The sequence below is a fragment of the Salmonella sp. 32070601201500089SM genome, assembly GCF_017573605.1.
Taxonomy (GTDB): domain Bacteria; phylum Pseudomonadota; class Gammaproteobacteria; order Enterobacterales; family Enterobacteriaceae; genus Salmonella; species Salmonella enterica.
On record NZ_JAGETK010000005.1, the window covers coordinates 171,544 to 229,214 of the forward strand.

The window sequence follows — 57,671 nt, forward strand, 5'->3', positions numbered from 1 at the left end:
CCGCTTTGTCGATACCACGTTTCAGGTCCATCGGGTTCATGCCCGCAGCAACGGCTTTCAGGCCTTCGGTAATGATGGACTGCGCCAGTACGGTCGCGGTGGTGGTACCGTCGCCTGCAGCGTCGTTCGCTTTAGAGGCAACTTCTTTCACCATCTGCGCGCCCATGTTTTCAAACTTGTCTTCCAGTTCGATTTCACGCGCTACGGAAACACCATCTTTAGTGATAGTCGGCGCACCGAAAGATTTATCCAGAACCACGTTACGGCCTTTCGGACCGAGGGTTACTTTCACTGCATCTGCCAGTACGTTTACGCCGCGCAGCATTTTCACACGAGCGTCGTTACCGAATTTTACGTCTTTAGCTGCCATTTTCTCTTTCCCTTAAATTCGTATGTTCAGTGTCGTTCGCGGATTACGCTTCAACAATTGCCAGAATGTCGCTTTCAGACATGATCAACACTTCTTCATTGTCGATCTTTTCAGATTTCACACCGTAGCCATCGTTAAAAATAACGATGTCGCCAACTTTCACGTCCAGCGGCTGTACAGTACCGTTGTCCAGGATGCGACCCTTACCGACAGCGATGATTTCGCCACGAGTTGATTTACCCGCTGCGGAACCGGTCAGTACGATGCCGCCAGCAGATTTGGACTCAACTTCTTTACGTTTGACGATCACACGATCATGTAACGGACGAATACTCATTGATAGCTCTCCTTTGAGAAAGTCATTATCAGTTATGGGTGACGCCGGCCCGTAAACGGTTTCCCGGCTGGTGACCAGAGAGATGGGGATGGGGTTTTGCCCCTTCAAGGGGGGAGATGAAAAAAAATTCTTCTGAGCGAAAAAAGCGGTAAAAACGCTACTTATCTCACGTTTACCCAAGGTTTAGAACATCCTGCTATAAGAAAAGGCGTGTGTGATACGCTTAAAAATGTCTGTCGTCACCTGACGTTACAATGCCGCCGGATAATGAGCTGATGAATGAACTAAAAAAAGAGCTTGGGTTGGTTCAGGGCGTTATCTTGTTAACCACATCATTATTAGGGACTGGCGTTTTTGCGCTTCCGGAGCTGGCTGCGCTGGCGGCAGGCGACATCAGCCTTTGGGCATGGCCGCTGCTCATTATTTTGATTTTCCCTATTGCGATTGTCTTTGCTGTGCTGGGGCGCCATTTTCCACACGCTGGCGGCGTAGCGCATTTTGTCGGGATGGCATTTGGCCCGCGTCTGCAACGGGTGATCAGTTGGCTGTTTTTATCAGTCATTCCTGTTAGTTTTCCCGCAGCCTTGCATATTGCGGTGGGTTTCGGCCAGGCGCTGTTTGGCTGGCAAAGCGAACAGCTCTTATTTGGGGAGCTGGGTACTCTAGGTTTGCTATGGTTTATGGGATCGCGCGGCGCCAGCTCCAGCGCCAACCTGCAAGCCATTATCGCTGGATTAATTATCGCGCTTATTGCCGCCATTCTGTGGAAAGGCGCGATTAAACCTGCGGATATCACCTTCCCAGCCGCAAACGAAATCACCTTTTCCCGGCTGTGTACCGCCCTGGCGATCATGTTCTGGGGATTTGTGGGAATTGAGGCGTTTACGCATTTGTCGTCTGAATTTAAAAATCCTGAACGTGATTTTCCGCGCGCATTGATCATTGGCCTGATGCTGGCCGGCTCCATTTATTGGACCTGTACCGCCGTGGTGCTGCATTTTGGCGTCTATAGCGACAAGATAGCGGCAACAGCATCGCTACCGCTTATTATTGTTCATCTCTTCGGTATCCAGGCGTTGTGGATAGCCTGCATTATTGGTTATCTCACCTGCTTTGCCAGCCTGAATGTGTATGCTCAGAGTTTTGCGCGTCTGATATGGACGCAAATGCAATATCAGCCCGATCACTATCTGGCTCAACTCTCTCCCGGGCGCCTTCCCTTGCACGCGTTAAACGTTATTCTGGCCTGTTGTTGCGTGAGTTCCCTGGTCGTTTACGCCCTGAAGATTAACCTCAATGCGCTGATCGTCTATGCTAACGGTATTTTTATTATGCTCTATCTGCTTTGTATGCTGGCGGGCTGTCGACTATTGAAAGGGCGCTGCTATGCACTGGCGGTGACGGGTTGTCTACTGTGCCTGTTATTGCTGGTAATGCTGGGGTGGAAAAGCTTATATGCCATTATCATGCTGGCAGCATTATGGCTGTTTTTACCGAAGCGAAAACGCATGGCGTAAGACGTATCTGTTGGCCGGATAACGCCTCACGCGACTTATCCGGCCAGCATCTCTACCTTTAATCCCGACGATCGTCTTTATGTTCAATACGATCGCGATCGTCATCTTTACGCTGATACTCGCCGTCAAATGTTTCGCCACCGCCAGTACCCGCGCTAAACCCGCCGCCCGGCATCCGGGAAAAACGTAAATGCGGCAGCAACTTCAGCGTCAAATGTTTTTGCACTGGCGGTAACAAAAGGAGAAGGCCGAGAAAATCGGTGAAAAATCCCGGCAACAGGAGCAGTAAGCCAGCGATGATCAGCGATACACTCTTAATCATTTCTGCCGCCGGGCTCTCACCGGCCGCCATTTTTTGTTGCATCAGCAAAAAGTTTTTAAAACCCTGGTTACGTACCAGCGACATACCGATAACAGACGTAAAAATCACCAGGATTAACGTCATCAGGACGCCAAGCACATGGGCGACCTGGATAAAGATAGAAATCTCAATGTAAACATAGAGAAAGACAGCTAAAAAGGGTATCCAGCGCAAAGGACTCTCCTGTAAGTCATGGCCGTCTGCGACGACCATTTGAATGGGGTTGCGATTCGCATCGATTCGATATGGTGGTGCGTAGCAAAATTTCAAGTGGTTTGTACACCTATTTTAGGTAGTAATACTAAAGCGGTGACCTATTTCACAAAATAATAAATAAGGGGTAAATTCCCACACTTTAAGTGATCCAGATTACGGTAGGAATTCTGAACCAGCATATGATCTCGTTTATCAGGCCGATGGAGGGGATAATCGTCGGTCAGAAAACATTCGAAATCACATATATCCTGTGTGTTTTAAAGTAAAAATCATTGGCAGCTTGAAAAAGAAGGTTCACATGTCAAACAACATTCGTATCGAAGAAGATCTGTTGGGTACCAGGGAAGTTCCAGCTGAAGCCTACTATGGTGTTCACACTCTGAGAGCGATTGAAAACTTCTACATTAGCAATAACAAAATCAGCGACATCCCTGAATTTGTGCGTGGCATGGTTATGGTAAAAAAAGCGGCGGCGCTGGCCAACAAAGAGCTGCAAACCATTCCTAAGAGTGTGGCGAATGCCATCATTGCCGCATGTGATGAAGTCCTTAACAACGGTAAGTGCATGGACCAGTTCCCGGTAGATGTCTACCAGGGCGGCGCGGGCACTTCCGTCAACATGAATACCAACGAAGTGCTGGCCAACATCGGGCTGGAACTGATGGGTCATCAGAAAGGTGAATATCAGTACCTGAACCCGAACGACCACGTGAATAAATGTCAATCCACTAACGACGCCTATCCGACAGGCTTCCGTGTAGCGGTTTACGCCTCTATCGTCAAACTGATCGATGCCATCAACCAGTTGCGTGAAGGTTTCGAACGTAAAGCGGTTGAATTCCAGGACATCCTGAAAATGGGTCGTACCCAGTTGCAGGACGCCGTACCGATGACGCTTGGTCAAGAATTCCGTGCGTTCAGCATCCTGCTGAAAGAAGAAGTGAAAAGCATCGAGCGTACTGCTGAGCTGCTGCTGGAAGTCAACCTTGGCGCAACGGCAATCGGTACTGGTCTGAACACGCCAAAAGAATACTCTCCGCTGGCGGTGAAAAAACTGGCTGAAGTCACTGGTTTCGCCTGTGTTCCGGCTGAAGATCTGATTGAGGCGACGTCTGACTGTGGCGCGTATGTTATGGTTCACAGCGCGCTGAAACGTCTGGCAGTGAAGATGTCCAAAATCTGTAACGACCTGCGCTTGCTCTCTTCTGGTCCTCGTGCCGGCCTGAACGAGATCAACCTGCCGGAACTGCAGGCGGGCTCTTCCATCATGCCAGCCAAAGTGAACCCGGTTGTACCGGAAGTCGTAAACCAGGTATGCTTTAAAGTCATCGGTAACGACACCACCGTTACGATGGCGGCGGAAGCCGGTCAGTTGCAGTTGAACGTTATGGAACCGGTTATCGGCCAGGCGATGTTCGAATCCATCCACATTCTGAGCAACGCGTGCTACAACCTGCTGGAAAAATGCGTTAACGGCATTACCGCGAATAAAGAAGTGTGCGAAGGGTACGTTTATAACTCCATCGGTATCGTCACTTACCTCAACCCGTTCATCGGCCACCACAACGGCGACATCGTCGGTAAAATCTGTGCTGAAACCGGTAAGAGCGTACGTGAAGTTGTGCTGGAGCGCGGCCTGTTAACGGAAGCCGAGCTGGACGATATTTTCTCCGTACAGAACTTGATGCACCCGGCTTATAAAGCTAAACGTTATACTGATGAAAGCGAACAGTAATCGTACAGGGTAGTACCAAAGAGGCACGTCACGATGACGTGCCTTTTTTCTTACAAGAAGTTACCAAATAACAACAATTTAATATCAACTTGTTAAACAACAAGGAAGGCTAATATGATAGTTGTCGAACTTATCATTGTTTTGCTGGCAATCTTTTTGGGCGCCAGACTTGGGGGCATCGGTATTGGATTCGCAGGTGGGCTGGGTGTTCTGGTACTTGCCGCCATCGGCGTGAAGCCAGGGACAATTCCATTCGATGTCATTTCCATCATTATGGCGGTTATCGCCGCGATCTCTGCTATGCAGGTCGCGGGCGGTCTGGATTATTTGGTAAACCAGACGGAAAAACTGCTGCGTAAGAACCCGAAATACATCACTATCCTCGCACCGATTGTGACCTATTTCCTGACTATTTTTGCTGGTACCGGGAACATTTCCCTGGCAACGCTGCCGGTTATTGCTGAAGTCGCGAAGGAGCAGGGAATCAAACCTTGCCGTCCGCTCTCGACCGCCGTGGTATCCGCGCAGATTGCGATTACCGCCTCGCCGATTTCTGCGGCCGTGGTGTATATGTCTTCTGTTATGGAAGGTCATGGCATTAGCTACATTCACCTGCTGTCCGTGGTTATCCCCTCTACGCTGCTGGCGGTGCTGGTGATGTCCTTCCTGGTCACGATGCTGTTCAACTCCAAACTGTCGGACGACCCGATTTACCGCAAACGTCTGGAAGAAGGGCTGATTGAACTGCGTGGTGAAAAGCAGATTGAAATCAAACCGATGGCAAAAAATTCCGTCTGGCTGTTCCTGCTGGGCGTTATCTGCGTGGTTGTTTATGCGATTGTCAACAGTCCGAGCCTCGGCCTGGTTGAGAAACCGCTGATGAACACCACCAACGCTATTTTGATCATCATGTTGAGCGTCGCAACGCTGACCACCATCCTGTGTAAAGTGGAAACTGACGCCATCCTCAACTCCAGTACCTTTAAAGCAGGGATGAGCGCCTGTATCTGTATTCTGGGCGTGGCGTGGCTGGGCGATACCTTCGTATCCGCTAACATCGACTGGATCAAAGACACTGCGGGTAGCGTCATCCAAGGGCATCCGTGGCTGCTGGCCGTCATCTTCTTCTTTGCTTCCGCGCTGCTCTACTCTCAGGCGGCAACGGCGAAAGCGCTGATGCCGATGGCGCTGGCGCTGAACGTCTCTCCGCTGACGGCAGTCGCTTCCTTCGCCGCCGTTTCCGGCCTGTTCATTTTGCCGACCTACCCGACTCTGGTTGCGGCGGTACAGATGGATGACACCGGTACAACCCGTATCGGTAAATTCGTCTTTAACCACCCGTTCTTCATCCCAGGCACCCTGGGCGTCGTTCTGGCTGTCTGCTTCGGCTTCCTGCTGGGCAGCTTTATGCTGTAAGTGTTTCACCCGCGGGGCGTATCACGCCCCGCATTCTCCCGCCCTTTGACTAACATCCTGCCCTCGTCCGTTGTATAGTGACCGTTCACTTGCGGGTCTTTTTGTTCTTTCGAGGTGTTTATGCTTGATGTTAAGAGTCAGGATATTTCCATCCCCGAGGCCGTTGTGGTGCTTTGTACCGCCCCGGATGAAGCTACCGCCCAGGATCTGGCCGCCAAAGTGCTGGCGGAAAAACTGGCCGCCTGCGCCACCCTCCTCCCCGGCGCGACATCGCTGTACTACTGGGAAGGCAAACTGGAGCAGGAGTATGAAGTTCAAATGATCTTAAAAACCACCGTTTCACATCAGCAAGCGCTTATCGACTGCCTGAAGTCTCATCACCCGTATCAAACGCCTGAACTTCTGGTTTTACCTGTTACTCACGGAGATACTGATTACCTCTCATGGCTCAACGCATCTTTACGCTGATCCTGCTGCTGTGCAGCACATCCGCCTTCGCCGGATTATTCGACGCGCCGGGTCGCTCGCAGTTCGTCCCTGCCGACCGGGCGTTTGTTTTTGATTTTCAGCAAAATCAACACGATCTTACCCTCTCCTGGCAGGTAAAAGAGGGTTACTACCTTTACCGTAAACAAATCAGTATCACGCCGACGAAAGCGGATATCGCCGCAGTCCAACTCCCGGCAGGCGTCTGGCATGAAGATGAGTTCTACGGAAAAAGCGAAATCTACCGTAAGCGGCTAAACGTTCCGGTAACGGTTAACCAGGCGGCGGCTGGCGCGACATTAACGATAACGTACCAGGGGTGCGCCGATGCGGGATTCTGTTATCCGCCGGAAACGAAAACGGTGCCGCTAAGTGAAGTCGCCGCGGCAATAGACGCCACGCCGACGCCTGCTGTCACCCAGACGAGTGAGACGTCAAAACCCGCCGCCCAGCTACCTTTTTCCGCGCTCTGGGCACTGCTGATCGGCATAGGCATCGCCTTTACGCCCTGCGTTTTACCCATGTATCCGCTGATTTCCGGTATTGTCCTGGGGGGAAGGCAACGTTTGTCGACGGGGCGCGCACTGCTGCTGGCTTTTATCTATGTACAAGGGATGGCGCTGACCTATACCGCACTGGGTCTGGTCGTCGCCGCAGCGGGATTACAGTTTCAGGCGGCGCTGCAGCACCCTTATGTGTTAATCGGCCTTGCCATCGTGTTCACCCTGCTTGCGTTGTCGATGTTTGGCCTGTTCACACTACAGCTCCCCTCCTCACTGCAAACCCGGCTGACATTAATGAGTAATCGTCAGCAAGGCGGCTCGCCCGGCGGTGTTTTTGTTATGGGGGCGATTGCCGGATTAATTTGCTCGCCCTGCACTACAGCGCCGTTAAGCGCGATTCTGCTTTATATCGCTCAGAGCGGCAACATGTGGCTGGGCGGCGGCACGCTGTATTTGTATGCATTAGGTATGGGTCTGCCGCTAATGCTGGTCACCGTGTTTGGCAACCGCCTGTTACCGAAAAGCGGCCCGTGGATGGCGCATGTTAAAACCGCTTTTGGTTTCGTGATCCTCGCGTTACCGGTCTTTTTACTGGAGCGGATTATTGGCGAGGCTTGGGGTTTACGTCTGTGGTCGCTGCTGGGCGTCGCTTTCTTTGGTTGGGCCTTTATCACCAGCCTTCAGGCCAGACGAGCGTGGATGCGTATCGTACAGATTATCCTGCTGGCGGCAGCGCTCATTAGCGTGCGGCCTCTACAGGATTGGGCGTTCGGATCGCCATCCGCGCAAGCTCCAGCGCACCTCAATTTCACGGCTATTTCTACCGTGGACGAACTCAATCAGGCGCTGGCGCAGGCCAAAGGCAAACCCGTTATGCTGGATTTCTACGCCGACTGGTGCGTGGCCTGTAAAGAGTTTGAAAAGTATACCTTCAGCGATCCGAGGGTCCAGCAGGCGCTCGGCGACACGGTGCTCTTGCAGGCTAACGTCACCGCTAACAATGCGCAGGACGCCGCGCTGTTAAAGCATCTGCAAGTCCTCGGGCTGCCCACCATTCTGTTCTTTAATGCCCAAGGCCAGGAACAGCCGCAATCGCGAGTCACCGGCTTTATGGACGCCGCCACCTTTAGCGCGCATTTGCACGATCGCCAACCGTGAGCGACACTTGCAAAAGCAAAGACGGAGGAGAATACCGTGCAACGTGAAGATATTCTGGGAGAAGCCCTGAAATTACTGGAGACGCAAGGGATAGCCGATACTACGCTGGAAATGGTGGCGGAGCGCGTAAATCGCCCACTCGACACATTACAGCGTTTCTGGCCAGATAAAGAAGCCATTTTATATGACGCGCTACGTTATCTGAGTCAGCAGGTAGATATCTGGCGACGCCAGCTTCTTCTTGATGAGTCGCTTTCTGCTGAACAAAAGCTACTGGCACGCTACAGCGCGCTTTCGGAATGTGTCAGTAATAACCGTTATCCTGGTTGCTTGTTCATTGCCGCCTGTACGTTTTATCCCGACCCAACCCATCCTATTCACCAACTGGCTAATCAACAAAAACGCGCGGCACATGATTTTACCCATGAGCTACTGACCACGCTGGAAATTGACGATCCGGCGATGGTTGCAAGGCAGATGGAGCTGGTGCTGGAAGGTTGTCTCAGCCGAATGCTGGTCAACCGCAGTCAGGCTGATGTAGATACCGCTCAGCGGTTGGCGGAAGATATTCTGCGTTTTGCACAGTGCCGTCAGGGTGGCGCGCTCACCTGACGGGTACTGATTTTATGCATTTTGCCTGAAAAGCAGGCAGTCAGCGCGCTTTTATCACTTTTTTCGTGTAAAGCCGTTGACGACCGCGCCCCTTTACGGTTTAATGCGCCCCGTTGCCCGGATAGCTCAGTCGGTAGAGCAGGGGATTGAAAATCCCCGTGTCCTTGGTTCGATTCCGAGTCCGGGCACCACTTATTCAGAAAACCCAGCCTATGGCTGGGTTTTTGCTTTTCTGGGAATGGAAATCCGTAGCCCCCATCTCTGGTCTGACTAGCTATAACGAGAAGGCCAGATTTTCTCTGGCGCAACGCCCAGCGCTTCGGCGATCAGCTTTTCCCCTTTGGGCCAGGGTCAAAAGCTTACTTAGCTACAGGGAGATTATTATCAGTAATAACGCGTATCACTCCATCTGACGGTTCGCTAGCCTCGACAAGTGAATCCAATATTTCCGCCATGAACTTTTCCATCACTGACAACAATAATCCCTTCGCCAATTTTGGCATTTTTTCTTTTTCAGTTTCTTTATTCTTAAATATTGTTTACGACTCTTGTTCATAATCATAAATTAATACTCAGCACATCATGACTGGTGGTAGTTGTCGGGGTAACAGGGCACATAGTTTAAAATACTTATTCATAGTTTGTTATTACGTAAACATTTTAACCTAATGCGTGTCAGTCAGGCACGCAGATAAAAAACAACCGGGGAGAAAAGTTAAACAAAATGCTGTTAGCAGGAAGTACCAGTATTGTTCTGTTGTCCGCTGCAGCCAGTCCGGTATGGACAGACGATAATGCCAGTACAGCGTCCTGCTTTTTTACCTGTATGTTGAATAACCATTGCAATAAATCATTATAGGATTACATCTGTTTATTATTGCCTGATCCGGAGTGAGTCTTTATGAAAAGTCGTTATTTAGTATTTTTTCTACCACTGATCGTAGCTAAATATACATCAGCAGAAACAGTGCAACCCTTTCATTCTCCTGAAGAATCAGTGAACAGTCAGTTCTACTTACCACCACCGCCAGGTAATGATGATCCGGCTTTCCGCTATGATAAGGAGGCTTATTTCAAGGGCTATGCGATAAAGGGTTCCCCACGATGGAAACAAGCTGCTGAGGATGCAGATGTAAGCGTGGAAAATATAGCCAGAATATTCTCGCCAGTAGTGGGTGCTAAAATTAATCCCAAAGATACGCCTGAAACCTGGAATATGTTACAGAATCTTCTGAAAATGGGCGGCTACTACGCTACTGCTTCGGCAAAAAAATATTATATGCGTACCCGCCCCTTTGTCTTATTTAATCATTCCACCTGCCGTCCTGAAGATGAGAATACTTTGCGAAAAGATGGCTCTTACCCTTCCGGGCATACTGCTTATGGTACACTTCTGGCATTAGTATTATCCGAGGCCAGACCGGAACGCGCGCAGGAGCTCGCCAGACGAGGATGGGAGTTCGGGCAAAGCAGAGTGATATGTGGTGCTCACTGGCAAAGTGATGTTGATGCTGGTCGTTATGTGGGAGCAGTAGAGTTTGCAAGGCTGCAAACAATCCCGGCTTTTCAGAAGTCACTGGCAAAAGTCCGTGAGGAGCTGAACGACAAAAATAATTTATTGAGTAAAGAAGATCACCCCGAACTTAATTACTGAAGGTGAAAGTCTTCCCGCAAACTGGCCACAGCAAATGAAAGGAAGTGCAACTGCGTAGGGGCGACCGGGCGTGAGACTGTAATTAAAATTGTGTAAGTGCCTGTTTTTGATATGTTCACTCCAGTAACAGAGACAGGCAATTATGGACGAAAAGAAACTCAAAGCCCTTGCGGCTGAAGTGGCTGAAGGCCTTAAAACCGAAGCCGATCTCCATGCTTTTTCCCGCATGTTGACGAAGCTTACCGTCGAAACAGCGCTCAATGCGGAGCTGCCTGACCACCCCGGGTATGAGAAAAATGCGCCCAAAACAGGCTCAAACACCCACAATGGCTACTCGTCAAAAACGGTGTTATGCAATAACAGCGAGATCGAACTGAACACGCCGCGTGACCGTGAAAATACCTTCGAACCACAGCTGATTAAGAAGCACCAGACGCGCATTACGCAGATGGACAGACAGATTTTATCCCTCTGCGCCAAAGGCATGACTACCCGCGAAATCGTTGCCACCTTCAAAGAAATGTACGACTCCGATGTGTCGCCCACGCTGATATCTAAAGTCACCGACGCCGTAAAAGAGCAGGTCATTGAGTGGCAAAACCGACAAATGGATACGCTGTATCCCTTTGTTTATATGGACTGTATGTTGTCAAAGTTCATCAGAATGGCAGTGTGATAAACAAAGCAGTTTTCCCTGCGCTGGGGATCAATACCGAAGGTCAGAAAGCGTTGCCGGCATGTGGCTGTCCGGAAATGAAGGCACAAAGTTCTGGCTAAGCGTGCTGACGGAGCTGAAAAAGCGGGGCCTTCAGGACATCCTGATTGCCTGTGTGGACGGTCTGAAGGGCTTCCCGGATGCGATAAACAGCGTCTTCCCGAAATATCCGCAAATCAGCAAAAGCTGGCGTGCGCACTGGGAAAACCTCAATACGCTCTTCAGTTATCCGCCGGATATCCGCAAGACCATCTACCATCTACACTACAAACGCAGTCGAATCCCTGAACAGCGTGATCCGTGCCGCGATTAAGAAACGCAAAGTGTTCCCGACGGATGACTCGGTACGAAAGGTTATTTATCTGGCAATCAAGGATGCATCAAAAAAATGGAGTATGCCGATCCAGAACTGGCGGCTGGCGATGAGTCGCTTTATTATCGAGTTCGGTGACCGCCTGAGCAATCACCTTTAATATATTAGCAGTTACATAGAATTACTGACAGGCTCAAAAAAAGAGACCAGATTTCAGTCTCTTTTTTATCACTCATAATAATAGTCAGTTATTTTCTTTTATTTAGCTCTTCCATAAAATTTACCCAATTTTTATATTGATAATCAAGATTGCGAATCTCGTCTGAGATGGTTGATTGCTGCTGTATGAGACCACGTTTCTTTGCTATCAACTCTTGTAAACCATCATCGAGCACCTTCATTTTCGCTTTTATCTTCTCATTAATTTCATTATATTTTACGGAGTATTCTTCTTTATGTTTTTCTAATACAGCACGTTTCTCCGCCCTTATGTCATCAAAATCACTCAACCTGTAATTCTTTAATTTTTCCCGGCGAGCCTTCATTGCTGGGTCGAAAACTTCAGCATTGTACTTCTTCTCAAAATAATAAGGAGCATTTTCTTTATTAAAGAGTTCCAGCTCTTTATTCAAATCACGCTGAACAAAATAACGGCTTTGTGTTTTTCCATCTTCCCCTTTCCCCCAATACTCATCGATTTCTTTATTAATAACTAATATATTAGTTTTAACTTTTGCGATATCATTATTTAATTCGTTTAGTTTTGATTTCTTCCTGGCATATTCATCTTTAATTGCATTTATTTTATCATCAAAACCTGCTCCATCCATGATGATATATTTACCGTCAGTTTCAACATTAGGAATTGGATTGCCTTTTGGTGTTTCTGACATTTGTAATGAAGAAAATATTGTTTTCCATCCAGTATCTTTATTACCAAGACTGTTCAAAGTTGCTGAGAATTTAATATCTTTGCCTTTATCCCACGATTTTTGAACAACAATATAATCAGTTAACGAGGCAACTGGCGTATACAGATCGTAGCCAGTAGAAAGTAAGCCATCAGCAGCATATGTTCTCTTATTTCCATCAACCGATGTTTCCTTGATATCAATTGAATCAAGGATAAGACGCCCATGAAATTGATTACTAAATTGTTCTTTCAAGACTTTCTCTGTAGGGGTGTTATCGTCACCGCATCCGCTAATTAATAGCGAAACCAATAAACCACACAAAAATTTTCCTTTCATAACATTCATCCCAGAAATTAATAATATGCAATAAAATCATTTCAGCATCACACAACGAGTTAGCAAATTCAATATTTAATGATGTGTTATTTTCATTATAATACTGTGTCTTTATTTTTAAACCACCAGGACTCGCTATCTTAATGAAAGACAATACCTCTAATAAATCAGATAGTTGGAAAGCAATTTTTTAATGGGCTGGCTGAAGCCATTAAAATGATTTTTTCAATCATCCTTACTGTAGCCGGAGGTAAAGCTGTTACTTCAACTGACGATGAAGAACAACAGGCAGACTACAGAAATGGACTGATCCTACCCGCGTAATATGGACACAACCCTAAGCAAGGTTCTGGTTTTCAAATTGTTCCGGACTGAGACTGCCACAGGCACTGTGACGACGCCGTTGATTGTAATCACACTCGATATCATTAAACACTGCTGTCTGCATTATTTCCCAGCTGGCAAAGCCCTCTCCGTGGATACATTCCACCTTCAGCGTGTGAAAGAAGCTTTCTGCACAGGCATTGTCATAACAACAGCCTCTGGTGCTCATACTCCCCCGCAGATTATGTCGTTTCAGTAAGCTCTGCTAATCCGTTGAATAGTACTGACCACCTCTGTCTGTATGCACGCTGACTTTCCCAGTCGTTTACGCCGCCATTGCACCATCTGTAACGCATCGCAGGCTGGCCGCCACGGTTTTTATGTTATACATCCGTCAGGCGTGGCGCACCATAGCGCTGTTTGCGTCACTGAATGCTTCCCGGGCGACGTTATCACAGACAAGGCGGAACTGCTGACGCTGGTTTATCTGATGACGACGCTGATGCCAGACGTACCAGCCACTACGGGCAACCAGAAGTACACGGCACATGGCTTTGGTACTGAATTCAGCCTGATGTTTTTCGATGAAGACATACTTCATTTCAGGCGCTTCGCGAAGTATGCCGCGGCCTTCTGGAGAATGGCCAGTTCCTCATCCCCTTCTGCCAGCGGACGCTTCAGATGGGCGATCTCTGCGGGCATCGCCTGTTCGCGGTCAGAAGAAGAGAGCTGATTTTGCTGTTTGCTTCGCCAGTTGTAGAGCTGTGATTCATACAGGTTAAGCTCGCGGGCGGCAGCGGCCCCCCAATGCGTTCAGCCAGTTTCAGGGCTTCCTGCGAAATTCAGGCGTGTGCTGCTTGCGTGGCTTTTTGGTGGTTGATGCTGGTTTTTTCATATGAGTCACCTCTTGCTTGAGAGTTTACTCACTTAGTCACGTGACCACTATTGCTGGGTAAGATCAAAGAACCTCAATAACGTGTTACACCGTTTTTCATAAAGCCAACCATACGATTGAATGCTTCCCCTCCCCTCAAACTTCCGGATATCGCTACGCCATCTACCCGCCGCCGTATATATTTACCGCGTTGTATGCCTTTCCTGGCCGAGAGCGTTAATATTTACATCCAGGATAAACCTTATCACAAATTAACATCAGATCTTATACCTCATGCTAACTACCTCCATGAAATTAAAGAGCTATTCTCTAAAAGATTAAAGGCAATTATTACTTAATTCAAATTTTAAAGAGATAAATTGATAATAACATGAGCCAATTCTTGTAAATTTCCATCTTTTTTTTATACGCGACATAGTTTTTTAACGATACTATAATATGTAGAAATGCAATATAAAATAGCATTTTCCATAGAAAATGAAAAGATCGCCACCTGATACCTTAAGTTCGCAAATAATTATATAGCTATATATTAGTTTTCTTTTGAAATATTTTTCAGAATAATTTTTGATTTACACGCACATTTAATAAAAGGAAATTATCATGCTAAAAGTATTTAATCCCTCACCTGTCCAGGTGGGGAGCATTGAATGTTTACAATCAGCGCAAAACTGGCAGAGGAAATCCTTATCACTTCAGGGATTAAATTTACTGCAGTCCGTACTCATCAAGCTCACCACGGGTAAAATTTCAATTACGACATCGTCCGGGGAGTATATTACGGCATCAGGGCCAATGTTAATATTTTTAGCTAAAGATCAAACTATTCATATCACTATGGAAGAGACTCATGAACAGTTAAATTATAATTTAATTGAATTAGATTCTGCGTCAATAAAAAATGCTTATAATTTTTTTCTGTATGAACATGCAGACTTTTCGGCCCCATTAACAAAACCGACGACAAAACATCTGTTAGCGCCAATAGAAACAGGCGTAGCAAGAGTATTCAACCTTTTACACTCTTCAAATAAAAGCCAGAAATTATCCCAAGATAAAAAGGAATATTTAATAAGATTTCTACTTTCAGAGTTCATCTATGAACCTGAAGCATTTGCCCTCTTTAGAGAACTATCGCAAAATACATTAGCCGAAAATATCTATAATATTATTATAAGCGACATAAGTCGAAAATGGGCGCTCAAGGATATTTCTGACTCGCTCTATATGAGTTGTTCCACATTAAAAAGGAAATTGAAACAAGAGAACACCTCATTCAGCGAAGTTTACCTTAATGCGCGAATGAATAAAGCGACAAAACTTCTACGCAATAGTGAATATAATATTACTCGAGTGGCTTATATGTGTGGTTATGATAGTGCTTCTTATTTTACATGCGTTTTTAAAAAACATTTCAAAACTACACCATCGGAATTTTTAGCGTTTTTATCTTCCTCTCGTCATCAATATGTTAATTGAGATATCTGACAATGCAGTATAAGAACAAAGCAAAACATATTAATATAAAAGACGGGATTCTGTTGCTCGCTAAAAAATTCGATCTAACGTTGAGCGAGAAAAAAGTTATTTATTACGTAGCAGCAGGATTATCTGTTAAAAGTTGCTCAAATTTATTAGATCGAAATATAAAAACGATTTCAACACAAAAGAGATCAGCCTATAAAAAAATGGATATTACTACTGATGTTGAATTAATCCATTTGATGCTGAATGAGTTTTATATATCAGTCGATATTACGTAATTTTTCCTAAAATGTTGGTAGAGTGGTAGGCAAGGCAACTCTGGATATCATCTTCAGAGATCGGTGTGATATCTACGTTGTTTAATTTAACTGTTCCCGTATAGCAATGACTGGAATTTGATAGTGCTTTGATTAAAGAAGATTTACCTGAACCTGATGTACCGATAATACCCATAAAATCTCCGGGAACAGCAGTGAATGAAAGCTGATCAATCAGTGTTCGTTCCGCAAACGCTATGGATAATTCTTCGCTGTCTATCGGCTGGCTGACGATAGACTCTACACCGCCAGTACGTTCCATGAAGGATAATAGTGATATTGGCGCCAGAGGCGATAATATCACTAACATCAATACACCGACCTTCATCGGCTCCTCAGAAGCTCACGCAACAATTAAGCTGACTATTGATACACAACCGTCCGCCGAACCAACGTTGGGATCGACTGTTAGCAGTCTGGATAACACCGTCACCCTTAAAGGAGTCGTGGAGGCGCATCAGGATATTCAGGTGAAGGTCACGGTCAACGATACGGACTATACCGCCAATGGAACATTTACAGGCACATCGCCGACGGAAAACCCGGTTAACAAGAGCTCCGGCGTAGATAAAATGATTTCGCTTAGCGAGGTGACATGGCATTCGGTAAGTGTTGATGAAGAAAATCATGCCTGATAACTAAACATCACCATGCGAGGTCTCTTCGGAGGCCTGCTGAAAAAACAGAATAATATTCATTGTCTGTTAATTATTACAGAGAGAGTTAATTTATAAAAAAAAGCGGCAGACTACGCTGCCGCAAATATGAGGAGGACAATTACCGTTACGCTACACCACAAAGTAATCCGTTACTGAGGTAAGTAAAACATAAATATCCCCAACAATGAATCAACGAATCAAACAATCGTCAAATCATGGTATTAATAACCTTGTTCTGTTTTAGCATACTGTGACAGTAAAAATAGATTTTAGTCATTCTGTATATCACACGAAAATTTATAAAACAGATTTGGTTCACTCACAATATACAAATTATTTTCATTATCCATGGCAATCCCTTCTGGCTGGGGGATATCGTCTCTGAGCCCTGACCACTCCGCCGTCAGGAACAATCGATCGCGCACCCGCCACTCGGAACTGACCTCAAGAATCATTTTTGACTCGTCCGACAACACCAGCAGCGAATCCGTTGGGGCATGGTATTCAAGTCCGGAGACATCGCTCACACTCGCAGTGATGGCAGAAGGCAACGCTCTGGTGATACCATTTTTGCTCATCTCTACTTCTTTGATCATAATGGGTTTTCTTTCTTTTGCGGCATATAATCTCTCATTTTTCGCATCCCATGCCGTACCTTCCAGCCCTTTATTTTTTGCTTTGTCATAGCCCTCAAGCTTCACCATGGAGATTATCTGCATGGTGCCGCGCTGAATATCCACCTGTGTTTTATAGACCGCGCCATCTTTCTCACTGCCTATCTGGAACTGGTTGCCCCCACTCCATGCAATAGACTCCGGGTCGTGGATGCCCTGCAGCGGCATCCGCCCTACCAGCTGCCCTTCTGTCGTTAACCAGACCAGTTCAGGGGGATTATTAATAACGGCGAAAAGCATCCTGTCTTCGGCGGAGTAGGTCAAACCTGAAAGGTTACTCTTAACTCCTGCGACTGGTTTTTGCTGAATAACCGCTTTATAGCTACTCAGTGCTAGCGCCGAGGGTTTATCACCATATTTGAGGATCAGTTGATAAACATAGCGTATATCGTCCCTGACCATAAATAAAATCACGCCCAAGAGTACAACCACAATAACGCGTTTTAGTAATCTCATAAAAAATCCATAGCAGATCGCGTCACGACTGATGTCGTAACGCATTTCTTAAAAATAAAGCCGATGTCCGATAGAATCGTTATTCGGTTATGGCGAGCGCCATTAGCATAGGCAAAATGAAATAGTGAGGGTTATCACAAAAAGCCCGATTTTAATCACTAACGTACCCTTTTTGTAAATTGACATAATCAAGAGGAGGGTAGTTTCGGCTAATTATTTAAATAGTACGTCTGCAAATTCGCCCCTGTATGCAGGGCAAATGACAAAAAGTGATAATTAATGAGATGTAACACCGCAATCTGATCTGCTATTGCTGCTCCCACTTCTATTCAACCGGGCAGAAAAAAAATGAAACTCAACCTTATTACCGTCAGCCTGGCTACGCTCGTTGCCGCTGGCGCATTCCCGGCCCATGCCGGTCCTCAGGCGCATGTCGTGTGCGGCTATCACCACACGCTGGGCGATGACGCGATTATGATGTTTGGTAAAGCGAATCAGGCGATGTGGCATGACTTTTTTGGCAACACCCACACCGACGCGGTCTCTACCTACCAGACGTTGCGCGCGCAACCCGATACCACCTGCGATAATAAAGCCGACAGCTCCGCTTACTGGGCGCCATCCATGAAATTACCCGATGGTGAAATCGTAAATCCGGCCTACCAAAAGACCTATTATCAATCCACAAATGTAGCGCAATATCCGCTCCATCCATTCCCGGCCGGGCTGGAGTTACTGGCAGGCGATCATCACGGTACTGGCCCCAGTTCCGCAATCACCTTTTTATGTGCCAACGGCAAAGGTTACACCAACAAGGTAGGCGAAATATGCGGCCTGCGTAAAGCGGGCGATGCCGTCCAGTTTAATATCGGGATCGCTTTCCCCAACTGTTGGGATGGCGTCAACCTGAAACCAACCCATAGCCACAATAACGCTATCTATGCCGACCACGGGAAATGTTCCGCAGACTATCCGGTCAAAATCCCGACGGTTAATATGAACATCGCCTGGGTACTCCCGCAGATCTCCTCGCTGGATACGTCCAAAGTAGAATTGTCGATGGACCCGGTAATGCATGGCGAAACCCGGGAAGAGCGCTGGGGAAGTCTTTATACCGCCCATGCCGATTTTATGAATGGCTGGACGGAAGATGGCGCGCAGTTTATGACGGATCTGTGTATGAATCAGGGACTGGATTGCGGCACTACGGTTCCTTACGCCTACAGTAAAGCGGAAGAAAATACCTGGGTAAGCAGCGAAGACGACAAGCCTCATGCCAGCGTCGATACCTTGTACGTACAGGATGACTGGACAAATGGCGGACGCACGCAGCACCCGGAAACGCTCACGCTGGTGAAATTTAAGATCCCGCCCCTGCCTGCCAATATGGACGCTTCGCTATTCAAATACCGTATTCGCCTTTTTGGCGGCAAAACGGAAGCGAACGGCGCCGATCAAATTTTCTTTTACCCGACCAGCAGTGACTGGCACGTCAGTACCGTGTCCTGGAACAATAAACCGGCGATCAACTACCGTTCCGATGCCGTGTTATATCTGGACCATTCACATGAGTATCGCATGGTTGATGTCGATAAAGCGGTGCGCAAAGCGCTGGCGGAAGGGAAAACGGAAATATCCTGGTATATCGGCGGCGACCGTCAGGGAAATCACTACGACTTCACGCCAGCGGACTCAAAACAGAGCCTGGTGCTGATGCTGACCGGTTTCAAAAAGACGCCGGAGCTGTAATAGTAAACTGTGCCCGCTGACGCAACAGCGGGCACGATGGCGGCACAAGTATTACGGCACGCCATCAAAACCCGACCAATACCTCAGAAAAACAACCGCTTATTCTCAGGCTGTAGTCCCTGTTGCTGCTGAACATCCTGCAGATAACAGGTCGCTACGACGGCAAGCCGGGCATAGAAGGCGCTAACGGTATTGCGTTGCAGCAATTCTAGATAGCGGAATCCCCAGGGCAGCAGATGCGCCTCCAGTAACCGGTTGGCCGCCACGTTGTCGCCTCGTGCCAGCAGATCGCTACAGGCTAATAGCATCAGGCCAAACTGATCTTCCGGCTCGCGTTCACGGTCAGTGAATACCATGCCCTGCGACTGTAAAAAAGCTCGATAATCGGCGGTGGTTTCCCCCATCAGCAAATTATCTTTTTCCAGATAGACCGATCCCCAGGGCGGGACGGGCATCTTTCCCTGGCCTTCAAACAACACAGAAAATTGCCATGTAAGCGCATCATCATCCGGTAGCGACCATGACGCACACAGTGATTCAATATGTCCGCGATCGCGCCAGGGGTAAAGCTCAGGCAACGTTGGCAAACAATCGAACAACGCTTTCACCTCCGGCCTCTCAGGGGAGTAGTAAAACAGTGCGCCGAGGATACGCGGCAAAACAGCACGGGAAAGCATAGCAATAGCTCCTGAAATATTTCGCCTGATGACGCTACGCTGATCAGGCTTACATGGCATAAACCGGGCAAAAAACTACATTGGCAGCGTCCACAGATTGTAAAACGCAATCCTACCCGCCAACTCCGCCGCGATAACCACCACAGCCGTCATGGCCAGCACCGCAGCGCTCGATTTCAGGCGCGCGCAGACCACCACCCCGACCACGCCCGCCGCCAGCAATATCGCCTGGGCGGTAAACCAGCTATGCTGCGCGGCGGTCAGAGCGCTATCGGCGCTCATCAGCGTCGCCATATAGCCCGGGCGCAGACAAAAGCTCACCAAAATCGCCAACACGCTGACCAGTAGCCCCAGACGGCGCACGCCAAACAATGCCGCCAACGCGCCGCCGCCAATCAACGGCGTCAATATCATCATTGCCGTGGTGTAAGATGAACGCCAGGTCGCCACCGTCGGCAGTTGGTAAATCTGCGGAACGGCGTATAAGAAGACTACTCCGACTATCGCCGCCAACCAGACCAACGCGTTACACAGCGGCGTCGCCCGGTTCAGCAACAAACCGAGCGCCCCCAGCCCGCCGAGCGCCGCAAAAGCCGCCGACAGGACAATCTCGTTACTCATCGGCGAATGTCCGACGCGCAGCAGCATATTCAGCGCACGCAGCGGTTGCCCGACGTGGAAGGTGCCGACAATGACGCCAAGCCCAAACAGGCACATCACCGAGAACAGACCAATAGCCTTGCGCCGCGGCGCGACCAGCCCCATTGCGCCGCCAATCAGCAGCAGAATAAACGCGCCGACCGCGCTCTGGGTAAAGACCGTAAAAAAGACCAGCGGTAACTCATGCATGGCGCACCTCCCGAATGTTCATGATTGCGCCTTCCGTATCGCCCGTGGGTCTCGCTTTCGGATGCGGTTTAATAATGAGGTTAGGATGGGTGAACGACGCCGAAGGCAGCGGCGCGATTTGATTCTCCGTGCCATATTTTGCCCGTAATTCATCGACAGGGCCGAAATCCAGCGCTCGCTGCGGGCAAGAATCCACACAAATAGGGCGCAGATTGTTCTCCAGTCGGTCAAGACAACCGTCGCATTTACGCATCACGTTTGCTTGCGTATCAAACTGCGGCGCGCCGTAGGGGCAGCGCATTTCACAATAGCGACAGCCGACGCATACGCTGTCATCCACCACGACCAGACCATCTTCTTTGCGTTTATGCATCGCCCCGGTCGGACAGCCGGAGACACATACCGGCTCATCGCAATGGTTACAAGCAATAGAGAGGTAGTAGGTAAAGGTGTCGTGATGCCAGCTTTCCCCCTCTTTCACCCAGCTTCCGCCGCCATATTCATAGACGCGGCGCAGTTTCGGACCGACATCCAGATCTTTATTATCCTTGCAGCTTACCTGGCAGGTTTTACAGCCTGAACAGCGCGAGGAGTCAACATAAAAGCCATACTGTTTCATCGTACATCACTCCTTAAGCGCGTTTAATTTCAACCAGATTGGTATGCTGCGGATTGCCTTTCGCCAGCGGCGAAGGGTGGTGGCTGGTCAGCGTATTGATACAGCCGCCGACATCAACGCCGTTGCCGTCAAGCCGCGTCCACGCGCCCTGCGGCATCGCCGCCACGCCGGGTAAAATGCGCTGGGTCACTTTACAGGGAAGCTCCACCACGCCGCGGTCATTGAATACATGCACCCGATCGCCGGACTTCAATTGGCGAGCGCTGGCGTCAATCGGGTTAATCCAGACTTCATCCGGCACCGCCTCATGCAGCATCAGCACATTGCTGTAGGTCGAGTGGGTATGCCCTTTGGTATGGAAGCCGCTTAACTGCAACGGATACTTCGCCGTCAGCGCTTTGTTAAGATGCGACTCTTTCGCCGGACAAAATTCCGGCAATGCGGGAATTCGCTCGCCTTCTGGCAACGTCCACGCTTGCGCCAGATCCGCCAGCGCCTGGGAGTAAATTTCAATTTTGCCCGACGGTGTGGAGAGTGGATTAGCCTCGGCGTCGGCGCGGAAATCGGCAAACGCAAGGCTCTGCTGCTCGGTAGCGATACGCTGGTCAATCACGCCCATCTCTTTCGCCACGCTCCACTCCGGCAGGTATGGACGTTTTTCACGGATCTGCTGATAGTGCATCTCCGCCCACTGCGCCTGAGTTCGGCCCTCGGTATATTGCTCGCGCAGTCCAAGATGCCCGGCGATATCCGCGCAGATGTCATACGTGCTGCGCACTTCCCACATCGGTTTAACGGTTTTCTGAATCGCAATCATATAGTTATGCGATCCCGCCGCATAGGAGCTGTCCACCAGGTCTTCCGCCTCAAGATAGCTGGTCTCCGGCAACAGCAGGTCCGCATACATCGCGCTGGGGCGTCATATGGTTTTCAATCACGATAATGGTTTCACACAGCGATTCATCCGCGAGAATTTGTCGGGTGCGGTTCGTTTCGCCGTGCTGATTCAGCAAGGTATTACCGGCCTGGTTGAAAAACAGCTTAATCCCGGTTTTTAGCCTGTCCGCGCCTTTCACCCCCATTGTCGTCGCGGTCATTTTCTCCGGATGCTGAATGGCGTCCGTCCACAGATAGCAAGGAATAGAGGTTGTGATCGGATTCTTACCGACAGGCAACAATGGCACGCCATACGGCGTACCGTAAGGCCAGTTGCCATTGTTGGTGCCGGGCCGCCCGAAGTGGCCGGTTAACGCTGGCAGCGTCTGAATAGCACGCACGGTTTGCTCGCCGTTGGCATGACGCTGCGGCCCCCAGCCCTGGCAAATATAGCAGGCGCGCGCCGAGGCGATTTCGCGCGCCAGTTGGCGAATACGCGTTGCCGGAATACCGGTGATATCCGCCGCCCATTCCGGGGTTTTCGCGATACCGTCATCGCCCGTGCCAAGAACATAATCTTTATAGCTGGCGTTAGGCGCAGCCGTGTCCGGCAAGGTGCTACGGTCATAGCCGACGCAATAGCGGTTTACCAGCGCCTCGTCGAGAAGCTGTTCGGTAATCAGCGTATGCGCTATGCCGGCGACTAGCGCGGCGTCCGTGGTTGGGCGAATCGGTAGCCATTCGGCGTGTTCGGTAATCACCGAATCGGTATAGCGTGGATCGATAATAATGACCCGGGCTTTCGAGGTCTCCAGCGCCCGGCGCAGCTCTTCAACCTGGCCGCCGCCGGACATCCGCGTTTCTGAGAGATTCAGGCCAAATAGCACCACCAGATCGGAATGCGCGATCTGCGTAAAATGGCTACCGACATAATCACCGTGGGTATAAGGCGTGGCGGTGGCGATTTGCGCCGTGGAATAGGTGTTGTGATCATTTAAATAACCGCCGGTGAGATTTAGTAATCTTATCCAGGCGGGTCTACCCTGCGTGTGATAATACGCGCCGGATTGATAATTATAATAAATAGCTTCCCGGCCATATTTTTCGCTAACGCGCGTTAATTCTGCCGCAATAAAGGCTGTGGCCTCATCCCATGAAATACGTTTAAATTTTCCTTCGCCGCGTTTTCCCACTCTTTTCATCGGATACTTAATGCGATCCGGGCTATAAACGCGCCAGCGACTGGAACGCCCGCGCAGGCAGGGACGAATCTGATGCTCGCCGAATACCGCGTCATCTTTCGCGTCTTCCGGCTCAATACGCACAATGCGATCATTTTTCACGATAACCTTAAGCGGGCATCGACTGCCACAGTTGACCAGACAGGCGCTGTGCCTGACGGTTTCGCCGTTGGCATCCTTCGGTATCGGGGTATCCTGCGCCTGGGCAGTGGTAGCAAAAGGCAGCGTAATCGCCTGGCTTAGCGTCACCGCCGCCCCTACTTTTGCAGTAGCGACAATAGCATCACGTCGGGTTATGGTTGTGTTCAGCCATTTTTTTATTTCCATTTTTTATTTCTCACATTGCTTCCATAATTATTAATAATATGTAATGAAAACTAATCATAATAGATTAAATATTTGTGCTGATTGATTGTGATCAAACGCATTCTGAACGTCAGTAAAAATAAAATGTGATACCGCATACGTTATTATAAAAATTAATGAAAAATTATTTTATGTAATTCTGATGAAAATAAATTACCCATCACGGTATCCGGCGATATTAATTAACGACATGACGTTTGCCAGTCGACATGAGCAGGTAGCGCCCCCTGCAAGGCAAGACGGGCTTTTCAACACTGGAGCAACATCGCCTATGCCTTTGAATTAGACGCCTCATCAGGGATAATAACCTTACGATTCGTCCGCTCAGGTCCACTATGAAACACTCCCTGCCATGCCGGGCGTTACGCAAACGCCCCATGAAACTCGGCACTACCGTCATTCTGATGGTCAGCGCCGTTTTGTTTTCGGTGCTCGTTGTGGTTCATCTGATCTATTTTTCGCAAATCAGCAGCATGACGCGCGACGCGCTGGCAGATAAAGCGCTGGCGGTGGCTCGCTCGCTGGCGGACTCTCCGGCAGTTCGCGAGGGGCTGAAAAAACCGCCGGCGGAAAGCGGCATTCAGCCGCTCGCCGAAGCGGTAAGCCAGCATAATGGCTTTTTGTTTATTGTGGTGACCAATATGCAGGGCATCCGTTATTCACACCCAGAAACGCAGCGAATCGGTCAACCGTTCAAAGGCGATGACATTCTGCTCGCGCTGCAGGGAAAGGAAAACGTTGCCATTAATCGCGGCTTTCTTGCCAAAGCGCTGCGCGTTTTCACACCGGTTTATGATGAACGCCACCGGCAGATCGGCGTGGTAGCGATTGGCCTGGAACTCAGTCACGTTACGCAGCAGATCAACAATAGCCGCGGCAGTATTATCTGGTCCATTCTGTTCGGCGCTCTGGTGGGGTTATTAGGCACGTATGCGCTGGTCAAGGTGCTAAAACGTATCCTGTTTGGCCTCGAACCCTATGAGATCTCAACCCTGTTTGAACAACGCCAGGCAATGCTGCAGTCAATCAAAGAGGGCGTTATCGCCGTGGATGATAGCGGCGAAGTCACGTTAATTAACCATGCGGCGCAGGCGCTGCTCGATTATCGAAAAACGCAGGATGACGCCAGATTATCCACCCTGAGTCATGCCTGGTCGCAGGTGGTGGACATTAGCGAAGTGTTGCGTGACGGTACGCCGCGCCGCGATGAAGAGATTATCGTCAAAGGCCGCCTGCTGCTGGTGAATACCGTTCCGGTGCGCAGCAACGGCGAAATTATCGGCGCGATATCCACCTTCAGGGATAAAACAGAAGTTCGCCAACTGATGCAGCGGTTGGACGGGATGGTGAACTACGCGGATGCGCTCCGTGAACGATCCCACGAATTCATGAACAAATTACATGTGATTCTGGGATTATTGCACCTGAAGAGTTATAAGCAGCTTGAAGCGTATATTATCAAGACGGCCAATAACTATCAGGAAGAGATCGGTTTGCTGCTGGGTAAAATAAAGTCGCCGATTATCGCTGGCTTTTTGCTCAGTAAGATTACTCGCGCCTCTGATTTCGGGCACAGCCTGGTGATAAGCAGCGACAGCCAGTTACCGGATAATAACAATGAAGATCAGATTACGGTGCTGATTACGGCGCTGGGTAATTTGATTGAAAACGCGCTGGAAGCGTTGAGCCAGGAATCCGGCGGCGAAATCAGCGTCTCGTTACACTACCGTCATGGCTGGCTGCATTGCGAAGTGAGCGATGACGGTCCGGGTATCGAACCTGAGCGCATCGAGGCGATTTTTGAAAAAGGCGTCTCGTCGAAAGGCGCCGAACGCGGCGTCGGTTTAGCGCTGGTTAAACAGCAGGTTGAAGCGCTTGGCGGCGTAATTTCCGTGGAGTCCGAGCCTGGGATCTTCACACAATTTTTTGTACAGTTACCCTGGGATGGAAAAAGGACCAGCCTATGATCAATGTATTAATTGTCGATGACGATGCGATGGTCGCGGAGTTAAATCGCCGCTATGTCGCGCAAATCTCCGGTTTTCATTGTTGTGGAACCGCTTCGACGCTGGAAAAAGCGAAAGAGTTTATCTTCAACAGTGAAAATCACATTGACCTAATCCTGCTGGATATCTATATGCAGCAGGAAAACGGATTGGATCTGCTGCCTGTCCTGCACAGCGCAGGCTGCAAAAGCGACGTTATTGTCATTTCTTCTGCCGCTGACGCCGCCACCATTAAAGATTCGCTTCACTACGGCGTGGTGGATTATCTGATCAAGCCTTTTCAGGCCACGCGCTTTGAAGAAGCGTTGACCGGCTGGCTACGTAAGAAAACGGCGATGGAAAAACGCCAGTATTACGAACAGTCTGAGCTTGACCTGCTCATTCACGGTAATTCATCCAGCGAGCAGGAGCCTCGTCGGCTGCCAAAAGGGCTGACCCAGCAAACGCTACGCACCTTATGCCAGTGGATTGATGCGCATCAGGAGCAGGAATTTTCTACCGACGAGTTGGCCAACGAAGTGAATATCTCGCGCGTCTCCTGCCGTAAATATCTTATCTGGCTGGTGAATTGCCATATCTTGTTTACCAGTATTCATTACGGCGTGACCGGCAGGCCGGTTTACCGCTACCGCGTTCAGCCGGAACATTACTCTTTACTGAAACAATATTGTCAGTAAGGATACCGCATAAAGCCGACGCGAAGCGTTATATCCTGGTAACATTTATTATAACAATGCCAATAAAAACGCTATCACATTAATAACAAACCTGGGAAATTGTGTCAGATCAAATATACTCACCCCAGGCCTGTTAACGTTATTTTCTATTATTACAGCGCTCTGCGCTGTTTTTAATTTCAAAACGCTAACAAAAGTTAATTAAGTATTATCCCATGCCGAGAGTGTGTATTTTTATTAAAAAAGGGATTTGTCCGGAATTTTCCTGACACTTAAATAAAATTATGTTTGTAGCAATGGAGCTTGTGCTACGCCTATGGACAATACGTATATTGGTGAGCAGATACGCGTCTCCACACGCCATACTAATAATTTAAAAAAATGGCGTGACAATGATCACATAAGTCACATGCTGTTCGATTTATCTCGTGATTTACCTGATGGCGAGACACAAAAATCAAATAATAAACGCCTGTTTTTAAAACAGACAAATCATAATTTACTGCTCTCGCTGACTCCACCTGCCCATCGCCAGAGGGTGCTTCCCTCTGAACATCACCATCGCAAGAAAATAATTACTTAAAGCAACTCTGTAAAAAGCTTAATCGTTAATCGTCGCCACTGGCGCATTGAATATTCGCCATTTCCTGATGCTCATTCACACAAATCAGAAGATGGCTGTGATCCATTTATCAAAATTGACTGGGTTTATCGCGAGGATAAATAAAAATGTTATTTAGTATACAGCTTCTCATAATATTAATATGTCTGTTTTATGGTGCCCGAAAGGGCGGGATCGCGCTCGGGTTGTTGGGCGGTATTGGTCTGGTCATTCTGGTGTTTGTTTTCCATCTCCAGCCAGGTAAACCGCCCGTTGACGTAATGCTGGTCATTATCGCGGTAGTCGCCGCGTCGGCGACGTTGCAGGCGTCAGGCGGGCTGGATGTGATGCTGCAGATTGCCGAAAAGCTGCTGCGTCGCAACCCCAAATACGTCTCTATTGTGGCGCCGTTCGTCACCTGTACCCTGACGATTCTGTGTGGGACAGGCCACGTGGTCTACACCATTTTGCCGATTATCTATGACGTGGCGATCAAGAATAATATCCGTCCGGAACGTCCAATGGCGGCCAGTTCTATCGGCGCGCAAATGGGCATCATCGCCAGTCCGGTTTCCGTCGCCGTGGTTTCTCTGGTAGCGATGCTGGGCAACGTGACATTTGACGGAAAACATCTGGAGTTCCTCGATCTGCTGTCGATCACCATCCCGTCTACCCTGCTCGGTATCCTGGCAATCGGTATTTTTAGTTGGTTCCGCGGTAAAGATCTGGATAAAGACGAAGCGTTTCAGAAATTTATTTCCGTACCGGAAAACCGTCAGTACGTGTACGGCGATACCGCGACGCTGCTGGATAAAAAACTGCCGAAAAGCAACTGGCTGGCGATGTGGATCTTCCTGGCGGCGATTGCCGTGGTCGCTCTCCTGGGCGCGGACTCCGACTTACGTCCAACCTTCGGCGGCAAACCGTTGTCGATGGTGCTGGTCATTCAGATGTTCATGCTGCTGACCGGGGCGCTCATTATCATTCTGACCAAAACCAATCCTGCGTCTATCTCAAAAAACGAAGTTTTTCGTTCCGGTATGATTGCGATTGTCGCGGTATACGGGATCGCCTGGATGGCGGAAACCATGTTCGGCGCGCATATGTCGGAAATTCAGGGCGTGCTGGGCGAAATGGTCAAAGAGTATCCGTGGGCCTATGCCATCGTTCTGCTGCTGGTCTCCAAGTTTGTTAACTCGCAGGCAGCGGCGCTGGCGGCGATTGTTCCCGTCGCGCTGGCTATCGGTGTCGATCCGGCGTATATCGTGGCCTCTGCGCCGGCATGTTATGGCTACTATATCCTGCCGACCTACCCAAGCGATCTGGCGGCGATTCAGTTTGACCGTTCCGGCACAACCCGTATTGGCCGCTTCGTCATTAACCACAGCTTCATTCTGCCGGGTTTGATTGGCGTGAGCGTCTCCTGCGTCTTTGGCTGGATCTTTGCCGCAATGTACGGATTCCTGTAATGGCCGCGCGCGCCGCCCGGTTATGCGCGGCGCGCGACTTAGAGCCTGGCCCGTGAGGCTCTTAATACATTTTCTTACTATTAGGCTGGAAGCACATGTCGAAAAAAGAGTTTATCTATCAGGCGCCTTTCCCGATGGGAGAGGACAAAACAGAGTATTATCTGCTCACCTCCGATTATGTCAGCGTCAGTGAATTCAACGGAGAATCTATCCTCAACGTTGAGCCGCAGGCGTTAACGTTGCTGGCTCAGCAGGCCTTCCATGATGCGTCTTTTATGCTCCGTCCTGAACACCAGCAGCAAGTCGCCGCCATTCTCAATGACCCCGAAGCCAGCGAAAACGACAAATATGTGGCGTTGCAATTCCTGAGAAACTCCGAGATCGCCGCCAAAGGCATTCTGCCGACCTGCCAGGATACCGGCACGGCGATTATCATGGGTAAAAAAGGCCAACGCGTCTGGACGGGAGGCGGCGATGAAGCCGCGCTCTCCAAAGGCGTGTTTAATACCTATATAGAAGATAACCTGCGCTACTCGCAGAACGCCCCGCTGGATATGTACAAAGAGGTCAATACCGGCAGCAACCTGCCAGCGCAAATCGATCTCTATGCCGTCGATGGCGACGAGTACAAGTTCCTTTGCGTGGCGAAAGGCGGCGGTTCAGCAAACAAAACGTATCTCTATCAGGAGACCAAAGCGCTGCTCACCCCAGGCAAGCTGAAAAACTTCCTCGTTGAGAAAATGCGCACGCTGGGCACCGCAGCCTGTCCGCCATACCATATCGCCTTTGTCATTGGCGGCACCTCGGCGGAAAGCACGCTGAAAACCGTTAAACTCGCCAGCACCCACTATTACGACGCGCTGCCGACGGAAGGTAACGAGCACGGCCAGGCATTCCGCGATCTCCACCTGGAACAGGAACTGCTGGAAGAAGCGCAAAAACTTGGCCTCGGCGCCCAGTTCGGCGGGAAATATTTCGCCCACGATATTCGCGTAATTCGCCTGCCGCGTCACGGCGCTTCCTGTCCGGTGGGGATGGGCGTCTCCTGCTCGGCCGACCGTAACATCAAAGCGAAAATCAACCGCGAAGGCATCTGGATCGAAAAACTGGAACACAATCCGGGCCAGTATATTCCGCCAGCGCTGCGTCAGGCGGGCGAAGGCGACGCGGTGAAAGTCGATCTCAACCGTCCAATGAAAGAGATCCTCGCCCAGCTATCGCAGTACCCGGTCTCGACTCGCCTGTCGCTGACGGGCACCATTATCGTAGGTCGCGATATCGCCCACGCGAAGCTAAAAGAGCGTATTGAATCCGGCGAAGACCTGCCGCAGTATATTAAAGACCATCCCATCTATTACGCAGGTCCGGCAAAAACCCCGGCAGGTTATCCATCTGGTTCATTAGGCCCCACCACCGCAGGTCGAATGGACTCTTATGTCGATCTGCTGCAATCCCACGGCGGCAGTATGATCATGCTGGCGAAAGGCAACCGTAGTCAGCAGGTCACGGATGCCTGTAAAAAACACGGCGGCTTTTATTTGGGCAGTATCGGCGGCCCGGCGGCGGTACTGGCACAGCAGAGCATTAAGCATCTGGAGTGTGTCGAGTATCCGGAACTCGGCATGGAAGCTATCTGGAAAATTGAAGTAGAAGATTTCCCGGCCTTTATCCTGGTGGATGACAAAGGCAACGATTTCTTCCAGCAGATTGTCAGCAAACAGTGCGCTAACTGCGCGAAATAACCTGGCAGGCCCGGTGTTCTCCCGGGCCGCGTTATCGGTTAATTGCCGGATGGCGCTACGCTTATCCGGCTTATCCGGCCTGCACGAGAGACCATGCTCACGCTTTTACATCGCTGGTCGCTACCACAGAAATCGCCGGGCTATCCGGCTGTTCGACGAATGGCGGCGTTTTCCGGTATTTATCCAGCAGGTGGATCTGAATTTTGCGCAGCATATCGCCGTTCAAACGGTAGTAGCGGAAGTAGAGAACCAACGTCATCATGAAAAACAGTACCGGCAGGACAATCATAATAAACTGCATCCCCTGCAGGGTTTGCGCAGACTGCGCCACGTTCGGCGTGTAGCCAATCAGCCCCAGCACCAGAGCGATAAAGAACGCCGCAAACGCCGAGCCGCCCTTCACGACCATCGTCTGTACGGAATAAGCGATACTCTCGCAGCGAATATTGAGCTTAAATTCCCCATAATCGACCGTATCCGCCACCATGATCACCTGAAGCACTCAAAAGAGCGCGGTCCCGATATTCAGGAAAATACCCGCCGCCACGATTAAAGCGGCATTATGGACATCCGCCAACGCCATCGCGAAGAGCCCTGCGCAACTCAGAACGGGCATCACGGAGGCGCCCGCCCACAATATCCGCCGCGATAACATTTTCACCAGCCGGGGGAAGACAATCAGCGTCAGCAGATTCGCCGCGCCGGCGTAAGAAAGGTAATAGGGAAAAAGATCGGCATCGCCAATCACATAGGTGAAGTAGTAGATCGCAAAGCCATTGATAATATTGGAGGCAATGTTATACGCCAGCGCCATTCCCAACAGGCAAGAGAGCTGATCGTTTTTGTATATCAATCCAACGATCGTTTTTAACGTCAGATGTGGGCGGCCCGCCGTTACACCGTTGTCGGAGGAGTACACCTCATGGACGTTGCGTAATGTCACGATAGTCGAGGCGATAAAGAACGCAATTAGCACCAGCGTAAACATCTGAAAGCCGAACCCACGATCCGCTCCGCCAACGTAGTTCACAAACGGCAGCGTTATACCGGCAGTGACGAAGCCAGCCAGACTGGCGAAGAAACGCGGGAACGGCACCAGTTGTTCGCGTTCTCGCTTATCAAGCGTAATGGTCGGCACCAGCGACCAAAATGGGATATCCATAATGGTATACGTCATGCCCCACAGGATGTAGGTTACGCAGACAAACACAACCTGCGCGGTTCCCTCAAAAAGATGAGCGCTGAACAGCAGGAAAAGCACCAGCGAATTGGTTAAGGTGCCGATCAATATCCACGGCTTAAATTTCCCCCACCGCGAACGCGTGGCGTTGACAATCCATCCCATGATGGGATCGTTTATCGCATCCCAGATTCGCGCGACCAGAAAGAGGGTGCCGACGAGGCCGACCGAAAGTCCCACCACATCGGTGTAGTAATACATCAGGTACATATACACAATGCCGATGGCGAAATCCTTACCAAACGCACCGAACCCGTAACTCAGCTTTGTTGTCAGAGAGATGCTCATAGGGTACCGGGTCGCTGTTACCAGCGCCCGCCTTCTGTTAGTAGAGGTTAAACGCCGGATCTGCCGTCCAGCGCGGCTGGAGATTAACGGCGTAACCAGGCCGGAAGCCAGTCGCCATGCGCGGCGATCAGATCGTCAACCAACGCATAGATTTCTTCGATACCCAGCACCGCCGCGGTATGAGGGTCCATCATCGCCGCGTGATACACGCGATCGCGGTTTTCCGTGAGGATGGCTTCGGTCAACAGCGTTTGCACGTTGATGTTGGTCTGCATCATCGCCGCCAGATGAGAAGGGATCGTCCCCACCTTCGTCGGTTGAATGCCGTTGGCATCCACCAGACAAGCCACTTCCACGCAGCTTCCCTGCGGCAGGTTATCAATCAGCCCCTCATTACGCACATTGCCGTAAATCACGCTCGGCTCGCCGGTCCACAGAGCGTTCATAATGGTGCTGGCGTACTCGCGGGACGGTTTGATGTCGATACGCTCGGCGGTTTTATACTCCTCCAGCTCTTTATGCCAGTTCGCCAGTTGTTCTACGCAGCGTTTCGGATATTCATCCAGCGGCACCTTGTAGCGCGCAATCAGATCCTCGCGTCCCGGTTTAATAAACCACGGCGTGTACTCGGCAAAATGCTCTGATGACTCAGTGACGAAGTAGCCCAACTTTTTGAACATCTCATAGCGCACAATGTTCTGGCAGCGTTCATTGCCGTGAATATTGGGCTTCGGCGCCTGTCCGGCGTCATAGGCCGCCAGCAATTCAGGATAGAGATTGACATAAGTCCCGTCAGCCGTTTTGCGCTCCAGTTCGAGGTAAAACGCCATGTGGTTAATGCCGGCGCAGCGGTAGCGCAGCGAGGTGGGATCGATATTCAGGTCGCGCGCCAGTTCTTCCGCCGTTCCCTGTACCGAATGGCACAGGCCGACCTGTTTGATATGCGGATAACGGGCATACATCGCCCAGGTATTCATCGCCATCGGGTTGACGTAATTGAGCATGGTGGCCTTCGGACAGACTTCCGTCATGTCTTCGCAAATCCGCCACAGATGCGGGATGGTCCGCAGCGCGCGCATGATGCCGCCCGGCCCCAGCGTATCGGCGATCGTCTGTTCCAGGCCATGACGCTTACAAACCTCAAAATCGGTCACGGTGCAGGGTTCATAGCCGCCAATCTGAAAGGCGACCACCACGAAATCCGCATCCTGTAGCGCCGCTTTCTGGTTGGTATGGCAGGTAATCCGGCCAGAAGCGCCCGCTGAGTCCATCAGTTTCCGTACCACAATGTGCGACTCTTCCAGCCGGGTTTCGTCAATATCCATCAGGGCGACATGCGCTGATTTTAGCGCCTCGCGATGAAACACATCGCCGAGGATATTTTTAACGAAAATCGTAGAACCTGCGCCGATAAAGGTAATTTTGGGTGCCGTCATCATGACTCTCCAGAACAGTAGTAAACACCTTCATGGTGGCACGCGTTCCCGGTGAAAACCTCCGTCTTCCCCGATGAGCATTCCCGAAAACTCAGATCGTATGCTGGCGCGCGGAAGATCTGAGTTTTTGGGACAAAATGGCGTAAAAAGCAGAGTATTCGGCCTGATAGTCAGGCTACGCTCTACAATATCGACGGATTCTGTGTCCGGATTCCCGGTTTCCTCCCGGCTAAAGGGGCATAATTCTGATAATTCAGGAAATGGAGTGACGATGAGTACGCAAGCAATATCCCTCCTCCCGCCCGACCCGCACATGTGCAACGGCGATGAAAAGCAAACCCGTAGCCCGCTGTCGCTCTATTCCGAATATCAACGACTGGACGTTGAGCTGAGGCCGCCGCACAGAATGGCCAGCAGTCACTGGCATGGGCAAGTAGAAGTGAATGTTCCGTTTGACGGCGATGTGGAGTATTTAATCAACAATGAAGTCGTGCAGATAAAGCAGGGGCATATCACCCTGTTTTGGGCCTGTACGCCACACCAGCTTACCCGCCCCGGCAACTGCCGCCAGATGGCGATTTTCAGTTTGCCGATGCACCTGTTTCTCTCCTGGCCGCTGGATCGCGATCTTATCAACCATGTCACGCACGGGATGGTGGTTAAATCACTGGCGACCCAGCAGCTTAGCACCTTTGAAGTGTTGCGCTGGCAGCAGGAAACAAGCAGCCCGAATGAGCAAATTCGCCAGTTGGCGATCGATGAAATCGGCCTGATGCTTAAACGCTTTAGCCTTTCCGGCTGGCAGCCCATTTTGCTCAATAAAACATCACGCACCCACAAGAATAGCGTCTCACGCCATGCGCAGTTTTACGTAAGCCAGATGCTGGGATTTATTGCCGATAACTACGATCAGGCGCTCACCATTAACGACGTCGCGGAGCATGTCAAACTCAATGCTAACTACGCGATGGGGATATTCCAGCGGGTTATGCAATTGACGATGAAGCAGTACATCACGGCGATGCGCATCAATCACGTACGTGCCTTATTGAGCGATACTGACAAAACGATCCTCGATGTCGCTCTGACTGCCGGGTTTCGATCCAGCAGCCGTTTTTACAGTACTTTTAGCAAATTTGTCGGTATGTCGCCGCAACAATACCGCAAGCTAAGCCAGCAACGACGCCAGACGATGCCCGGCTAAAGCCGGATACCACTATCAGCCAAAAAAATAATTCACCTGTCGATAAACCGCGGGTGAAATCGCTCGCTATCAATAATTAACCCATTGTTTATTAAACAATAATATCAATAACTGACCATTATTCCATCACTTTACACCCCCTATTTGACGGGGTAATACTTGCCCACGTCACATTCATACGGCGGGTCGGCAAGGCGTAAATTGCACGGCCTCCACAACCGGGTAAAAGATGATGAAAGTATTAATTGTTGAAAGTGAGTTTCTGCATCAGGACACCTGGGTTGGCAACGCGGTTGAGCGTCTGGCGGATGCCTTGAGCCAACAAAATGTTACCGTCATTAAATCGACATCCTTCGATGACGGCTATGCCATCTTGTCCGCGAACGAAGCCATTGACTGTCTGATGTTTAGCTACCAAATGGAACAACCGGATGAGCACCTGAGCGTCAGGCAATTGATCGGTAAGCTTCACGAGCGTCAGCAAAACGTGCCCGTTTTCCTGTTAGGCGACAGGGAAAAAGCGACGGCATCGCTGGACCGCGACCTGCTGGAGCTTGTCGATGAATTCGCCTGGATTCTGGAAGACACCGCTGACTTTATCGCCGGACGCGCCGTTGCCGCCATGACCCGGTATCGCCAGCAACTGTTACCGCCGCTGTTTAACGCGTTGATGAAATACAGCGACATTCATGAATATTCATGGGCGGCGCCGGGACACCAGGGCGGCGTCGGTTTCACTAAAACGCCTGCCGGTCGCTTTTATCACGATTATTATGGCGAAAACCTGTTCCGCAGCGATATGGGGATTGAGCGTACCACGCTCGGTTCACTCCTCGACCATACCGGCGCGTTTGGCGAAAGCGAGAAAAACGCCGCCCGCGTATTCGGTGCTGACCGCTCCTGGTCCGTGGTTGTCGGGACCTCCGGTTCTAACCGTACTATTATGCAGGCCTGTATGACGGATAATGATGTCGTTGTACTGGATCGTAACTGCCATAAATCCATCGAGCAGGGGCTGATCCTCACTGGGGCCAAACCGGTATATATGGTGCCAAGCCGTAACCGTTACGGCATTATCGGGCCAATCTACCCGCAGGAAATGCAGCCTGAAACCTTGCAGAAAAAAATCAGCGCCAGCCCGCTGACCAAAACCAAAGCCGGACAGAAACCGTCTTACAGCGTGGTGACCAACTGTACCTATGACGGCGTATGCTATAACGCCAAAGAGGCGCAGGATCTGCTGGCAAAAACCAGCGATCGCATTCACTTCGACGAAGCATGGTACGGCTATGCGCGCTTCAACCCGATTTATTGCGATCACTACGCGATGCGCGGCGAGCCAGGCGACCATAACGGTCCGACCGTGTTTGCCACCCACTCCACGCACAAATTACTGAATGCGCTTTCACAAGCTTCCTACATTCACGTCCGTGAAGGCCGTGGCGCGGTGAATTTCTCCCGCTTCAACCAGGCATATATGATGCATGCCACCACCTCTCCGTTATATGCCATCTGCGCATCCAACGATGTGGCGGTATCGATGATGGACGGTAACAGCGGTCTGTCCCTGACTCAAGAGGTGATTGACGAAGCGGTTGATTTCCGTCAGGCGATGGCGCGTCTTTATAAAGAGTTTACCGATGAAGGCGACTGGTTCTTTAAACCGTGGAATAAAGACGTCGTCACCGATCCACAAACCGGTAAAACGTATGACTTCGCCGACGCGCCGGCAAAACTGCTGGCCACCGACCAGAACTGCTGGGTCATGCGCCCCGGAGAAACCTGGCACGGCTTTAAAGACCTGCCGGATAACTGGAGTATGCTGGACCCGATTAAAGTCAGTATCCTGGCGCCGGGTATGGGCGACGATGGCGAACTGGAAGCATCCGGCGTACCTGCTGCGCTGGTCACAGCATGGCTTGGCCGCCACGGTATCGTGCCGACCCGCACCACCGACTTTCAGATTATGTTCCTGTTCTCTATGGGGGTAACTCGCGGGAAATGGGGAACGCTGATCAACACGCTGTGCTCCTTCAAACATCATTACGACGCGAATACGCCGCTGGCGCAGGTGATGCCGGAACTGGTGCAGGATTATCCTGACACTTACGCGAACATGGGTATTCATGACCTGGGCGATAAAATGTTTGCCTGGCTACGTGAAAATAACCCGGGCGCCCGTCTCAACGCCGCCTATTCCACCCTGCCGGTTGCGGAGATTACCCCGCGCGACGCCTACAACGCGATCGTGAACGACGATATTGAAATGGTGGCGATTGAAAATCTACCGGGTCGCATTGCGGCGAACTCCGTTATTCCTTACCCGCCAGGCATCCCGATGTTGCTCTCCGGTGAAAACTTTGGCGATGAAAACAGTCCGCAGGTGGGTTACTTACGCTCCCTGCAATCCTGGGATCATCACTTCCCTGGCTTTGAGCATGAAACCGAAGGCACGGAAATTATTGATGGCGTATATCACGTTATGTGCGTGAAAGCCTAATCACAAAGAGTCTTTTTTTGAGGATGGCATGTATTCCCTGAGTATTGCTGCAAAACAATAATACTGTCATACCTTTTTGCGCGGGCCCCATCCCGCGCTTTTTTTATACAAAAATGACAAGTTGCCACTCGCGTACAACTTTTTGTACACCCTAATTCATCGTACAAATATTGTAATATTATTCAGGAAAGTTATTTTAGTGCAGTTTCAATTCATCACACAATTGACTCAGTCCCCGTTATCTCTCCCGTTTGGCGAGATCCGGTCTTTTATGTTCATATTCCAGGAGTTCGGGTATGAGGATTTGCAGCAACGAACCTTGCATAGTGTTATTAACCGAAAAAGATACATGGTTACGAGTAAATGGTAAGGAGCCAATCAGCTTAAAAGCGAATCATATGGCCATTCTGGCTTGTGAAAATAACGTTATTGACATTTCATCATTAAATAGCGTGCTAGTAATACAAGTGAGTCGCAATAATATTAAAGACTATTTACAATTCCTGAATAAAGATCTCTCACACCTTCCCGTCTGGCAACGCAACGCCGATCCCTTATTGACCGCCAACTGTCTGACGCCGGATATCTTCAGGGTCGCCGCCCGCTACAGCGCGATGGAAGCACCGGATGAAATTGTTAGTGAACGTACCCGTGCGCTCCTTTTCACCGTTTTATCCCGCTTTCTTGACCACAAAAAATTTATTTCTTTGTTAATGCACATGCTGCGCAGCCGCATCAGTGACAGCGTTTACCACATCATTCAGAGCGATATTCATAAAGACTGGAATCTGAGCGCCGTTGCCAGTTGCCTGTGCCTGAGTCCAAGCTTGTTAAAGAAAAAGCTCAAAAACGAGAATACCAGTTATAGCCAAATAATCACGACCTGCCGAATGCGTTATGCCGTAAACCAATTATTAATGGACGGAAAGAATATCTCTCAAGTCTCACAGCTGTGTGGGTATAACAGCACATCGTACTTTATTTCCGTGTTTAAAGAGTTTTATGGTATGACCCCCCTGCATTATGTTAGCCAACATCGGGAACGATCGGCTGCCTAATTTTTCTACACTCAACGATAAGACACGATAATAGCAGCATTGGCGATAACCCGTCTCCGACATAATTCAGCGGCATTCTGAGGGGGTATGATACGACGTAATTTATCGTAACGAAGTCACCTTTTCAGGAGTCCAAATTATGTCTTCGGATGCTGATGCTCACAAAGTGGGCCTAATCCCCGTCACCTTAATGGTATCGGGGAATATTATGGGTTCAGGGGTATTCTTACTCCCTGCCAACCTGGCGGCCACTGGCGGGATTGCAATCTACGGATGGCTGGTCACTATCATCGGCGCCCTGGCGCTGTCGATGGTTTATGCCAAAATGTCGTCCTTAGATCCCAGTCCCGGCGGTTCCTATGCCTACGCACGCCGCTGCTTCGGGCCGTTTTTGGGCTATCAAACGAACGTGCTGTACTGGCTGGCATGCTGGATCGGTAATATCGCGATGGTCGTTATCGGCGTCGGCTATCTGAGCTATTTCTTCCCAATTCTGAAAGATCCGCTGGTATTAACGCTTACCTGCGTCGCGGTGCTGTGGATTTTTGTGCTGCTGAACATCGTCGGGCCGAAAATGATTACCCGCGTACAGGCCGTCGCCACCGTACTGGCGCTGGTGCCTATCGTAGGGATTGCGGTCTTCGGCTGGTTCTGGTTTAAAGGCGAAACCTATATGGCGGCCTGGAACGTGAGCGGCATGAATACCTTCGGCGCGATTCAAAGCACGTTGAACGTCACGCTATGGTCATTCATCGGGGTAGAAAGCGCCTCCGTTGCGGCCGGTGTGGTCAAAAACCCGAAACGCAACGTGCCTATCGCCACCATCGGCGGGGTACTGATCGCCGCCGTCTGCTATGTGCTCTCCACAACGGCGATTATGGGGATGATCCCCAACGCGGCGCTGCGTGTATCGGCATCGCCTTTCGGTGACGCGGCGCGTATGGCGCTGGGCGATACCGCAGGGGCTATTGTTTCCTTCTGTGCGGCAGCAGGTTGCCTGGGCTCTCTCGGCGGCTGGACGCTGCTTGCCGGTCAAACCGCAAAAGCGGCGGCGGACGATGGTCTCTTCCCGCCGATCTTCGCGCGGGTTAATAAAGCCGGTACGCCAGTGGCTGGGTTGCTTATCGTCGGCGTGCTGATGACTATCTTCCAGTTCAGCAGTATGTCGCCGAACGCCGCGAAAGAGTTTGGTCTGGTCTCCTCCGTGTCGGTTATCTTCACCCTGGTGCCTTATCTTTACACCTGTGCTGCGCTGTTGCTATTGGGCCACGGTCACTTTGGTAAAGCGCGCCCGCTGTATCTGCTGATCACCTTCGTCGCGTTTGTGTATTGCATCTGGGCGGTCATCGGTTCCGGCGCCAAAGAAGTGATGTGGTCGTTCGTCACGTTGATGGTGATCACCGCGCTGTATGCGTTGAACTACAACCGCATTCACAAAAACCCGTATCCGCTGGATGCGCCGGTTAAACAGGATTGACCACGTGTAGTTAATGTTATCGCAACAGGCCGGATAGCGCAGGTTATCCGGCCGCCACCAACATTAAGTTCTTAAGGTTCACTTAATTTTACTTTGTCACGATTAGCGTCACCGAATCGATGGACGCATCAACATGTTAAAGCGCTTTCTTAAAAGACCTGTTCTTGGGCAAATCGCCTGGCTTCTGCTTTTTTCCTTTTATATTGCCGTCTGCCTGAACATTGCGTTCTACAAGCAGGTACTACAAGACCTACCGTTAAACTCGCTGCGCAATGTGCTGGTGTTTATTTCCATGCCGGTCGTCGCGTTTAGCGTGGTCAATAGTGTGCTGACGCTGGCCTCATTTATTTGGCTAAACCGACTGCTGGCCTGCGTTTTTATTCTGGTCGGCGCTGCCGCGCAGTATTTTATTTTGACTTACGGCATCATCATCGATCGCTCCATGATCGCCAATATGATGGATACCACGCCCGCGGAAACCTTTGCGCTGATGACGCCGCAAATGGTGCTGACGCTGGGATTAAGCGGCGTTCTGGCAGCCGTGATTGCCTTCTGGGTCAAAATCCGTCCGGCGACGCCGCGCTTACGTAGCGGGCTTTACCGCCTGGCCAGCGTCCTGATCTCTATTTTATTAGTTATTCTGGTCGCCGCCTTTTTCTATAAAGATTACGCCTCGTTATTTCGAAATAATAAACAGTTGATCAAAGCGTTAAGCCCATCGAACAGTATTGTCGCCAGTTGGTCATGGTATTCGCATCAACGGCTGGCGAATTTGCCGCTGGTACGCATTGGCGAGGATGCCCATCGCAATCCATTAATGCTGAAAGGCGATCGCAAAAACCTGACGATTCTCATCGTTGGCGAAACCTCGCGCGGCGATGATTTCTCTCTTGGCGGCTATCCGCGCGACACCAATCCGCGGCTGGCGAAAGACGATGTGATCTATTTCCCGCATACCACCTCTTGCGGTACGGCGACCGCGATCTCCGTTCCCTGCATGTTTTCTGATATGCCGCGCAAACATTATGACGAAGAGCTGGCGCATCACCAGGAAGGGCTACTGGATATTATCCAGCGCGCGGGGATTAACGTACTGTGGAATGATAATGACGGCGGCTGTAAAGGCGCATGCGATCGCGTTCCGCATCAAAATGTCACCGAGCTAAACCTGCCCGGACAATGTATCGACGGCGAGTGCTACGATGAAGTGTTATTTCACGGTCTGGAAGACTATATCGACCATTTGAAAGGCGATGGCGTTATTGTATTACATACCATCGGCAGCCACGGCCCAACCTATTACAACCGTTATCCACCGCAGTTTAAAAAATTTACCCCAACCTGTGACACGAACGAAATTCAGAACTGTTCCCAACAGCAGTTGATCAACACCTATGATAATACCGTGCTGTACGTGGACTATATTGTAGATAAAGCCATTAACCTGCTGAAATCTCATCAGGATAAATTCACCACCAGCCTGGTCTATCTTTCCGATCACGGCGAATCATTGGGTGAAAATGGCGTTTATTTACACGGTCTGCCGTATTCCATTGCGCCGGATACGCAAAAACATGTCCCGATGCTCATTTGGCTTTCTAAAGATTATCAACAGCGTTATCAGGTGGATCAGGCCTGCCTGCAAAAACGGGCGAGCACGCTGGATTATTCACAGGACAATCTTTTCTCAACCATGCTGGGATTAACCGGCGTACAAACGACGTATTACCAGGCCGCAGATGATATTCTGCAACCGTGCAGGAGACTAAGCGAATGAAGATACTGATTGTTGAAGACGACACGCTATTATTACAGGGGTTAATACTCGCCGCGCAAACCGAAGGCTATGCGTGTGATGGCGTTTCGACAGCGCGTGCCGCCGAGCATAGTCTGGAGTCTGGTCATTACAGTCTGATGGTGCTGGATTTAGGGCTGCCCGATGAGGATGGCCTGCATTTCCTGACGCGAATCCGACAGAAAAAATACACCCTGCCGGTACTCATTCTGACCGCCCGCGATACGCTCAATGACCGCATTACCGGGCTGGATGTCGGCGCAGATGATTATCTGGTTAAACCCTTCGCCCTAGAGGAGTTGCACGCCCGCATCCGCGCGCTGCTGCGCCGCCATAATAATCAGGGTGAAAGTGAACTGACGGTTGGCAATCTGACGCTCAATATAGGCCGCCATCAGGCATGGAGGGATGGACAGGAGCTGACCCTGACGCCTAAGGAGTACGCGTTGCTCTCACGGTTGATGCTCAAGGCAGGCAGTCCGGTGCACCGGGAAATTCTTTATAACGATATCTACAACTGGGATAACGAACCCTCGACCAACACTCTGGAAGTGCATATACATAATTTGCGCGACAAAGTCGGCAAGTCGCGCATTCGCACGGTTCGCGGGTTTGGCTACATGCTGGTTGCCACTGAGGAAAGCTAAGTGAGCCTGATGCGTTTTCAGCGAAGAGCGATGACCCTTCGCCAGCGTTTAATGCTGACAATTGGTCTTATTCTGCTGGTGTTCCAGTTAATCAGTACCTTCTGGTTATGGCATGAAAGCACTGAGCAAATCCAATTGTTCGAGCAGGCGCTGCGGGATAATCGCAACAACGATCGCCATATCATGCACGAAATTCGCGAGGCGGTCGCCAGCCTGATCGTCCCCGGCGTATTTATGGTTAGCCTGACGCTGCTAATTTGTTACCAGGCGGTACGGCGTATTACCCGTCCGCTCGCCGAACTGCAAAAAGAGCTGGAAGCGCGGACGGCGGATAATCTGGCGCCGATCGCCATTCACAGCTCCACGCTTGAGATTGAGTCCGTCGTCTCGGCGATCAATCAACTGGTTACGCGTTTGACCACCACGCTCGACAATGAACGCCTTTTTACCGCCGATGTGGCCCATGAGCTACGCACGCCGCTGTCGGGGGTGCGTTTGCACCTGGAATTATTGTCAAAAACCCACAATGTTGATGTCGCGCCGCTTATCGCCCGTCTTGACCAGATGATGGATAGCGTCTCCCAGCTTCTGCAACTGGCGCGCGTGGGCCAGTCATTCTCTTCCGGGAATTATCAGGAAGTAAAACTGCTGGAAGATGTGATCCTCCCCTCCTACGATGAGCTGAACACCATGCTGGAAACGCGCCAGCAAACTCTGTTGCTGCCGGAAAGCGCGGCGGACGTGGTGGTGCGCGGTGATGCGACGTTACTGCGTATGCTGTTGCGAAATCTGGTGGAAAACGCGCATCGCTATAGCCCTGAAGGAACCCATATCACTATCCACATTAGCGCCGACCCCGACGCTATTATGGCGGTCGAAGACGAGGGGCCGGGTATTGATGAAAGCAAATGCGGGAAGCTAAGCGAAGCGTTCGTGCGGATGGACAGCCGTTATGGCGGAATTGGCCTGGGGCTGAGTATCGTCAGCCGCATCACCCAACTACATCAGGGACAGTTTTTCCTGCAAAACCGTACGGAAAGAACAGGCACCCGTGCCTGGGTGCTGTTGAAAAAGGCATAACAGGCGTTTAATACGTCGTGACCCACACATAGATAAAACTGCTGACAATCAGCACACTACACAGGGTCGTCAAACTTTTATAAATATAGCTTTTCATGACGCTCTCCTCCAAAGGTATGGAGGAGAGTATGCCCGCGAGAGATTAAGCGAACCTTAAGCGCGAAATTTATTCATCGATACGCGGATGTTGCTGTACCAGACGCGAACGTTTGACCTGCAGCTCCGCAATTTCCTGATCGATGTCGTCGATTTTCTGCTCAATATTATCGTAATGCTCGCCCAGAATTTCCTTCGCTTCCTGGATGTCCGACGCCGCTGGCGTTGCGCCTTTTAACGGACGATTGGCCGTCTCTTTCATGGAAATACCGGTAATCAAGCCTATCACCGCGATGACCATCAAATAATACGCCGGCATCATCAGATCCTGCGAGCTTTCCACCAGCCAGGCCGCCAGCGTTGGCGTCAGACCGGCAATCAATACAGAGATATTAAAAGCCGCCGCCAGCGCGCTGTAACGAATATGCGTCGGAAACATCGCCGGCAATGTCGAGGCCATCACCCCGGTAAAGCAGTTCAGAATCACCGCCAGCATCAACAAACCGGCAAAAATCAGGCCAATAACGTTACTGTTAATCAGGATGAAGGCCGGGATCGCCAGCGCGAACAGCGCAATGCTGCCCATAATCACAAATGGACGTCGACCGAAACGGTCGCTCAGCAGCCCCATCACCGGCTGCACAAACAGCATCCCGATCATAATGGCGATGATAATCAACACGCCGTGATCTTCAGAATAGTGCAGGTTATGCGACAGGTAGCTCGGCATGTAGGTGAGCAGCATGTAGTAGGTCACGTTGGTGGCAATCACCAGACCGATACATGACAACAGGCTACGCCAGTGTTTGGTGGCAATCTCTTTAAAGGAGACTTTCGGCCCATCCTGCAACCCTTCGCGGTCGCCCTGCTCCAGTTTATCCACGTGCTGCTGAAACGCTGGCGTCTCCTCCAGCGCATGGCGTAAGTAGAGACCAATAATCCCCAATGGCAGGGCGATAAAGAACGGAATACGCCAGCCCCACTCAAGGAAATTCTCCTCGCCGACAATCGTCGAGATCAAGACCACCACGCCCGCGCCCAGCACGAACCCGGCGATGGAACCAAAATCCAGCCAGCTTCCCATAAATCCGCGTTTACGATCCGGCGAATATTCCGCGACAAAGATCGACGCGCCGGTATATTCCCCGCCAACCGAGAAGCCCTGCGCCATTTTACACAGCAACAACAGTATTGGCGCCCAGATACCGATCGTCGCGTAAGAGGGGATTAACCCGATACAGAAGGTACTGATCGACATAATCACAATCGTGATCGCCAGGATCTTCTGGCGCCCGTATTTATCGCCGAGCATACCAAAGAATAACCCGCCGAGCGGACGAATCAGGAAGGGAACGGAAAACGTGGCCAGCGCGGCAATCATTTGAACGCTGGGATCGGCGCCGGGGAAAAAGACTTTACCCAACGCGTAGGCAACAAATCCATAAACACCAAAATCAAACCACTCCATCGCGTTGCCCAGCGAGGCGGCGGTAATCGCTTTGCGAAGTTTACCGTCATCAATGATGGTCACATCGCCCAGTGTAATCGGTTTTATTTTTTTCCTTTTCAGCATAGCTGTCCTCATAGGCTAAGCCCTGTAGCGCTATATACGGCGGGCACTGGCATACCGCGCCAGCGTCGCCGTCGAGCGGAGGGAGGGGCGCGAACGCTATCCCTCATACAAGCGTAGCAGGTTTACTTACACTGTCCGGTTACGGACTGTACAACCGAACCTGTTGACGCCTGAATGGGCAGTTAATGACCTTTTTACCCTAACAGGGTTTAAATATGTGATCAACTTCACACATATATGTCAATTCGGTCAAAAGGTGTAAACAAGGACGCCCTAATGCGCTGTGGTGACAGTAAAAAGCGGTTATTCGAGTGTAAACCATTGCTGACTGGCGTGGCGCAGACCCTTTTATAAAAGCGGCAATAGTCCCGACAACGCTAAGGATTTTGTGTATAATTGCGGCCTTTTTCGGCGATCTGCCATTTTTGGGCGCGTTTGCCCCCGCTGACTTTTTGAGGATACCAACATGTCATTACCCCACTGCCCGCAATGTAACTCCGAATATACCTACGAAGATAACGGCATGTTCATCTGCCCGGAATGCGCTCACGAATGGAACGATGCGGAACCCGCTCAGGAGAGCGATGAGCTGATTGTCAAAGACGCCAACGGCAACCTGCTGGCAGACGGCGATAGCGTCACCATCGTGAAAGATCTGAAAGTAAAAGGCAGCTCTTCCATGCTGAAAATCGGCACCAAAGTGAAGAACATTCGTCTGGTTGAAGGCGACCATAACATCGACTGCAAAATCGATGGTTTTGGCCCGATGAAACTGAAATCCGAGTTCGTGAAAAAGAACTGATTTACCGTGTCATTGCCCGGTAGCGCCTTGCTTACCGGGCCTGAGCGGCCCTGCCACCGACAATATTGTGCCAATTTCGAACTACACTTAACGAGCATCTCTTACCTGAGGTAACCATCATGCCGTTAAGTCCCTATCTCTCTTTTGCCGGCAACTGTGCCGACGCCATCGCGTATTATCAACAAACGTTAGGCGCAGAACTGCTTTATAAACTCAGCTTCGGTGAAATGCCCCCCTCGGCGGCGGATAACGAAGAGGGTTGCCCGTCAGGAATGCGCTTTCCCGATACAGCTATCGCCCACGCCAACATGCGCATTGCCGGCAGCGATATCATGATGAGTGATGCCAGCGCGTCGGGAAGGGCGCATTATTCCGGCTTTACGCTGGTGCTTGATACCCAGGATGTAGCAGAAGGGAAGCGCTGGTTTGATAACCTTGCCGCACAAGGGCAAATCGAAATGGACTGGCAGGAGACCTTCTGGGCGCAGGGTTTCGGCAAGGTCAGCGATCGTTTCGGTGTGCCGTGGATGATTAACGTGGTTAAACATCAGCCTGCCACCTAACTCCCCGGGAGGCTCGCCCTCCCCCTTGCCATCAGAGTGATCTTTGGCTGCACGTTATCCGCCGTTTAGCTGTCATAGAATAAATAATGACGGTAGTTTGCTACAGTCTGGCGAAAGATGGTTGATCCTGATGAGGCGTCGGGAGGACGTTATGCCAGTCTGTGAATTACGCCACGCGACAACAGAGGATACCGATTCTGTTTACGCGCTTATCTGTGAGTTACTTAAAAATGAGCTTGATTATCAGGCTTTCAGGGATGGATTCGCCGCTAATTTACTGGACCCCAACGTTCATTATCGTTTAGCGCTGCGCAACGGAGAGGTAGTCGGCATGATCAGCCTGCATATGCAGTTTCATCTCCATCATGCCAACTGGATTGGCGAAATTCAGGAGCTGGTGGTATTACCGCCGATGCGGGGACAAAAAATTGGCAGTCAGCTTCTGGCCTGGGCAGAAGAAGAAGCACGTCAGGCGGGTGCGGAGCTAACGGAGCTTTCCACAAATATTAAACGCCGCGATGCACACCGTTTTTATCTTCGCGAAGGTTACAAGCAAAGTCATTTTCGGTTTACGAAAGCATTGTGATCTGGCAGCCGTCATCAGGAGATAAGGCATAACGTAATCAGCCGTCACCGGGTGAAGTAGCGGAGCCATCTCAATTCTACTGTCGGCAAGCCTGGATAAAGGTTAAACGGGCTGACTCGCTTCTTTAGCAAAAATGGCCCTTTTAAGTTGTAGAAATGTAAATTTATTGTCAACGAACTACACTTTTCTCTTTGGCATCACCGGGAGGGTTGCCTGAAAATCCCGGGATGAGGTTTTCTTAGAAGGACAGTGACGTTATGTTCGCAGCAATCATTATCGGTATTTTTATTATCAGCGTCATTTATGCGCATTCACGCGGTGTGGAAAAACAAAAACTTTCCCGTCAACTCTTTGACCACTCGACGTTTATGGCGCCGATCAATATGTTCATGACTCGCTTCTCAACGTTACCGGCAAAGCAGCCGTACTTTGATACCACGGCATTTCCAGAGCTGCAGAAGCTGACGGAAAACTGGCAGGTGATTCGTGAAGAGGCGCTACGGCTTCAGCATCACATAAAAGCCGCGCAGGCCAATAACGACGCCGGATTCAACACCTTTTTCAAGCGCGGCTGGAAACGGTTTTACCTTAAATGGTATTCCGATGCCCACCCGTCGGCGGAAACGTTATGCCCGATAACGACAAAGCTGGTCAACAGCATCCACTCTATTAAAGCGGCGATGTTCGCCGAGTTGCCTCCCGGGGCCTATCTGGGAAAACATCGCGACCCCTATGCCGGTTCAGTACGTTACCATCTTGGATTAAGCACACCGAATGACGACCGCTGTTTTATTGAAGTTGATCGACAGCGCCATAGCTGGCGCGACGGCAAAGCCGTCATCTTCGACGAAACCTACGTTCATTGGGCGGAAAATAAAACTGAGCAGACGCGTATTATCCTCTTTTGCGATATTGAGCGCCCAATGAAATGGCGCTGGGCGCAGAGCGTAAACCACTGGGTCGGCGCATCGTTGATGTCCGCCGCCAGTTCGCCAAACGACGAGAACGATCGCACCGGTGCGATTAATCGCATCTTTAAATACGTTCACGCAGCACGCGATGCCGGGCAACGTCTGAAAAAGAAAAACCGCACTCTCTATTACGCGCTGAAATATCTCGTTATTGCTGCTATTTTTGCCGCGATAATCCTTTTCAGCCTCCTCTGAAGCCGGGCCGCGGTATGGAACTGCCTGCCGCGGCCTGTTCTATCCTGGCGTTAGTCTCAAAGCGTTCCCTGGCCTTGAGTCTATCCATCCGGATAATTTCCACTTCAGGCATAGCAGATTGCCGGATAGCGGCTCCGCCTTATCTGGCCTGCGCTCCGCGTTTCTCCCCATAATAAATGTCATGCGGCATTTTCTTTCGACACGTCAAAACTGACGATAGCCTGTTTTTCGTCAGGGTTTTGAACAAAATTCGCCCGTAATATCAGGGAAAGCCCATACTAAAAAAGTGGCATAAAACATGCATACTGAGGGCGACAGCGCGTATGCGCGATTTGATTAACTGGAGCGAAACCGATGAAAAAAGTCGTCACGGTTTGCCCGTATTGCGCATCAGGTTGCAAAATCAATCTGGTGGTCGATAACGGCAAAATCGTCCGGGCTGAGGCGGCGCAGGGGAAAACCAACCAGGGTACCCTGTGTCTGAAGGGCTACTACGGCTGGGATTTTATTAATGATACCCAGATCCTGACCCCGCGCCTGAAAACCCCAATGATCCGTCGCCAGCGTGGCGGCAAACTGGAATCTGTTTCCTGGGATAAAGCGCTCAATTACGTCGCTGAACGTTTGAGCGCCATCAAAGCGAAGTACGGTCCGGATGCAATCCAGACAACCGGCTCCTCTCGCGGTACCGGAAATGAAACCAACTATGTAATGCAAAAATTCGCACGCGCCGTTATTGGTACCAATAACGTTGACTGCTGCGCTCGCGTCTGACACGGCCCATCGGTTGCAGGTCTGCACCAATCGGTCGGTAACGGCGCAATGAGTAATGCGATTAACGAAATTGATAACACTGATTTAGTGTTCGTCTTCGGGTATAACCCGGCGGATTCCCACCCTATCGTGGCGAATCATGTGATTAACGCTAAACGCAACGGGGCGAAAATTATCGTCTGCGATCCGCGCAAAATTGAAACCGCGCGCATCGCTGACATGCATATCGCGTTGAAAAACGGCTCGAATATCGCGCTGCTCAACGCCATGGGGCATGTCATTATTGAAGAAAACCTGTACGACAAAGCGTTTGTCGCCAGCCGTACCGAAGGTTTTGAAGAGTACAGTAAGATTGTCGAAGGCTATACGCCGGAGTCCGTCGAAGAGATCACTGGCGTGAGCGCACAGGAAATTCGTCAGGCGGCGCGGATGTATGCCAGCGCGAAAAGCGCAGCGATCTTGTGGGGGATGGGCGTCACCCAGTTCTATCAGGGTGTGGAAACCGTGCGTTCACTGACCAGCCTCGCGATGCTGACCGGCAACCTCGGCAAGCCAAGCGCGGGCGTTAACCCGGTTCGCGGCCAGAACAACGTTCAGGGCGCGTGCGATATGGGCGCGCTCCCGGATACTTATCCGGGCTACCAGTACGTTAAGTTCCCGGAAAACCGCGAGAAGTTCGCTAAAGCCTGGGGCGTAGAAAGTCTGCCTGCGCATACCGGCTATCGCATCAGCGAGCTGCCGCACCGTGCGGCGCATGGCGAAGTGCGCGCGGCGTACATTATGGGTGAAGATCCGCTGCAAACCGATGCGGAACTCTCTGCAGTACGTAAAGCGTTTGAGGATCTGGAACTGGTCATCGTGCAGGATATCTTCATGACCAAAACCGCGTCGGCGGCGGATGTGATTTTACCCTCCACCTCCTGGGGCGAGCATGAAGGCGTCTTCTCTGCGGCTGACCGTGGCTTCCAGCGCTTCTTTAAAGCCGTTGAACCGAAGTGGGACCTGAAAACCGACTGGCAGATTATCAGTGAAATCGCCACCCGGATGGGCTATCCGATGCACTACAACAACACCCAGGAGATCTGGGATGAGTTGCGTCATCTGTGCCCGGATTTCTACGGCGCCACTTACGAGAAAATGGGCGAGCTGGGCTATATCCAGTGGCCGTGCCGCGACACGTCGGATGCCGATCAGGGAACCTCGTACCTCTTTAAAGAGAAGTTCGATACCCCCAACGGTCTGGCGCAGTTCTTCACCTGCGACTGGGTAGCGCCTATCGATAAACTCACCGAAGAGTACCCGATGGTACTGTCGACGGTGCGCGAAGTCGGCCACTACTCCTGCCGCTCAATGACCGGTAACTGTGCGGCGCTGGCCGCGCTGGCCGATGAACCGGGCTATGCGCAAATCAATACCGCCGACGCCGTGCGTCTGGGCATTGAAGATGAAGCGCTGGTGTGGGTTCATTCGCGCAAAGGTAAAATCATCACCCGCGCGCAGGTCAGCGATCGCCCGAACAAAGGGGCGATTTACATGACCTACCAGTGGTGGATTGGCGCCTGTAACGAGCTGGTGACTGAAAACCTCAGCCCGATTACCAAAACGCCGGAGTACAAATACTGCGCCGTACGCGTTGAGCCGATCGCCGATCAGCGAGCCGCCGAGCAGTATGTGATTGATGAGTACAACAAGCTGAAAACCCGCCTGCGCGAAAGCGCAATGGGTTGATCTGCCGGATGGCGGCATCAGAATGCTTTATTCGGCCTGCGTCTACTGTAGGCCTGATAAGATGCATTAGCATCGCGATCAGGCATTTTCCCTATAACAGCCTCCGCCCGGAGGCTGTTTTTTTATCCATACGATCTCTTTATACTGTCTTTTCCGTACCCTAAATAAAATTCAAAATGAAACTACTTCTTGCATTGATGTTGTTTATGACATTCTTTGCCCATGCCGCAGATCCTGAGCCGGGTAGCCAGTATTTGCAGGCAGCAGAGGCAGGTGACAGACGCGCGCAATATTTTCTGGCCGACAGTTGGTTGAGCTATGGCGATTTGAACAAAGCTGAATACTGGGCGCAAAAAGCCGCCGACAATGGCGACGCCGACGCCTGCGCGCTACTGGCGCAAATCAAAATCACTAATCCGGTAAGCCTGGATTATCCCGACGCGAAAAAGCTGGCTGAAAAGGCGGCTAACGCGGGCAGTAAAGCGGGAGAAATTACGCTGGCGCGGATCCTGGTTAACACCCAGGCCGGGCGTCCGGACTACCCAAAAGCCATCTCGCTGCTGCAAAAGGCCTCTGAAGATCTGGATAACGACTCCGCGGTGGATGCGCAAATGTTGCTTGGCCTGATTTACGCCAACGGCGTGGGCATTGCCGCCGATGATGAAAAAGCCGCCTGGTATTTCAAACGCAGTTCCGCTATTTCCCGTACCGGCTATTCAGAATACTGGGCGGGAATGATGTTTTTAAACGGTGAACCGGGCTTTATTGAAAAGAACAAGCAGAAGGCGTTGCACTGGTTGAATCTAAGCTGTCTGGAAGGGTTTGATACCGGTTGCGAAGAGTTCGAAACGCTAACAAATGGCTGATGTTTATTGCCGGATGAACGTAGTCGTTGTAGGCCTGATAAGCGTAGCGCCATCAGGCAACCCGGAGCAGGTTGCGGATGGCAGCGTGAACGCCTTATCCGGCCTACATTTTCTTTCTTTGTAGGCCGGATAAGCAAAGCGCCATCCGGCAATCCGTTATTGGGCGGTTTTATCAAATTTGCCCAGCACATCGCGCTCATAGGCCAGCGCTTTTTTGCGGTCAAACTTGTGTTCCCACTTGGCGATCACCAGCACCGCCAGCGCATTCCCCACCACATTTAGCGCAGTACGCGCCATGTCGAGGATACGGTCGACACCAGCGATAAACGCCAGCCCTTCCAGCGGAATGCCCACGCTTCCCAGCGTCGCCAGTAACACCACGAAGGAAACGCCAGGCACGCCGGCAATCCCTTTCGACGTCACCATCAGCGTCAGCACCAGTACAATTTCCTGCCACAACGACAGGTCGATACCGTATAGCTGCGCGATAAAAATGGCGGCGATGCTCTGGTATAACGTGGAGCCGTCGAGGTTAAATGAGTAACCGGTCGGTACCACGAAACTGGTGATAGAGGCTGGCGCGCCGTAAGCTTCCATCTTCTCGATAATGCGCGGCAGTACGCTCTCGGAGCTGGCGGTCGAGTACGCCAGAATCAATTCATCTTTCAGAATGCGAATCAGAATCCAGATACTTAACCCGCACAGGCGCGCCACGATGCCCAGCACTACAAGCGCAAAGAAGATAATGGCAAAGTGTACCAGCAGCACCAGTTTCGCCAGCGGCCACAGCGACGCGAAACCAAAATTCGCCACCGTGACGGCGATCAGCGCAAAAACGCCCACTGGCGCATAGCGCATCACCATATGGGTGACTTTAAACATGGTCTCAGAGATGGAACGAAATACCGTCACCAGCGGTTCGCGGTGCGTTGCCGGCAGGGATGACAACCCCAGCCCAAACAGGACCGAGAAAAAGATAATTGGCAGCATATCCCCTTTGGCCATCGATGCGATGATATTGGTCGGCACCAGCGACAGTATCGTCCCCATCAGCCCATGCGCATGACTTTGTACTTCCGCCGTGGTGTTCTGGTATTTCGAAATATCGACGGTCGCCAGTTGCGACATATCAATGCCTGAGCCTGGCTGAAAGACATTCGCCAGCGTAATGCCGAGGATAATCGCCACCGTGGTGATCAGTTCAAAATAGAGAATGGTTTTGGCGCCGATACGGCCTAGCTGTTTCGCATCGCCAACGCCGGCGATGCCGACAATCAGAGTCGAGATCACGATCGGCACGACGATCATTTTAATCAGGTGGATAAAGATATCGCCAGCAGGCGACAGCAGGTTGGCAATCAGCCATTCACGACTGTCACTGTGATAATGCAGATAGCTGCCCAACAGAATGCCCAGCACCATAGCCAGCAAAATTTGCCAGGCCAGGCTGACTTTCAAATTTTTCATAACAACAGACTTCCTCGATGAAGCGTTGCTCTCCGCCGAAAGCATGAGAGCAATACATACTGAAAGGGTATGATTTGTGTTGCGTTGGTTTGTAGAGTTTTTTAACGCGCATAATCAGTATCATTTGCATAGCGTCTTGCGCAACCCTTTCATAACAGGGCTTTTGGCTGTTTTTATGCATAATAACGCGAGTTTATGGCGTTAATGATGAATAACTATTTGTTATGGAAAGTTTTTTACTTCGTCAAAAACGAATAATACACTGAGGTAATTAATTTTTACTTGTGTCTCATTCGCCGTTTTTTTAAACAGCACACATGACAAAAGTCACAAAAAAGAAAAAATTATTTCTGCCGATTTTGTAACAATTTAGCCAAATTAATGGCCTCTACCAGCTGCGCGCGGTTCACTCGCGGCGAGTTGGCATCCAGTAAGGTTTGCCACAGCGACACGGCTTGCGCATAATCCGCCTGCATAAACGCATCCGCCGCCAGCAGCATCTGCGCGGTCACTTCTGTCGCATCCAGCGCTAACGCTTTATTAATCATTTCACGCGTCGCAGGCGTCATATGTTGCCCGGCCTGGTAATACAGCACCGTTGCCAGCGCGGCGAAAAGCTGCGCGTTATCGCCTCGCAGACGCAACGCCTGACGATATGCCAGCAGCGCATTGTCATACGCATTGCGATAGAGATAATACTCGCCCAGCCGCGCCCATTGCTCGCTATCCTGCGGATTGGCGCGGATTTTTTCTTGCAGCCTGGAAAGCTGCGCCTCTGGCGTTTGCGGGTTCGAAAAGTCACGTAGCGGATCGGCCAGACGCTGTTGCTCGCTACGCACAGCCTGCCATTTCGGCGTCAACAGATAGCCGCCGACACAGGCAGCCACCATCAACACCGCCGCAGCCGCCAGACGCTTTACGGGCATGGGACGTAACGGCGCAGTGGAGTGTTCAGACTGGCTCATTGTTCCCCCTTTTCTGCGTGCTGACGCTTTCTCACCCGCCAGGCCACCACACCCACCAGCAATAACAGCAGGTACGGCAGCGTCCACAACAGCAGCGTTTGCTCATTCAACGGCGGGTTGTAGCGTACGAAATCACCATAACGGTCGGTCATCCAGGCGGTGATTTCCGCTTCGCTTTTACCTTCGGCCACCATGCTGTAAACCTGATGGCGCATACTGAGCGCCACGGGCGCATTGGATTCCAGCAAATTCTGGTTCTGACACTGCGGACAGCGCAGTTGACCGGCAATAGATAGCGCTTTTTCCTGCTGTTGTGGATTGTCAAAGCGCCAGGTATCCACCACCTGGGCGTGGGTGCTAAAAGGCAGAAAAATCAGAAAAGCCACAAGTAACATCGTCTTGCCGGATGGCGGCGTAAACGCCTTATCCGGCCTACCATGCTTTTCACTCGTAGGCCTGATAAGCGCAGCGCCATCAGGCAATAACTCAGGATGCTTCCTCCCCCGCCATCCGCTCAGCAGCGCGCCAAACACCATCAACAATCCCCCTCCCCAGATCCAGCGCACGCCAGTCTGCACGTATAAGCGCATGGCGTAACGGTCCGGTCCGGTTTTTTCTCCCATCACCGCGTACCAGTCATGCATCAGATTCCAGCGGATACCCGGCTCCATCATCTGTTGACGACGCGCGGCATAGAAGCGCCTTTCGGGCTGCAGGCTACCGATACGCTGCTCATTTTGCCACAACGTGATCAGCGCTTTTTCACTGGTGTAGTTGCCTTTGGCTTCCAGATCCAGACGCTCAAAGCGGAAAATGTAGCCCGCCAGTACCACCTGCTGACCGGGGCTGAGGTTAAGGCTGATTTCATGCCGACTGCCGCTGGAAACCATGATCCCGGCGGCGAAGATAAATACGCCCGTATGCGCCAGCAACGCCGGAAGCTGACAACGCACAGAGACTTTGCGGCTTCTGATTGTCGCCAGCACGATAACTACCAGCATCAGCAGGCCAAACGGCAGCGTGACGCGATTAAAATAGGGCGCGCCCACCGAAAGCCTTCCCCAGCCCATCAAACCATAAATCATGGGGTAGAGCGTCCCGACCAGCACGATCAACAAGACGGCGCTAAAGAGCAGCAGCGTCGCCAGAATGAGCGTTTCGCACTTTCCGCCGCCCAAACGCGTCGCCGGATACGGCTCCCGCGCCCGCCAGCCGTACAGAACAAGCGATGCCAGACTTAACGCGGCAAAAAGGGTAAACAGCGGCACCGCGCGCACGTTATCCAGCGCAAAGGCATGTACCGAAACAAGAATGCCGGAACGCACAATCAGCGTTCCCAGCAACGAGAGGATCAGCGTCAGTATCGCCAGCAGCAACGACCAGTGACGGAAGCTCCCGCGCTGGCGGCTGACATACAGACTGTGCAGCAACGCGCTGGCGGCAAGCCACGGCAACAACGAGGCATTTTCCACCGGGTCCCAGAACCACCAGCCGCCCCAGCCCAGTTCGCAATACGCCCACCACGATCCGAGAATGATCCCCAGCGTCAGAGCGCACCAGCCGGGTAACGCCCAGCGCCAGCACACCCAGGCGGTTGCCGCGTTAAAGCCGCCGCACAGTAGCGAGGCCAGCGCTACGCTCGCCGCGGTCATCAGGCCGCCATAACCCAGATAGAGCAGCGGCGGATGTAAGATCAGCCCCAGATGTTGCAGCATGGGATTAAGGTCGCGCCCTTCCATGGCGGGAGGGAAAATACGCAGGAACGGATCGGACCACAGCACAATAAATAGCAGCAGCGAGGCCATAATGAGGGACAAGATGCTCAGGGTCAGTGGAAAAAGCGCGTCAGATTCATGCCGGGAGCGCCAGGCGAATAGCGCCGTCCACCCCGAAAGAAGCAGCGCCCACAGCAGGAGCGAGCCTTCATGACCGCCCCATACCGCCGCCAGTTTCAGTCCCCATGACAACTGACTATGGCTATGCTGCGCAACATAAACGACCGAAAAATCGCTGGTCAGAAAACAGCTAACCAGAATCGCAAACGCCAATAGCAGCAGCGTGAACGCCGTCCACGCGCCGCAGGTCGTCAGGCGCATGACGCCGCGCCAATGCTGCCCCATCCCGCACCACGTCGCCAGCGGGGTCAACACGTTGACCCCGAGACTCAACAACAGCGCCAGAAATCCGGCTTCAGGAAGGAAGATGTCCAGATTATGCAACCGTTAGCTGTCCCGCATAAAGAATGAAAAAGCGCAGCAGCAGCACGCCGGTCAAACTGGCGCCGCAAACGGCCAGCACGCCGTGAAACGTGACGCTACGGTTTGCCCAGGGCTTCAGCAGCAGCGGGATAATCAATCCCAGCCCTACGACCCCAAGCCAGAACCACCAGCTCCAGAATCCGCCGCCCAGCGCCGCCGCCAGCGCGCGCATTTTGCCGTCATCGCCCAGCGCCAGCCCGATAAAAAAGGCCGCCAGCAGGAAGATCTCCAGCCATACCACTGGGGTTTCCATGCGATGTACAAAGCGCGCCTCGGTGCTGTGCGGGTTGCTACGATGGCGTAACGCCATAGCGATCAGCGCCACCGCCGCGCCGGAGGAGATGCCGGAGAACAGGAACAGCGCCGGCAGGATCGGGTTATTCAGGAACGGATAGGATTTCAGCGCCGACAGCAGAAAGCCGGTGTACGCCCCGAGCAGGGCCGCCAGCACCAGCATTAACGTCTCCAGCGCGCGATGAAACGGCGTTATTAGCGCCAACACTTTCTGCACGATCTCTAACCGCGGCAGCCAACGCTGCTGCAGGGCAATCACCTCTTTTTCAAAGATTTTCGCCAGCCACAGCACCAGCACTACCATGTACAACTGGAACAGCATCACCCCCATCGACATCACCGAGGTAAAGCTGTAGTGGAACATCAGCTTCCAGAAGGTCCACGGGCGCGTCAGGTGAAAGACCAGAATCAGCAGACCAAGAATAATCGCCCCCGGCCCTAACACCAGCGTAGTGCGCAGCAGCGTACTGTCCGAACCGCCCGCCTCCGGATGGAAGCGGCGCAGCAGAATCGCCAACGTAACCAGTCCGGCGGAGATGCCAATCAGAAACAGATAGATGGCGATGGGCCAGTCCCACACCAGTGATGCAAAATGAAATGCAGAAGCGGATGTCATTGGCTCACCTCCCCATAGTTAAAGGGAACGCGGTAGACCTTCGGTTTTGTGCCCAGCGCCAGCTTGTAACGATAGGTGGTTTTCTGCCGCAACAAACGGGAAATATCGCTGTTGGGATCGTCCAGATTACCAAACGTCAGCGCCTTCGTCGGGCATGACTCAACGCAGGCGGGCTGTTTGCCCGCTTTCAGGTTGGTTTTCCGGCAGAAATCGCATTTATCCGCCGTCTTACTGACCGGATGGATAAAGCGCACGCGGTAGGGACACGCGGCAATGCAGTACTGGCAGCCGACGCAAAGGTCCGGATTCACGTCGACAATACCGCTGGCGGCATCGCGGAATGATGCCCCCGTCGGGCAGACGTCAACGCAGGGGGCATGGTCGCAATGCTGGCACGAGTGGCGGAAGAAGCGATACTTCACATCAGGAAACGTCCCCTGCGGCTCGCTGCGAATAATCGTCAGGTGCGATACGCCTTCCGGCACGGTGTTGACTTCCCGACAGGCATCCATGCAGGCCGTGCAGCCGATGCATAATGACTCATCGTGTACCATGCCATAACGCACGCCGTTAATATTCAACGTGTTCGCTACAACGCGTCCTGCCATCCCACTGACCGCCGCCAGCGCGCCGACGCGGGTAATAAATTGACGTCGGGTGCAACTCATGGCTGCTCCTTAAGCAACGGAACGGACGCCGGGTTAAAGTTCGGGTTAGTACGCTGATCGCTGTGGCAATCCACGCATATTTTGATCCGCCCTTTCTCGCTTAGCGTCTGCATCGTGTCTTGCTGCGGATGCAGGGAATGGCAACTGGCGCAGGTCACTTTAGTAACATGAACATCGTGCGGCCAGAACGCTTTTTGCA

Annotated in this window: 48 protein-coding genes, 1 tRNA gene and 5 pseudogenes (2 of these 54 only partly in view); 32 read left to right on the forward strand and 22 right to left on the reverse strand. The window is 51.2% G+C overall.

Annotated elements, in window-relative coordinates; genetic code table 11:
• Together groL and J4728_RS10635 are read right to left on the reverse strand one after the other, a co-directional pair.
• On the reverse strand, nt 1-370 hold the start of the coding sequence (gene groL, locus J4728_RS10630; RefSeq protein ID WP_000729126.1) for a chaperonin GroEL. It extends 1,277 nt beyond the left edge of the window; the window shows 370 of its 1,647 coding nt (coding positions 1-370); its start codon is at nt 368-370; the stop codon falls past the left edge of the window.
• A 43-nt stretch (nt 371-413) separates the two neighbouring features.
• A complete protein-coding gene (locus J4728_RS10635; protein WP_000027827.1) occupies nt 414-707 on the reverse strand; it encodes a co-chaperone GroES in 294 nt (97 codons plus the stop codon).
• A 275-nt stretch (nt 708-982) separates the two neighbouring features.
• Between J4728_RS10635 and yjeH the strand changes: the two genes are divergently transcribed.
• Complete coding sequence (yjeH, locus tag J4728_RS10640; RefSeq protein WP_001670701.1) at nt 983-2,224, forward strand: L-methionine/branched-chain amino acid transporter; 1,242 nt, start codon at nt 983-985, stop codon at nt 2,222-2,224.
• Between the two features lie 58 nt (nt 2,225-2,282).
• Here the strand turns inward: yjeH and J4728_RS10645 are convergent, their stop codons facing one another.
• Nucleotides 2,283-2,759, reverse strand: coding sequence for an FxsA family protein (locus tag J4728_RS10645; protein ID WP_001267291.1), 477 nt, complete (start codon nt 2,757-2,759; stop codon nt 2,283-2,285).
• A gap of 340 nt (nt 2,760-3,099) precedes the next feature.
• Here J4728_RS10645 and aspA point away from each other — a divergent pair, with 340 nt between their 5' ends.
• The 6 genes from aspA to J4728_RS10675 all read left to right on the forward strand — a co-directional run bounded on the left by aspA (nt 3,100) and on the right by J4728_RS10675 (nt 8,902).
• Entirely contained in the window at nt 3,100-4,536 is a 1,437-nt protein-coding gene (aspA, locus tag J4728_RS10650; protein ID WP_000069440.1) for an aspartate ammonia-lyase, read from the forward strand.
• Nucleotides 4,537-4,650: 114 nt separating this feature from the next.
• Entirely contained in the window at nt 4,651-5,952 is a 1,302-nt protein-coding gene (gene dcuA / locus J4728_RS10655; protein ID WP_000637595.1) for an anaerobic C4-dicarboxylate transporter DcuA, read from the forward strand.
• Between the two features lie 120 nt (nt 5,953-6,072).
• A complete protein-coding gene (gene cutA / locus J4728_RS10660; protein ID WP_000887832.1) occupies nt 6,073-6,420 on the forward strand; it encodes a divalent cation tolerance protein CutA in 348 nt (115 codons plus the stop codon).
• Nucleotides 6,396-8,099, forward strand: coding sequence for a protein-disulfide reductase DsbD (locus tag J4728_RS10665; protein ID WP_000068882.1), 1,704 nt, complete (start codon nt 6,396-6,398; stop codon nt 8,097-8,099). Before cutA ends, J4728_RS10665 begins: the two co-directional genes overlap by 25 nt.
• Before the next feature lie 36 nt (nt 8,100-8,135).
• Nucleotides 8,136-8,711 carry a transcriptional regulator gene (locus J4728_RS10670; RefSeq protein WP_001188504.1) on the forward strand — a complete coding sequence of 192 codons (576 nt, stop codon included), beginning with the start codon at nt 8,136-8,138 and terminating at the stop codon, nt 8,709-8,711.
• A 115-nt stretch (nt 8,712-8,826) separates the two neighbouring features.
• A tRNA-Phe gene (locus tag J4728_RS10675) sits at nt 8,827-8,902 on the forward strand.
• A 79-nt stretch (nt 8,903-8,981) separates the two neighbouring features.
• Here the strand turns inward: J4728_RS10675 and J4728_RS10680 are convergent.
• Nucleotides 8,982-9,059 (reverse strand): annotated as a pseudogene (locus J4728_RS10680) (helix-turn-helix domain-containing protein); the annotation flags it as partial.
• A 553-nt stretch (nt 9,060-9,612) separates the two neighbouring features.
• On the opposite strand from J4728_RS10680, the gene J4728_RS10685 reads away from it, so the two are divergent.
• Complete coding sequence (locus tag J4728_RS10685; RefSeq protein ID WP_000842430.1) at nt 9,613-10,365, forward strand: non-specific acid phosphatase; 753 nt, start codon at nt 9,613-9,615, stop codon at nt 10,363-10,365.
• Nucleotides 10,366-10,507: 142 nt separating this feature from the next.
• Nucleotides 10,508-11,553 (forward strand): annotated as a pseudogene (locus tag J4728_RS10690) (IS256 family transposase).
• 88 nt (nt 11,554-11,641) lie between these two features.
• Here J4728_RS10690 and J4728_RS10695 read toward each other — a convergent pair.
• Nucleotides 11,642-12,643, reverse strand: coding sequence for a DUF1202 family protein (locus J4728_RS10695; protein WP_000676523.1), 1,002 nt, complete (start codon nt 12,641-12,643; stop codon nt 11,642-11,644).
• 337 nt (nt 12,644-12,980) lie between these two features.
• Nucleotides 12,981-13,862, reverse strand: a pseudogene (locus J4728_RS10700) (IS3 family transposase).
• Between the two features lie 116 nt (nt 13,863-13,978).
• On the opposite strand from J4728_RS10700, the gene J4728_RS10705 reads away from it, so the two are divergent.
• The 3 genes from J4728_RS10705 (at nt 13,979) to rtsB (ending at nt 15,625) form a co-directional block, all read left to right on the forward strand.
• Nucleotides 13,979-14,200: a hypothetical protein gene (locus J4728_RS10705; RefSeq protein ID WP_080217301.1), complete on the forward strand. Its 222-nt coding sequence runs from the start codon at nt 13,979-13,981 to the stop codon at nt 14,198-14,200.
• 265 nt (nt 14,201-14,465) lie between these two features.
• Entirely contained in the window at nt 14,466-15,341 is an 876-nt protein-coding gene (locus J4728_RS10710) for an AraC family transcriptional regulator (protein ID WP_000921676.1), read from the forward strand.
• Nucleotides 15,338-15,625 carry a transcriptional regulator RtsB gene (gene rtsB, locus J4728_RS10715; RefSeq protein ID WP_001541332.1) on the forward strand — a complete coding sequence of 96 codons (288 nt, stop codon included), beginning with the start codon at nt 15,338-15,340 and terminating at the stop codon, nt 15,623-15,625. Before J4728_RS10710 ends, rtsB begins: the two co-directional genes overlap by 4 nt.
• On the opposite strand, the gene J4728_RS10720 is transcribed toward rtsB, so the two are convergent.
• On the reverse strand, nt 15,618-15,926 hold the full coding sequence (locus tag J4728_RS10720; protein WP_072095651.1) for an ATP-binding cassette domain-containing protein: 309 nt from the start codon (nt 15,924-15,926) through the stop codon (nt 15,618-15,620). The genes rtsB and J4728_RS10720 overlap by 8 nt on opposite strands.
• Here J4728_RS10720 and J4728_RS10730 point away from each other — a divergent pair.
• Nucleotides 15,925-16,299, forward strand: a complete 375-nt coding sequence (locus J4728_RS10730; protein ID WP_243771271.1) for an Ig-like domain-containing protein — start codon at nt 15,925-15,927, stop codon at nt 16,297-16,299. The genes J4728_RS10720 and J4728_RS10730 overlap by 2 nt on opposite strands.
• Nucleotides 16,300-16,592: 293 nt before the next feature.
• Here the strand turns inward: J4728_RS10730 and J4728_RS10735 are convergent, their stop codons facing one another.
• The gene (locus tag J4728_RS10735; RefSeq protein WP_001268200.1) at nt 16,593-17,498 is read right to left on the reverse strand and encodes an SdiA-regulated domain-containing protein; all 906 of its coding nucleotides are present in this window, start codon (nt 17,496-17,498) and stop codon (nt 16,593-16,595) included.
• A gap of 303 nt (nt 17,499-17,801) precedes the next feature.
• Between J4728_RS10735 and J4728_RS10740 the strand changes: the two genes are divergently transcribed.
• Nucleotides 17,802-19,202, forward strand: a complete 1,401-nt coding sequence (locus J4728_RS10740) for a DUF1996 domain-containing protein (RefSeq protein WP_000773784.1) — start codon at nt 17,802-17,804, stop codon at nt 19,200-19,202.
• 83 nt (nt 19,203-19,285) lie between these two features.
• Here the strand turns inward: J4728_RS10740 and J4728_RS10745 are convergent, their stop codons facing one another.
• The 4 genes and pseudogenes from J4728_RS10745 to J4728_RS10760 all read right to left on the reverse strand — a co-directional run bounded on the left by J4728_RS10745 (nt 19,286) and on the right by J4728_RS10760 (nt 23,791).
• Nucleotides 19,286-19,879 (reverse strand): molecular chaperone, encoded by a 594-nt coding sequence (locus J4728_RS10745; protein ID WP_001621697.1) that lies wholly within the window; start codon nt 19,877-19,879, stop codon nt 19,286-19,288.
• Between the two features lie 75 nt (nt 19,880-19,954).
• Nucleotides 19,955-20,728 carry a dimethyl sulfoxide reductase anchor subunit family protein gene (locus J4728_RS10750; RefSeq protein ID WP_000544929.1) on the reverse strand — a complete coding sequence of 258 codons (774 nt, stop codon included), beginning with the start codon at nt 20,726-20,728 and terminating at the stop codon, nt 19,955-19,957.
• On the reverse strand, nt 20,721-21,347 hold the full coding sequence (locus J4728_RS10755) for a DMSO/selenate family reductase complex B subunit (protein WP_000816143.1): 627 nt from the start codon (nt 21,345-21,347) through the stop codon (nt 20,721-20,723). Before J4728_RS10755 ends, J4728_RS10750 begins: the two co-directional genes overlap by 8 nt.
• 13 nt (nt 21,348-21,360) lie before the next feature.
• Nucleotides 21,361-23,791: pseudogene (locus tag J4728_RS10760) on the reverse strand (DMSO/selenate family reductase complex A subunit).
• Between the two features lie 374 nt (nt 23,792-24,165).
• Here J4728_RS10760 and J4728_RS10765 point away from each other — a divergent pair.
• The 5 genes from J4728_RS10765 (at nt 24,166) to fumA (ending at nt 30,325) form a co-directional block, all read left to right on the forward strand.
• A complete protein-coding gene (locus tag J4728_RS10765) occupies nt 24,166-25,797 on the forward strand; it encodes a sensor histidine kinase (RefSeq protein WP_208211727.1) in 1,632 nt (543 codons plus the stop codon).
• A complete protein-coding gene (dcuR, locus tag J4728_RS10770) occupies nt 25,794-26,513 on the forward strand; it encodes a two-component system response regulator DcuR (RefSeq protein ID WP_000611307.1) in 720 nt (239 codons plus the stop codon). Before J4728_RS10765 ends, dcuR begins: the two co-directional genes overlap by 4 nt.
• A 316-nt stretch (nt 26,514-26,829) precedes the next feature.
• On the forward strand, nt 26,830-27,096 hold the full coding sequence (locus tag J4728_RS10775; protein WP_010989095.1) for a hypothetical protein: 267 nt from the start codon (nt 26,830-26,832) through the stop codon (nt 27,094-27,096).
• A gap of 146 nt (nt 27,097-27,242) precedes the next feature.
• Nucleotides 27,243-28,583: an anaerobic C4-dicarboxylate transporter DcuB gene (dcuB, locus tag J4728_RS10780; RefSeq protein WP_000899149.1), complete on the forward strand. Its 1,341-nt coding sequence runs from the start codon at nt 27,243-27,245 to the stop codon at nt 28,581-28,583.
• A gap of 95 nt (nt 28,584-28,678) precedes the next feature.
• Complete coding sequence (gene fumA, locus J4728_RS10785) at nt 28,679-30,325, forward strand: class I fumarate hydratase FumA (RefSeq protein WP_000037205.1); 1,647 nt, start codon at nt 28,679-28,681, stop codon at nt 30,323-30,325.
• A gap of 97 nt (nt 30,326-30,422) precedes the next feature.
• Here fumA and melB read toward each other — a convergent pair.
• Together melB and melA are read right to left on the reverse strand one after the other, a co-directional pair.
• Nucleotides 30,423-31,853: pseudogene (gene melB / locus J4728_RS10790) on the reverse strand (melibiose:sodium transporter MelB).
• An 83-nt stretch (nt 31,854-31,936) separates the two neighbouring features.
• Nucleotides 31,937-33,292, reverse strand: coding sequence for an alpha-galactosidase (gene melA / locus J4728_RS10795; protein WP_001520868.1), 1,356 nt, complete (start codon nt 33,290-33,292; stop codon nt 31,937-31,939).
• Nucleotides 33,293-33,560: 268 nt separating this feature from the next.
• Here melA and melR point away from each other — a divergent pair, with 268 nt between their 5' ends.
• The 7 genes from melR (at nt 33,561) to pmrB (ending at nt 43,050) form a co-directional block, all read left to right on the forward strand.
• Nucleotides 33,561-34,493 carry a transcriptional regulator MelR gene (gene melR / locus J4728_RS10800; RefSeq protein ID WP_000106992.1) on the forward strand — a complete coding sequence of 311 codons (933 nt, stop codon included), beginning with the start codon at nt 33,561-33,563 and terminating at the stop codon, nt 34,491-34,493.
• A gap of 232 nt (nt 34,494-34,725) precedes the next feature.
• Complete coding sequence (gene adiA, locus J4728_RS10805) at nt 34,726-36,993, forward strand: arginine decarboxylase (RefSeq protein ID WP_154803344.1); 2,268 nt, start codon at nt 34,726-34,728, stop codon at nt 36,991-36,993.
• Nucleotides 36,994-37,289: 296 nt separating this feature from the next.
• On the forward strand, nt 37,290-38,051 hold the full coding sequence (locus J4728_RS10810; protein WP_001217074.1) for an AraC family transcriptional regulator: 762 nt from the start codon (nt 37,290-37,292) through the stop codon (nt 38,049-38,051).
• A 139-nt stretch (nt 38,052-38,190) separates the two neighbouring features.
• Entirely contained in the window at nt 38,191-39,528 is a 1,338-nt protein-coding gene (gene adiC, locus J4728_RS10815; RefSeq protein ID WP_000093130.1) for an arginine/agmatine antiporter, read from the forward strand.
• Nucleotides 39,529-39,661: 133 nt separating this feature from the next.
• Complete coding sequence (gene eptA / locus J4728_RS10820; RefSeq protein ID WP_000919290.1) at nt 39,662-41,305, forward strand: phosphoethanolamine transferase EptA; 1,644 nt, start codon at nt 39,662-39,664, stop codon at nt 41,303-41,305.
• Nucleotides 41,302-41,970 carry a two-component system response regulator PmrA gene (pmrA, locus tag J4728_RS10825; protein WP_000697899.1) on the forward strand — a complete coding sequence of 223 codons (669 nt, stop codon included), beginning with the start codon at nt 41,302-41,304 and terminating at the stop codon, nt 41,968-41,970. The genes eptA and pmrA overlap by 4 nt, the downstream gene beginning before the upstream one ends.
• A gap of 9 nt (nt 41,971-41,979) precedes the next feature.
• The gene (pmrB, locus tag J4728_RS10830; protein WP_001212189.1) at nt 41,980-43,050 is read left to right on the forward strand and encodes a two-component system sensor histidine kinase PmrB; all 1,071 of its coding nucleotides are present in this window, start codon (nt 41,980-41,982) and stop codon (nt 43,048-43,050) included.
• Nucleotides 43,051-43,057: 7 nt separating this feature from the next.
• On the opposite strand, the gene pmrR is transcribed toward pmrB, so the two are convergent.
• Together pmrR and proP are read right to left on the reverse strand one after the other, a co-directional pair.
• Nucleotides 43,058-43,147 (reverse strand): LpxT activity modulator PmrR, encoded by a 90-nt coding sequence (gene pmrR / locus J4728_RS10835; RefSeq protein WP_000844399.1) that lies wholly within the window; start codon nt 43,145-43,147, stop codon nt 43,058-43,060.
• 69 nt (nt 43,148-43,216) lie between these two features.
• On the reverse strand, nt 43,217-44,719 hold the full coding sequence (gene proP / locus J4728_RS10840) for a glycine betaine/L-proline transporter ProP (protein ID WP_000919710.1): 1,503 nt from the start codon (nt 44,717-44,719) through the stop codon (nt 43,217-43,219).
• Nucleotides 44,720-45,185: 466 nt separating this feature from the next.
• On the opposite strand from proP, the gene J4728_RS10845 reads away from it, so the two are divergent.
• The 6 genes from J4728_RS10845 (at nt 45,186) to yjcO (ending at nt 51,204) form a co-directional block, all read left to right on the forward strand.
• The gene (locus J4728_RS10845) at nt 45,186-45,521 is read left to right on the forward strand and encodes a zinc ribbon domain-containing protein YjdM (protein WP_000056482.1); all 336 of its coding nucleotides are present in this window, start codon (nt 45,186-45,188) and stop codon (nt 45,519-45,521) included.
• Between the two features lie 119 nt (nt 45,522-45,640).
• Nucleotides 45,641-46,084 carry a VOC family metalloprotein YjdN gene (gene yjdN, locus J4728_RS10850; RefSeq protein ID WP_001131299.1) on the forward strand — a complete coding sequence of 148 codons (444 nt, stop codon included), beginning with the start codon at nt 45,641-45,643 and terminating at the stop codon, nt 46,082-46,084.
• Nucleotides 46,085-46,235: 151 nt separating this feature from the next.
• Complete coding sequence (gene phnO, locus J4728_RS10855) at nt 46,236-46,670, forward strand: aminoalkylphosphonate N-acetyltransferase (protein WP_001526214.1); 435 nt, start codon at nt 46,236-46,238, stop codon at nt 46,668-46,670.
• A gap of 257 nt (nt 46,671-46,927) precedes the next feature.
• Nucleotides 46,928-47,836, forward strand: coding sequence for a lipid A hydroxylase LpxO (gene lpxO / locus J4728_RS10860; RefSeq protein ID WP_208211729.1), 909 nt, complete (start codon nt 46,928-46,930; stop codon nt 47,834-47,836).
• A 354-nt stretch (nt 47,837-48,190) separates the two neighbouring features.
• Nucleotides 48,191-50,338 (forward strand): formate dehydrogenase subunit alpha, encoded by a 2,148-nt coding sequence (fdhF, locus tag J4728_RS10865; protein WP_208211731.1) that lies wholly within the window; start codon nt 48,191-48,193, stop codon nt 50,336-50,338.
• Nucleotides 50,339-50,514: 176 nt separating this feature from the next.
• Nucleotides 50,515-51,204, forward strand: a complete 690-nt coding sequence (yjcO, locus tag J4728_RS10870) for a Sel1 family TPR-like repeat protein YjcO (RefSeq protein WP_000771449.1) — start codon at nt 50,515-50,517, stop codon at nt 51,202-51,204.
• Nucleotides 51,205-51,360: 156 nt separating this feature from the next.
• Here the strand turns inward: yjcO and gltP are convergent, their stop codons facing one another.
• The 6 genes from gltP to nrfB all read right to left on the reverse strand — a co-directional run.
• Nucleotides 51,361-52,671 carry a glutamate/aspartate:proton symporter GltP gene (gene gltP / locus J4728_RS10875; RefSeq protein WP_000793278.1) on the reverse strand — a complete coding sequence of 437 codons (1,311 nt, stop codon included), beginning with the start codon at nt 52,669-52,671 and terminating at the stop codon, nt 51,361-51,363.
• 344 nt (nt 52,672-53,015) lie between these two features.
• Nucleotides 53,016-53,636, reverse strand: a complete 621-nt coding sequence (nrfG, locus tag J4728_RS10880) for a heme lyase NrfEFG subunit NrfG (RefSeq protein ID WP_000083228.1) — start codon at nt 53,634-53,636, stop codon at nt 53,016-53,018.
• Nucleotides 53,633-55,855 carry a heme lyase NrfEFG subunit NrfEF gene (nrfEF, locus tag J4728_RS10885; RefSeq protein WP_208211733.1) on the reverse strand — a complete coding sequence of 741 codons (2,223 nt, stop codon included), beginning with the start codon at nt 55,853-55,855 and terminating at the stop codon, nt 53,633-53,635. Before nrfEF ends, nrfG begins: the two co-directional genes overlap by 4 nt.
• Complete coding sequence (gene nrfD, locus J4728_RS10890) at nt 55,848-56,804, reverse strand: cytochrome c nitrite reductase subunit NrfD (RefSeq protein WP_208211735.1); 957 nt, start codon at nt 56,802-56,804, stop codon at nt 55,848-55,850. The genes nrfEF and nrfD overlap by 8 nt, the downstream gene beginning before the upstream one ends.
• Nucleotides 56,801-57,472, reverse strand: coding sequence for a cytochrome c nitrite reductase Fe-S protein (gene nrfC, locus J4728_RS10895; protein ID WP_208211737.1), 672 nt, complete (start codon nt 57,470-57,472; stop codon nt 56,801-56,803). Before nrfC ends, nrfD begins: the two co-directional genes overlap by 4 nt.
• Nucleotides 57,469-57,671 carry the 3' end of a cytochrome c nitrite reductase pentaheme subunit gene (nrfB, locus tag J4728_RS10900; protein ID WP_208211740.1) on the reverse strand. 364 nt of this gene lie beyond the right edge of the window, so only the last 203 of its 567 coding nucleotides appear in the window; its start codon lies beyond the right edge, outside the window; its stop codon occupies nt 57,469-57,471. Before nrfB ends, nrfC begins: the two co-directional genes overlap by 4 nt.

What these genes read in the sequence shown, in the direction of transcription:
- J4728_RS10635 (WP_000027827.1), bottom strand. Translation starts at nt 707, where the DNA reads ATGAGTATTCGTCCGTTACATGATCGTGTGATCGTCAAACGTAAAGAA.
- yjeH (WP_001670701.1), top strand. Translation starts at nt 983, where the DNA reads ATGAATGAACTAAAAAAAGAGCTTGGGTTGGTTCAGGGCGTTATCTTG.
- aspA (WP_000069440.1), top strand. Translation starts at nt 3,100, where the DNA reads ATGTCAAACAACATTCGTATCGAAGAAGATCTGTTGGGTACCAGGGAA.
- dcuA (WP_000637595.1), top strand. Translation starts at nt 4,651, where the DNA reads ATGATAGTTGTCGAACTTATCATTGTTTTGCTGGCAATCTTTTTGGGC.
- cutA (WP_000887832.1), top strand. Translation starts at nt 6,073, where the DNA reads ATGCTTGATGTTAAGAGTCAGGATATTTCCATCCCCGAGGCCGTTGTG.
- J4728_RS10665 (WP_000068882.1), top strand. Translation starts at nt 6,396, where the DNA reads ATGGCTCAACGCATCTTTACGCTGATCCTGCTGCTGTGCAGCACATCC.
- J4728_RS10685 (WP_000842430.1), top strand. Translation starts at nt 9,613, where the DNA reads ATGAAAAGTCGTTATTTAGTATTTTTTCTACCACTGATCGTAGCTAAA.
- J4728_RS10695 (WP_000676523.1), bottom strand. Translation starts at nt 12,643, where the DNA reads ATGAAAGGAAAATTTTTGTGTGGTTTATTGGTTTCGCTATTAATTAGC.
- J4728_RS10710 (WP_000921676.1), top strand. Translation starts at nt 14,466, where the DNA reads ATGCTAAAAGTATTTAATCCCTCACCTGTCCAGGTGGGGAGCATTGAA.
- J4728_RS10730 (WP_243771271.1), top strand. Translation starts at nt 15,925, where the DNA reads ATGAAGGATAATAGTGATATTGGCGCCAGAGGCGATAATATCACTAAC.
- J4728_RS10720 (WP_072095651.1), bottom strand. Translation starts at nt 15,926, where the DNA reads ATGGAACGTACTGGCGGTGTAGAGTCTATCGTCAGCCAGCCGATAGAC.
- J4728_RS10735 (WP_001268200.1), bottom strand. Translation starts at nt 17,498, where the DNA reads ATGCGTTACGACATCAGTCGTGACGCGATCTGCTATGGATTTTTTATG.
- J4728_RS10740 (WP_000773784.1), top strand. Translation starts at nt 17,802, where the DNA reads ATGAAACTCAACCTTATTACCGTCAGCCTGGCTACGCTCGTTGCCGCT.
- J4728_RS10745 (WP_001621697.1), bottom strand. Translation starts at nt 19,879, where the DNA reads ATGCTTTCCCGTGCTGTTTTGCCGCGTATCCTCGGCGCACTGTTTTAC.
- J4728_RS10750 (WP_000544929.1), bottom strand. Translation starts at nt 20,728, where the DNA reads ATGCATGAGTTACCGCTGGTCTTTTTTACGGTCTTTACCCAGAGCGCG.
- J4728_RS10755 (WP_000816143.1), bottom strand. Translation starts at nt 21,347, where the DNA reads ATGAAACAGTATGGCTTTTATGTTGACTCCTCGCGCTGTTCAGGCTGT.
- J4728_RS10765 (WP_208211727.1), top strand. Translation starts at nt 24,166, where the DNA reads ATGAAACACTCCCTGCCATGCCGGGCGTTACGCAAACGCCCCATGAAA.
- dcuR (WP_000611307.1), top strand. Translation starts at nt 25,794, where the DNA reads ATGATCAATGTATTAATTGTCGATGACGATGCGATGGTCGCGGAGTTA.
- J4728_RS10775 (WP_010989095.1), top strand. Translation starts at nt 26,830, where the DNA reads ATGGACAATACGTATATTGGTGAGCAGATACGCGTCTCCACACGCCAT.
- dcuB (WP_000899149.1), top strand. Translation starts at nt 27,243, where the DNA reads ATGTTATTTAGTATACAGCTTCTCATAATATTAATATGTCTGTTTTAT.
- fumA (WP_000037205.1), top strand. Translation starts at nt 28,679, where the DNA reads ATGTCGAAAAAAGAGTTTATCTATCAGGCGCCTTTCCCGATGGGAGAG.
- melA (WP_001520868.1), bottom strand. Translation starts at nt 33,292, where the DNA reads ATGATGACGGCACCCAAAATTACCTTTATCGGCGCAGGTTCTACGATT.
- melR (WP_000106992.1), top strand. Translation starts at nt 33,561, where the DNA reads ATGAGTACGCAAGCAATATCCCTCCTCCCGCCCGACCCGCACATGTGC.
- adiA (WP_154803344.1), top strand. Translation starts at nt 34,726, where the DNA reads ATGAAAGTATTAATTGTTGAAAGTGAGTTTCTGCATCAGGACACCTGG.
- J4728_RS10810 (WP_001217074.1), top strand. Translation starts at nt 37,290, where the DNA reads ATGAGGATTTGCAGCAACGAACCTTGCATAGTGTTATTAACCGAAAAA.
- adiC (WP_000093130.1), top strand. Translation starts at nt 38,191, where the DNA reads ATGTCTTCGGATGCTGATGCTCACAAAGTGGGCCTAATCCCCGTCACC.
- eptA (WP_000919290.1), top strand. Translation starts at nt 39,662, where the DNA reads ATGTTAAAGCGCTTTCTTAAAAGACCTGTTCTTGGGCAAATCGCCTGG.
- pmrA (WP_000697899.1), top strand. Translation starts at nt 41,302, where the DNA reads ATGAAGATACTGATTGTTGAAGACGACACGCTATTATTACAGGGGTTA.
- pmrB (WP_001212189.1), top strand. Translation starts at nt 41,980, where the DNA reads ATGCGTTTTCAGCGAAGAGCGATGACCCTTCGCCAGCGTTTAATGCTG.
- pmrR (WP_000844399.1), bottom strand. Translation starts at nt 43,147, where the DNA reads ATGAAAAGCTATATTTATAAAAGTTTGACGACCCTGTGTAGTGTGCTG.
- proP (WP_000919710.1), bottom strand. Translation starts at nt 44,719, where the DNA reads ATGCTGAAAAGGAAAAAAATAAAACCGATTACACTGGGCGATGTGACC.
- J4728_RS10845 (WP_000056482.1), top strand. Translation starts at nt 45,186, where the DNA reads ATGTCATTACCCCACTGCCCGCAATGTAACTCCGAATATACCTACGAA.
- yjdN (WP_001131299.1), top strand. Translation starts at nt 45,641, where the DNA reads ATGCCGTTAAGTCCCTATCTCTCTTTTGCCGGCAACTGTGCCGACGCC.
- phnO (WP_001526214.1), top strand. Translation starts at nt 46,236, where the DNA reads ATGCCAGTCTGTGAATTACGCCACGCGACAACAGAGGATACCGATTCT.
- lpxO (WP_208211729.1), top strand. Translation starts at nt 46,928, where the DNA reads ATGTTCGCAGCAATCATTATCGGTATTTTTATTATCAGCGTCATTTAT.
- yjcO (WP_000771449.1), top strand. Translation starts at nt 50,515, where the DNA reads ATGAAACTACTTCTTGCATTGATGTTGTTTATGACATTCTTTGCCCAT.
- gltP (WP_000793278.1), bottom strand. Translation starts at nt 52,671, where the DNA reads ATGAAAAATTTGAAAGTCAGCCTGGCCTGGCAAATTTTGCTGGCTATG.
- nrfG (WP_000083228.1), bottom strand. Translation starts at nt 53,636, where the DNA reads ATGAGCCAGTCTGAACACTCCACTGCGCCGTTACGTCCCATGCCCGTA.
- nrfD (WP_208211735.1), bottom strand. Translation starts at nt 56,804, where the DNA reads ATGACATCCGCTTCTGCATTTCATTTTGCATCACTGGTGTGGGACTGG.
- nrfC (WP_208211737.1), bottom strand. Translation starts at nt 57,472, where the DNA reads ATGAGTTGCACCCGACGTCAATTTATTACCCGCGTCGGCGCGCTGGCG.